Origin of the sequence: Wolbachia endosymbiont of Encarsia formosa (assembly GCF_039540065.1) — a bacterium.
GTDB lineage: Bacteria > Pseudomonadota > Alphaproteobacteria > Rickettsiales > Anaplasmataceae > Wolbachia.
Map to the genome: position 1 here is coordinate 1,035,070 of NZ_CP154278.1, position 57,671 is coordinate 1,092,740.

The following is a 57,671-nucleotide window of genomic DNA, read 5'->3' on the forward strand; positions in this document are numbered from 1 at the left end:
AGTGCTCACCATGATAGGGCAATACTGCAGTTGGCAGGGAAATAGTCTATTGCCAATATTCCGTGAATATAGATTTTCATTTTGTAGTGCTGCAGCTATTTTGCCGTTTATCTTTCACATGGAGCTAATGATTGTGCTATCAATTACCATCTCCATAGCATTATTAATCTTTGTTTTAGAAGCATATAGTAAAAGAATTTGTTTATTTAAGGTAGCGTTTGGTGAATCAATTTTATTAGCAAGAAGAGTTTCTAAGTCCTACTATGCAATGATGCTTGCTCATGCTGGAGTGGCAATTCTAGTGCTTGGTATATCTTATTCAGTTGGTTGGCAGGAGAAAAAAGAAAACTACTTAGGAATAGGAGACAGCATAACAGTCAATAAATTTAAAGTTACTTTGCAAAATATTGAGCTAATAAAAGAAAAAAATTTCCATGCAGTAAGAGGTACAATGGATATCAGGAATTTGCTTAATAGTAAGGTAATAGGTGATGTAACTCCTGAATATAGATTTTACCTTGCAGAAGGTCAAAAAAATGTTGAAAGCAGCATTTATCACAATTTATTTTCTGATATCTATGTTGTTATTGGTGAAATTGACAAAAATAAAAGCAAAATCGCAGCCAAAGTAAACTATAAACCAGGAATGTCTATAATTTGGCTTGGATCTTTTCTCATCTCCTTTGGTTCACTACTTGCTGCTTTTTCTTCTAGCAAAAAAGTAGTTCCTTCAGTATCATAAAGTTTGCATTTTTGGGCAATTTAAACTTAAGCTAAGCAACACAACCTCGCAAGCGAATTTTCTCTTGTTGTACAATAGGAGATAAAGATATATTTTCTAATGAAGAACTTATATGACATATGGAATCTTTTTCTAAAACTTCCTCAGGCCTTTAAAATATCCCTGCTTAATAGCGTCGTAGACAGAAGAACCACCAAGTAAGCAGTCCTCACCTAACTCTTCTTTATAATTTTTAAACTTTTCCAATATTTCCTCCTTGTTACTCACTTCTACTATAATTTTTCCTTCATCTTGGACATCAGGATACAATCTAGCATCTACTTTTCCCAAATCAGTATCAAAAGTCAGTACTATATTACCTATAATGTCAGTATAATTTCTTATCCCACCTTCCGTTAAAATTTCTATCTCGCTTTCACCGATTGCTATCACGTCTCTTCGAAATTCTGTGCTTTCATCACTCTTTGTGATTATTGGAACCACGACTATACTACCACTTGAGTATTTCCAGTAGAAAGTCAAGTTGTCCATTTTTGCCTCTTTTACCTTACCAGTAGTTGCGTTTTTTGCAGCTTACAAAAACCTTAGAGAATAATATATACAGCTTTTATGTGCTTCTTTCAGATTAGCTTTGTGGTATTTAAACTTCTCTAGTTTATCAATTACAATTATACTACTTAGAGTTTCAAGTACTGCACCTCTTTTTACCAAATTACATACTATGCGACTAGCAACTTCTATGTCCCTTTCAACTTGAAAAATCTTTAATTCACTAATTCTTTTTATTACATAATCTGTAAAATTATACTTATTCTCATAAGTATTTTCATATATATTTCCCTCACAAGTAAGATTGAACCTTACCACAGATTCTATAGCTTCATTCACAACCTGTTCTAGCTGATTTATGTCTTGAACTTCATCTAATTCACGAAAATATTTATCTGGATTTTGCCCATCTAGTAGAAAATCCTCCCCCCCATAGATTTGCACTTTTGCACAAATACTTTTTTCCATTATAGTCAGTTTGTGTTTTTTTACGAAAAGTTCCATAAATAACGTCATCAGTTAAAAAGTACTCTTTAATATTAAGGTTGGGATTCTTAACTGCAAATTCTATTGGGGTTTTACCTTTTTGATCCTTTATACCAAGATTAGCTCCTTTCCTTAGAAGCAATGTGATAATTGTATAACAATGACCAAAACGAGTAGCATAATGCAAAGGCGTTCTTCCTATTTCATCCTGTGCATTAGGATCAGCACCTGAATTCAATAGTAAATCCAGGAATTCTTCTGAACTACTACATTCTATACTTGATAGAATATGCAGTATTGTCAGTTTAGATTCTCCTCTTTTAAGGTTGAGGATGGTTTTTAGATCTTGATTACTTTTATGATCTAGTAAAAATTTTTGAATTTTTTTAACATCATTCTTATTATCCTGATAAGTAACATGTGGAAAATCTTTAAAAGTGCTTAAAAATTTTTTATTCAACTCTTTCTGGCTTTCTGTTAAGTTGGACATATCAGCAAGCCAAGTAGATATCACCTTACTAAATGCGCTTCTTTCAACAACATAAGTTAAAGAGCAGTCATTGCGAAGTAGCAATGAGTATTTAATCAATTCATAGTCATCATCCTCTTGTTGCTGTGTTTTTTCTGCTTTCTTAGAGTGCTTAAAATAATTTTTTATTAATTCAACCAAGAGCTTTAATGTGTAAAAATTCTTATGTCCCAATAAAGGATCTGCTCTGTTTTCAAGTAGAATTTTTGCTACTTCTGAATAGCCATTTCTAATATCCCAGCATAACGGAGTACGCCCGTATTCATCCGCTATGTTAACATTAGCTTCCTTCTTTTCTATGAGTTTTTTTACTATTTCCGTTTTGCAGTTTTCAGCAGAAACAGCATGATGTAATACAGTACCCCCAGCGCAACCTACTGAATCAACATTAGCCCCCTTGTTTAACAGGAGTTCTACTATTTCTTCATGTCCATTGAGAGTAGCATAATGCAAAGGAGTCAAAGGAGTATGTCCATCTTGACATGCTGCATCAACATTAGCCCCCTTGTCTAACAGGAGTTCTACTATCTCTTTATGTTCGCTGTGAGTAGCACAATGCAAAGGAGTATGCCCATCTTGATCTTTTGCATCAACATTAATCCCTTTTTTTATTAAAAGCTCTGCTATATTTACAAGATCATTTCTAGCAGCTATATGTAACAATGTACTTTGATCATCGAATGTATAATTTATATTAAATAAACTATCTTCCCTCTCTTCATATGTGCCTAAGTCTTTTTTTTCTAACTTCTCTTTTATTTTTTCAATTATATTGTTTTCATTTAAATCACTATTAGCATTTACTGTCCTTAATATTTTTAACAACTGTTCATTTTCCATAGTTCTACCTCAAACTATTTGTTTTTGTACTATAGCTAAAAAAATTATTGATCCATAATAAAATAACTAATGCCAGAGTAAGTGGTTTACTGCTAACATATTTAAAAATATTATGAACTTAATAAGAGAAAAAAATACCCCTGTAATGGAGCAATATTTAAATTTGAAAGCTCAATACAAGGATCATCTGCTATTTTATAGGCTAGGAGATTTTTATGAGTTGTTTTTCGATGATGCTATTAAAGCTGCGAAATTGCTGAATATAGTGCTAACCAAGAGGGGCAATTCAAATGGGCAAGAAATACCAATGTGTGGAGTACCAGCACACAGTAGCGAATCTTACCTATACAAGCTAATAGATTTAGGATTCAAAGTAGCAATCTGTGACCAATTAGAAACTGCTGATGAAGCAAAAAAGAGGGGCTATAAATCCATAGTAAAACGTGATGTAGTACGAGTTGTAACTCCAGGTACAATTATAGAAGATTCGCTACTGGAGGATAAAAGCAATAATTATCTCGCATCCATAGTTGAACAAAATGGCGAATATGCTATTGCTTGGCTTGAATTATCAACGGGAAAATTTTTTCACACTTTAACGAATTTGAAAGCTCTAGATAGTGATTTATTGCGTATATCACCAAGAGAATTATTAATTTCTGAAAAATTCATTGAGGACGAAAAAATTAGATCGATTTTAAAAAATTATAAAATATCAATTACACAACACGCACAGAGTTTTTTTGAGTATAGTAAATCTCACAGAACGTTATGCGAGTTTTATAAAATCAGGGAACTTGGGAGTATAGGAAATTTCAGCAAAGTAGAAATCATGGCGTGTGGTGCACTGCTTGAATATGTCAGAGTAACACAAAGGGGCTCCATTCCAAGGCTTGAATTCCCAAAAACCTATAAGCAACAAAATTTCATGCTTATTGATGCTTCAGCAAGGAGAAACCTTGAGTTGTTTTCAACTCAATTTGGTGAAAAGAAAGGTTCACTAATTTCAGTTATTGATCACACAGTAACAGCCTCTGGTGGACGCCTGCTCAAACAAATGCTAGCTTCACCCCTTGCTTGCTCTAAGGCAATTAATTTGAGGCTCAGCACCGCTCAATTTTTTGTAAATAATCATGAGCCACGCAGAAAAATACGAGAGATATTATCTAACATTCCAGATATTGAGAGGTCTTTATCGCGCTTAATACTAGGGCGTGGTTCACCAAAGGATATGAACCTATTAAAAATAGGCCTAGGAAAAACTTTAGAGTTATCTGAGTTTCTGTCTACCTTGCATAATTATTGTTTAAGTGAAAAACCAGCAATTAACTCTCAGATATCATTCCAGTGCTTAACCATAGAAAAGGAACCAGTGTTTACTACTCAGGTGATAAGTAGTGAAGAGAGTGAACTAAGCACAATACATAAAAGTCTTGGTAATCATAAAGATCTATTCGAGCTTCTAAACAGCGCTATACTTGATAACAACCTCAGTTCCGTAAAAGAAGGAGGATTTATCAATCCAAAATACAACTCAGAATTATCTGAGTTATCTTATATATTGAACAACAGTAACAAGTTGGTAACTAAGCTCCGTGAGTCTTATCGCAACCTAACTGGCATTGCCGCACTCAAAATATTACACAACAATATACTTGGTTATTACGTTGAAGTGTCAGCAAATCACAAAATAACTTCGGACATATTTATTCATAGGCAAAGCTTAGCAAATAACATGCGCTATACTACTAATGAATTGAAAGAACTAGAAAATAAAATTCTTACGGCACGTGATGCTGCAATCGGCTTAGAAGTGAAAATTTTTAGCGAACTGTGTAGTGAAGTCGCTAAAGAATCTGAGAAAATTGCTCTTGCTGCAAATGCTTTGGCAAAACTTGATATTAGAGCCACGTTTGCGGAGCTTGCAGTGCAAAATAATTACGTAAAACCCATTATCGATGACAGTAAAGAGTTCAATATCTGTAGTGGAAGACATCCAGTGGTTGAAGTTAACGATAAATTCATTTCAAATAGCATCAATTTAGCTGGTATACATCTAATTACTGGTCCTAATATGGCTGGAAAAAGCACTTTCTTGAGGCAAAACGCTCTCATTGCAGTTTTAGCTCACATGGGGTCATTTGTGCCAGCAGAGAGTGTGCATATTGGAGTGATTGACAAGATATTTAGCAGGGTTGGTGCAACAGATAATATAACAGCTGGTTATTCTACCTTCATGGTAGAGATGATCGAAACAGCAACGATAGTAAATCAGGCAACAGATCGTTCCTTGGTGATACTTGATGAAATTGGTAGGGGCACAGGGGTATATGATGGATTATCTATTGCACAGGCGGTGATTGAACACATTCACAACATAAATAAGTGCCGCGCCATTTTTGCAACTCATTATCATGAATTGACTAAAGTAGGTGAATACTTAGAAAATGTGAAATGTTTTTGTATGAAAATAAAAGAATGGAAAGGAGAAGTCATCTTTTTACATGAAGTAATTGAGGGCATTGCAGATGAGTCATATGGAATACATATAGCAAAACTTGCTGGTTTTCCTGATTCTGTTTTAAACAGAGCAAGAGAAGTATTTGAGGAGCTAAAGGCTTGAGGAAAGTAACATTATATTACTCCACAATTATGGAGTTTTAGCAATCTATGGCGCTTTAATTTTAGTCAGCTTTCTGAGTAGCTGAATTAACGTAGCATTGATCTATTGCCACATTGGTCAAGATTCCAATTCCACCACCTACAACTGCACCTACAGCTCCTAATGCTAGTTGAGTACCAATTCCAGCAGAAGACCCAATGATTAATGGAGCAAGAAAATATAATGCTAAAGCGCAAGTTATTGCAGCTACACTTATAACAGCCAGCTTTCTCGGACAAAAATTTTCTGGTGCCTCAGCACTAGATATGAATGATGATTTTACTAGATTTTTTCTACTTTCATGATATAAAAAGCCACTCACTGTTCTCATTATAGGACGGGTAGAGCGGTCACCAGTTAAGTAAATTCTATCTACCACTATATCATGAAGCTCTTTAACTTGAGCTTTATATTCATCCCAATAGTTTGATAACTCTTGTTGGTCATTGAGAAGATCTGGTTTATTTGAAGTTGTTAACCAGTGTGAGTCATGTTCCAAAATATATCGAATTGTAGCTCTCCCTATATCTATATGCCCTTCAGTAATTGCATACTTTAAAACACCTTCTGCTTTTTCCCTTCCAACATTAAGATCAGCACCAGATTTTATCAATAATTCTACTATCTTTGGAGAATTATGAAATATAGCAATATCTAAAGGGACCATCTCATTACAATCTTTGATATTTAAGTTTGCTTTGTGTTCTATTAAATAACTTATAAATTTTAAGGTTTTATCAGATTTTTGATCGTCTATGTCTTTATGTCTGCAATATATTCTAATTGCAAAATTCAACGCAATTTGACCCTTTAACGCACTACCACCCATAATTAAGTTCTGATAGCTTTTTACCTCTTGATTTATTAAGTTAACATCCGCACCGTTTTCTATTAAATCATTAGCTCCTTCGAAATTGCCTTTTGCAGTTTGCAGATGAAGTAAGTAACGACCAAGATGATCAGTTGCATTAGGATTTGCACCTTGTTCAATCAAATACCTTGCAATTTTATCATTAAATTTGTGATCATAAGTTGCAGATTCTAGTGGCTCAGGATTTTGCGATAACTCATCTTTAGCTATTAAGCTGTTAATCTGACAGATTGATTTTACTGACTCTAAATCTCTTCTTTTAACTGCCTTTGTGACTGCAGCGCTAAAGCTTATACCCTTTTCTATTAGATATTAGGCCATTTTGTTATTAGTAGAACACTTTAATAAATTTGTACCGCTTTGGTAATTAACCTCAGTGACAACATCTCGAATAATGGAACTATTTTCCTCAAAAATTGACTTTACTTTTTCTAAATCATTTTTGGTGACAGTATCAACAAGATCTTTTATTACAGCATTCACCCTATATTTTTTAGCTGAAATTTCTTTTAATTCTTCAGGGTTCATAAATACACCTCAACACACATAATAAAAAAGTATATCTAAATTAGAATTGCTTGTAAAGGATCTTTAGATATTATCTTGCCCAAAGGTTAATTTATTTTATAATCTTTTTGTATTCTAGAAATTTCAATTAAATGAACTGTTATAAAACTCACGAGTGTAATGAATTAACGAAGAATGATGTAGAAAAGGAAGTTATTCTCTCTGGTTGGCTGTATCGCAAACGTGACCATGGTAACCTAATCTTTGTTGATTTAAGAGATTTTCATGGGATTACTCAGTTGGTATTCAATAACGATAAAGATTTTTTTGATGAAATTTCGAATTTAAAATCAGAAAGTGTGATTACTGTCACAGGAATAGTCAAAGCTAGAACTGAAGATACGGTAAATAGCTCTATTTCGACAGGAGAAATTGAAGTTATAGTTAGTAATTTACAAGTTGAATCTGAAGTTGAGTTCCACTGTGATGAAGAAATAGAAAAAGAAGAAAGGAGTATATTAGCAAGTATCGCCGGTGAGCAAGAATACCCAGAAAACATGAGATTTAAATATCGTTTTCTTGATTTAAGACGTGAAAAGGTTCGTAATAACATTATTCTACGTTCACAGATCATTTCAGAGCTCAGGAGGCTCATGATAGAGCAAGGATTCTTAGATATTCAAACTCCCATACTTACTTCCTCTTCTCCTGAAGGAGCACGTGATTATTTAGTGCCAAGCAGACTAAATCCTGGTAAATTCTATGCATTACCACAAGCTCCACAGATTTTTAAGCAGTTGCTTATGGTTTCAGGGTTTGATAAATATTTTCAAATTGCTCCATGTTTCCGTGACGAAGATGCAAGGGCTGATCGTTCTCCTGGGGAATTTTATCAGCTAGATCTTGAAATGTCTTTTGTAACTCAAGAAGATATATTTCAGGTTATTGAACCTACCTTATATAAAGTGTTTGCCAAATTTTCTCGCAAATCAGTTGATAAAGATTTTCCACGTATTAAATACAAAGACGCAATGCTCAAATACGGTTCTGATAAACCAGATCTGCGCAATCCACTATTGATCAGCGATGTAACAGAAATTTTCCGTAATTCAGAGTTCAATATTTTCAAAAGCAATATTGAGCGAGGTATGGTAGTCAGAGCCATCCCTGCTCCTAAAACAGCAGAGGAAACTCGTAGCTTTTTTGATAAAAAAATAGAACATGCACAAAAAGAATTCGGTGCTAAAGGTCTTGGATATATAACGTTCGATAAAGATGGAGCTGCAAAAGGACCAATTGCTAAATTCCTCGATGACAATCGGCTAAATTCTATAAAAGAAATAACAAATATAAAACCAGGAGATAGTGTATTTTTTGCTTCTGATAAGGAAAATGAAGCAGCAATAATTGCAGGGAAAGTCCGCTCTCTCTTAGGATCAGAACTAGGTCTTATAGATAACGATATATTTAAGTTCTGTTGGGTTATTGATTTTCCATATTTTGTGTATGACGATAAGAGCAAAAAAATTGATTTCTTTCACAATCCATTCTCTATGCCACATGGCGGTCTGAAGGATTTAGAAGAAAAAAATCCGCTGGACATCCTTGCTTACCAATATGATCTTGTTTGTAATGGAATAGAGCTGTCAAGTGGGGCGATTCGTAATAACAAGTTGGATATCATGTATAAGGCTTTTGCCATTGCAGGTTATAGCAAAAAAGAAGTTGATACAAAATTTGGTGCGCTTGTGCGTGCATTCAGATTTGGGGTGCCACCTCATGGTGGAATAGCACCGGGGGTTGATAGGATGGTTATGCTACTTGCTGATGAGCCAAACATTCGTGAAGTAATCTGTTTTCCTATGAATCAGCAAGGCGAAGATATTTTAATGGGTGCTCCTTCTAAAGTGGATAATAAACATTTACGTGAGTTGTCTCTAAAGGTTGTTGAATAAAAATTTTATAGCGGAGTGTGGTAACCCAGAAGTCATGAACGATATTCAAAAAGCAATATTATCAAGCATAATCTGCAACATGATTATATGGTATGAAGTAACTCTGTTTGGAGTTTTAACGCATATAATAAGCAACGTTTTTTTTCCTTCAGAAAATAATTATTTAAGCACAATCAAATTTCTTGGCAGTTTTGCAATTGGGTTTGGATTTAGACCACTTGGTGCGTTTATTTTTGGTTACATTGGAGATAAGTACGGTAGAAGGAAAATTTTGCTGACTTCCGTAATATTAGCTTCGATATCGTCTACTGCAATTGCGGTTATACCAGGCTTTAAAGAAATAGGAATATTTTCTCCTATATTACTTCTGCTTTGTAGAATAATACAAGGAATGGCAACAGGAGGGGAAACGAGTATCAACTCAGCCTTTTTAATAGAGCATTCAGGCGATAAAAAAAATCTAGGCTTTTTAGGTAGCATGAAAGCTTTCAGTGGTGCTCTTGGTTCTATTACATGCTTTGTAATGATAGCTGTTTGCAAAAAGTTTACTGGTGAAAATTATGAAATTTGGGGTTGGAGATTGCTCTTTTATTTCTGCTCTGTTATGGGCATGATAGGTTTTTTTATAAGATATATAATGGAAGAGAGTCTAGCGTATAAAACTCATGACCAAAATAAAAACTTATCTCATTCTCCATTTTTGGATTTAATTAGAAGCTATAAAAAAGCATTTGTGATAGCAATTGGAATAGGAATTGCCCAAAATGCAATCGTTTATTCAGCAATCATGTTTTACAACATATCTGTAAAAGAGTTCATTCTCTCAGGTGTTGATATTAAAAATTTAGTAAGGATTGCGGTTGAAATTACATTTGGAACATCTGCAGTGCTGTTTGCAATACTATCTGATAAAATTGGAAGAAAAAATGTGATAATTCCTACATTAGTAGCTTTAGCTTGCATCAGTTTACCGGCACTTTCGCTACTATCACATGATAATCACTATATTGTAACACTCACTTTTCTGTTGATAAGTGTGCCGATAGGTGCATCTTTTGGAATATATAATTCTCTTGCCTGCGAATTATTTCCAACAAAAGTGAGATGTACTGGCTTCAGTTTAGCTAATAACATATCTGCAGGTATTTTTGGCGGCCTTTCTCCATCGATATGCATGTGGCTTATAGAAAAAACCGAAACAAAACTTGCTGCAGGGATTTACCTTACTGTTTGTGCATTGATTAGCCTAATATCTGTACTTCAAATTAAAGCCAAAGACAAAAAAATTGATTGGTGAAATCGCTTTAGTCAAAAGATAGCGCTTCAATAGATTTTTCGATATGTTTAGGGACAGGAGCAGTAATAGTGACTTCTTTATTATTTGGCAATTTTAAAGACAAAGAATATGAATGTAGGTGAATCTGATTTGCTACTCCATCAATAAAAGCTTTTTTACCGCCATATTTACCGTCACCAAGAATAGGACAATTTATATGAGCTAAATGTGCACGTAATTGATGAGTTCTGCCAGTAATTGGTTGTAATTTTAAATAAGCAACATTATGTTTTAACCTTGCTATAATTGAAAAATGCGTAGTGGCATTTTGAGGTGAATCTTCATCAACGACTACTTTTTCTTGCCCTGAAATATATTTTTTCACCAACGGATAGTCTATTGTTCCATTATCTTTGCTAGGTATACCAAAAGTTAATGCTAGGTAAGTTTTTTTTATCCTCCGTCCTTTAAATTCTTCCATAAGGTATTTGGCAACGCTGGCATTGCGTGCGAATATTATTACTCCGCTTGTATCCCTATCCAGCCTGTGAACAATTTTAAATATTTCTCTCTCTCTTATTTGGTCAAGTAAATCACTAATGCTAATCTTTACCTTTACACCGCCTTGAACGATTACCCCCGCGGATTTATTTATAGCTAATATGTACTCATCTTCATATAATATGTTCTCTCTCAGCAAATTTACTAGCTTTTCATTATATTTACGTTCAGAGTTAGTATTTTCAATATAATCTAAGTATCTTATTGTTATATTTTGTCCAGAACTCACTTTATCGCTAGATTTTGCCTTGCAATTATCGACTTTGATTAATCCTTTCCTTAAAGACTTTTCGATTGTAGATTGTTTCAAATTGGGAAAAATTCTTCTAATGTACCTATCAAGCCTAACATTATTATCTTCTACTAATATGGTTTTGGTATCGTATGACATCTTACCTACAGAAATCTTATAATGAAAGTAGCGTACACTGAAATCTAATAGCACACAATCAGACCTAATGTACTTTCAGTGTCTGCTACCTCTACATCTATCATTCGAGCGTAATTGGTTAAAATCGATCTAAAGAAAATCCTATAATATCCGAATACTTTGCTATAATCGAGGAAGATTTTAATGATATTTCTTTCATCTTAGAAAGGTGAGTACTAGGGCCTAACTTCATACACTTAATGCCGTTAGCTAAAGATGTTACTCTTCCTACATTAACATTTGTAGTGTTACATTTCCGCCTGTAAGGACTATGTCTTTGTTCTTTTATTCCATTCATTTTAGTACTAGGGCCTGGACACTCTTCAGTGTTAGGCCCTAACTTCATACACTTAATGCCGTTAGCTAAAGATGTTACTCTTCCTACATTAACATTTGTAGTGCGATATGACCACCTGCAAGGAATATGTAATATTTGTTCTTTTACTTCATCTATTTCAGCTGGACACGCTTTAGTATTCGTTCCTAACTGCATACATTTAATTTGGTCAGTTATAAATGCTACTCTTTTTTCATTAAGTTTAGCGTTATACTTTAATTGTTCAATTTGGTTAGCTTGATCTCTTATCATAAATTCAAAGCTGATAGATAGACGTGATTTTATTTCTCTCAACATATATGATGCTATGTGTTGCACCATATGTGAAGCTGTGTGTTCCACTTTCATTAATGCTTTGTTTCTGAGTATACTTGATTCTAAGTTAAGCCGCTTAAGTATATCTAGTGCTCTTTGTTCTGCTTCCACTATAAGATTACTTATGCCTTGACGTTTAGCTAAATCTCTTATAGTTTCACCGCAGTAATCAGGAAATGAAATATTTGCTTTATAACATAGTAAAGTCATTACTACTATCCAGTGTCTATGTTCGAAAGCATAAGATAAAGGAGATTGCCCTGAGATATCCTGTGCATTAATATTTGCTCCATATAAAATTAAGGTCCTTACTACTTCCGCATGTCCACCTTTGGCAGCTTTATGTAAAGCAGTTGATCCTAAATCATCACCTGCATTAGCATTTACTCCAGCTTCTAATAGAAAATGTACCATTAGTGTATCACCATGTCTGGCAGTACAACGTAAAAACTCAGCTCCCATCAATTTCATCACATCATTCCACACTTCAAGTTGTATTAGGGTACCTATTGTCCCTCGAAGATTATGTGAAGAAGTAAAGAGAAGTATTTTATATGAATCATTCGTCTCAATACTTGCTCCATGGGCTATTAGATAATTTATTACTTTTTTATTGCCTCTTGCAGAAGCACAATAAAAAGTAGTCCATCCCAATACATCCTTATGGTTAACATTTGCTCCATAGTTTATTAAGAGCTCTACTGCTTCCACATTATCACTCATAGCAGCAATATGTAAGGGAGATTGCCCAGTTAACTCATCCTCTATATCAACACTTGCTCCACATTGTGATATGGCCTGTAATAGGATTTCTAATATTTCTGTCTTCTCCTTTGCAGCAGCCCAATATAAAGGAGTCCATCCAAATATATCCACCATTTCAATATATCCAGCAATATTGTCATCATTTTCTACTACACACTTCACCAATTCTTCATAACCATTTGCAACAGCGATATGTAAAAAAGTAAGTTTAAGTGCCCCATTCTTCTTAACATCTGCTCCATTCTGTCTTAAAAACTTTACTACTTCTTTATGGCCATTAGCGGCAGCCTTATATAAAGCAGTCAATCTCGCTAGATCCTCTACATTAAGATCTGCATTCTTTGCTGCTAAGATTTTTATTATTTCTATATCACCATTTGCAGCTGACTGATGTAAAGTAGTCTGTTGATATGAATCCACCTGATTAACATCTGCCCCTCTTTTTGTTAGCTCTAATACTACTCTTATATTGGCTGTTTCAGCAGCCCACTGTAAAGCAGTCCATTGAGAAAATCGACCTCTTGCGTTAATATCAACTTCTTCTACTTCAAGCAAAGCATCTATTAAATAGTCCAGCTTAAAATCAATAGCTAAATACAGTAACGTGTATGAAAAGCGTTCATGCAAACAATCTACTTCAAACCAATAATTACATCAAATTTGGTTTTCTTCCACTCTTTATACACATTTTGACTTTCTTCCTTTAGCGCATTTAGTGTCTATGATATCTTTTTTACATCTAGCATCACTGGTACCTTTTCTGAGATCTTTCGTGCATCTAGCACATCCTCTAGCGCCACTGCTTTTTATTCTTCTGATGTTTCTTGTACACCTAACCTTTTTAGTATTCTTTTTACCATCTGTTGCGCATTTGATAACCTTGACTCCTTTAGTATTTTTTTTGCTTCTTCTATTGTATGAGGTACATTTACCACCTTTAGTCTCTTTTTTAATGGCTCTTGTGTCTCTTGTACTCTTGGAGTCTTGCTTGATGTTTCTAGTTCATGCGATCGCTCTTCTGACATCCTTAATATTTCTGCTTGCTCTAGTATATTTACTTTCTTTAATAGCTCTTTTATTCTTTCAATTACATTATCTTTACTTAAATTTACCTCTTGATCAATTACACCTAATATTACGTTCCACTGTTCATATGTCATTACCATAGCTTTACCTCATACTATAAAACATTTTGATACTATATGTTATGGTACAATAGTCAACGCATTTTCCATAGCGTAATACTCTCACTTTTACCCACAATTTTGAGAGGTCATGATGTGAAGCATAACTATGCTCTCCTTAAGATTTTCATAGCCCCGCCATAGAGTCATAGCCCCTGGTAAATTATCACTTTTTCTATTCATAAATCCACCTAATTTTCCTAACCAAATAATAGCTTGTTTTATTTTTGGAGGTTCTTCTGGCAATGTAGCTACTTTATGCTCACGTATGAAAAGGGCCTTCCACTCTTCATTGCTTAAAATTTTAGTACAGGTTTCCATGGGATTTGATAAAGCGACTTTTGTTAAATATAAAATTTTAAATGCAATAATGCTCTTTATAGCAATTAATTTCTGTAGCCTTTCCTTTCTAGTTAAACGAGAGCTTTATATTTTACATCCTGATTTTAAAACCCTGAAATACTCCTCAATTTTCCATCTTAGCTTATACCAATTTATCCTTTCTATAGCATCTAAAGTGCTATTAACTGGTACATTAGTCAGCAAAGTCCAATCAATAGCTTCCAATCCTTCAGGAGGATTTGTTTCTTTTGCACTTACCACATATACAGGGATTTTATCACTTATTTTATGCACTGTGTCTTTTGATCCATAAATTGAAGAAGATCTGATAGGTATATAGCCTTTCATATACTTAACTTCAATATTAGCTTTCCTTGATCTTTGGTTTCTATCTTTATTAACTTATAGAGAAATTTTCTTCTTTACTGGCAGTTGAGTGATGCGTGTTTGCAAATCTGTTTTTCCAATTTCAGTACAGATAAATCTTCTATTAGTTCGATTACGGATTACATAAAAACTACCTAATGTCTCAGTGATCCATAAAAATTTGAAGATATCTGCCTCTCTATCACCAAGGGTAACAAGTTGTACATTTGCAGGAAGGTTGTTTATGCTTTCTTTGAGAGCTGTTATCCACTTATAACTTTCTTTTTCTTCTATGGAGGTACGGTATTTCCTGTTTGCTTTTTCTTGTGCCTTTTCTTTTTCCCTAATAGAACGTGCCCAACATTGTTGAGAAGATAGACCTAAAGGCAATCCTTCCTTTGCTGACTATTAAGGCACTGTGCAACAGTAAACCCATTTTATTCTTCGTATAAGCTTTAGAAATACTACCTAGCCTCTTGGTTTTTATATGAGAGTCAAAATCCAAATAACTTGTATCTTGAACTGAAAAAACAAACTGATTTCCTTTCATTCTCTCCATAGTTTCTTTGTAATGGGAAGAATAAATTTCCTTATCCTTAAGCTTTTCATTGCTAAATAATCTGTATGCACCCTTAGCTTCTTTCCATCCACTACAGCTTTGATTAATTGATCCAGACGCCTTACCCTCTATACAATATCCTGTTTTAATAAGTCTCTTATTAAGTCTTGTATTTCCTAAATTAACGTGTTTTAACTCTCTTTCCAGCCATTTATCCCCTAAGCCATCAGTATATTGCACATTTGTACTTACTTCACTCATTTTAATCCCAAATTTATTTGGTATCCATTTTACTCACTTTTTTATTTGTGGGTAAAAGTGAGCTTCTTAACTTGATGCGTATGGTTTATTTAACACTTCCGATATACAACTAAAAAATAGCAAATTCTCTATAATTTGAATATAATTCTAGCTTTACCTAAACAGAAAGATGAACTACTTAATGGATTGTGTTTTTACATCTCTTTCCTTGCCACTTTTTATTACTGAGAATTATTTGTTAATTACCGCGTTGATCCCACTTTTAAGCGCATTAGCTATTTTTTTTACTAGTAAATGGCCCAAAGTGAATAATAGCGTTACTGTTGCTTCTTCTATGCTTCTATTTGCATATACATCTCTATGCACTTTATATTTGGTATATGGTGATCATCCTCAATTTATTCTCATGGACTTCGGTAATAATTTTCATATTAGTTTAAAGCTAGAGTCTAGTGGAGCAATATTCAGTTTATTAATATCATTTTTGTGGGTGCTGACCAGTATATATGCAATATGTTATATGCAGAATAACTATGCTGATAGCAATCACTCAAGTTTTCTATGCTTTTTTTCAATATCAATTAGCTGTGCAATGTTTATTGCTTTTTCTGGAGATTTGCTTACTACATTTATTTTTTATGAGCTTCTAACTATTAGTACATACCCTTTAGTTACTTATAACTCAACAAATGAATCAGTGGTTGCAGGGCGCTATTACTTTGGTGTGCTGTTTTTCTCTTCTTTAGTGTTATTTTTTCCTGCAATAGGCCTTTTATATAATGAATTTCATACTTTAGATTTTGTAAGTGGTGGAATATTCAAATTTGATACTTCACTCATAACTTTTATTGCAGTGTGTTTTGCTATGCTAATTTATGGGATAGGAAAATCTGCGTTAATGCCGATGCATTTTTGGTTACCAAAAGCAATGGTTGCACCAACTCCTGTAAGCGCACTACTACATGCCGTTGCTGTTGTGAAATCCGGAGTTTTCATCATCATAAAAGTCATATTATACACCTTTGGCGTCGATACCATGCAACGTTTTGTGGAGCAAAATTGGTTTGCTGGAGGATGGCTTCCGTACGCTGCTGGATTTACTATTATTACTGCATCGTTAATTGCATTAAAGCAAAAGGAATTAAAGAAATTGCTTGCTTATTCTACTATCTCTCAGTTGTCATATATTATATTGTTTGCTTCAATTTTTAGTGAACTCAGTATGAGGGTTGCAATTTTTCAATTAGTTTGCCATGCGTTTGCAAAAATTACTTTATTTTTTGTTGCAGGTAGCATAATAACAAAAACGGGTGAAAAATATATAGATAGAATTCACGGTATAGGACGTAGTATGCCAATTAGCATGACAGCATTTACCATAGGTGCATTATCCATGATAGGAGTACCTCCTGCTCCGACCTTTTGGAGCAAATTTCTCATCTTTCAAGCTGTTTTTAACTCTAGTAATGTAACACTTTCTATATTTGTAGCTCTGGTGTTAATTGTCAGTACTATACTCAACGCTCTATACTTCTTACCGATAATTTACAATGCTTTTTTCTTAAAACCTTCTAGAAATTATTTTATTAAAAAGACACCAATCCTTCTAGTTTTACCTCCAGTTCTTACTGCTGCGTGTACTGTAATTATTTTTTTCAGTAATCATCTATACTTATAATTATTAACAATAAATTTAAATGGTACTGTTCCACCTAGAGTTGCTTTTATATTTGACAAAGTGAAGCTAACTTCCACAGCATAATCTTTCGTTTTATTATTTTGCTCAGCTGTAAAAATTACAGTAGCGTTTCCAGCAAATGTAACTAAGTTCTTGGTCAACCGGTCAATAGATAATGTTGTTACATTTATGTTGGTAATTTTTCTTGTGGATGAAACAGCTTCATCGTTTACTTTTTCCTGAAAGTCTTGATAGATTTTATATATAGAATTGTTTTTTATAAAATTTTCTTGATACTTTGATTCAACGATCTGAGAGGACTCGTATGCTTCAACGTATTGACTTACCAAGTACCTTGCTATGGAAGTGTATTCATCTTCTTTTTCACTAAAACTAAGTTTATGTATTGTAGAAAACTCATCTTCTGTTTGGTTCGTGTACTTCACAAAATTTAAATCTTTTTTAACAGGAAGTAATAGGTATATGTTTAGTAATGATAAAAATAAACATACTAAGAGAAGTAACGCTATTAACGCCATCCAAGATCTTTCTACAACGCAGAACAGGTATCTGTGGCAATACCATTCTACTGCTTTCCTGAAATAACTTTTGTTTTTTACTGATTCAACTTCCATAACCTAATTATAATAACTCTAAAAAAACTTTAAAATATGTCTAAATTTTCCAAAATAGGATGAATGATTATATCACCTTGTTCTGCAATAAGGTGAAATTTATCAATTTTCTTCACATCTAAATTTATCATTTTTACACTGAAGCTTTCAGGATCATAAGTATTACTTTCTGCACTTTTGTGATAATTATAGTAGTGTAATTTATTTTGATCATCAAAATAACCAAATTCATCATCAAGGGTTCCCACTTTTCTGCCTTTACCGTCTCTGACTAGCTCAAACAGATCAATTACATGGTTTTCAGATCCAGGCTCAATAAGACCTTCTACAGCAAAAAATTTAGGTGCATGACCAACATACTCCTTAAATTTTAGATTATTAGTCTTTTTTACACTACCAAAATCCACGAATTTATATTCATCTGAAAGATAAGAATATTGTGGATCATACTTTTTATATTCAAAAAACTCATTACCTAAAAAATTACAAAACGTTAGTTTATAGTCATCATGATTGAGTTTAATAACTTTAAGATAATGAAAATCTCTAGGAATCTTTACTTCTTCTTTCGTAATATGATTAAGTATGACTAACTCGCCACTGAGCATGAGATGGCCAATTTTTGGCAAAGTAGCTATATTGATTGCCTTATTGAGCTTAAAATTTGCTTCATAGATACCACTTGACAGCTCCTTCCCTTTTTCTAAAGTGACGTCTTGGTCTAAAGCTGTATTCTTGAGTAAACTCAATTATTTCTGCATGTTCAATATGGTTTTTGTTAAAACTTCTATTGATTGCCATAAAGTTAATTTATTATCAGTCAAACTATATACTTTAAGTATTAAATTATCAGGATTTTATCATGAATTTATGTTAAAAGTATTATATTTTTGTGTCATGATGTTAACTACATTAGCTAAAACATGCTTTTTATCTAAGCGAAATTGCTTTGCAGCAACGAAAAGCTCATCTATTTCTTTCCACTGACTTAGCAGAATTTCAACATTATTTACTTCTTTCTTTATACTTTCTAAAATAAAGGTTTGAATTATATGCGATGCTAGTTCTAACTCAATTTCACTATTAATTATTTTGTGAATTATATCGGAATTATTTAGGTTATAGAAAAGTGTATAAAAATGTTTGTGTGACTCATAAGCACCACTGTTTATTGCATCTATTATTATTCCCGGAGTTCCAGGAAATAAAGTAATGATTTCACTAAATATTTTATCGTCAAATTTACATTGAGATGAAACAATTTGCTTTGTTTCATCGTAAGTTAATGGAAGTAAATTTAGCTGAAAACACCTACATCTAATAGTGACTTGTATATCATATGGCTTATGGCTAATTATAAGTATTTTGGAATTTTTTGGCGGCTCCTCTAATATTTTTAATATTGCATTTTTAGCATTATCAGTCATTGCCTCTAAGCTATCTATTATAGCTATTTTGTGTTCTGATTGAATGGGGCTTAGGTACAGAAAATTTTTCATTTCTCTCACCTTTTCCACTCCTATTGTATCACCTTCAACAATGTGTAAGTCTAATGCTACTTCATCGTAATTTTTGATAAGAAACCAATTAGAAAAGGATTGTGCAAGTGTTGCTTTTCCTATGCCTTTTTTACCACAGATCAGCCAAGATTGAACAGACAAGTTGTTCATTATCTTTTTTTTTGCTTGGTTGTGGCCTATCACCTTTTTCATTCTTTCTCCTATAGATCTTAGTTTGAAAATTCGTTATTTATTGTTTGTAATGAAATTTTACCTTTTCTTAAAACCTTAATCTTGTCTCCAGTTAAGTCAATAATAGTAGATTCTATACCAGAAACTAATTCATCATCTTCAATTACTGCAGATAAGTGTTGCTTAATAGACTGAGGTATATCTCTTGCTTTGCATATACTTTTTTCTCCTGAAATGTTAATACTAGTTGCAACTACTGGAGTTTTCAGTTCATTTAATATTGAAATCGCAATAGGATGATCAGGAATTCTTATGCCTATACTATCTTTAAAGAACTCATTTGGTAATATACTGTTATCTTGAAGTGGTAAAATATAGGTCATTGGTCCAGGAGAAAAATAGTTTATTAAATCGATATACTCTTCCTTTACCTTTGCTATATTTATCAAACTATCAATATTACTAACAAATACAGAGAGCGGCTTGTTTTGAGAACGCTTTTTTATTCGATATATTTTTTCTATAGATTCGTTACCTAGCGCATTACAAGAAAGAGCATATACTGTCTCTGTTGGAAAGCATGCTAACAAATTATTTTTTATTGCATTTATTACTTCAAATACCATATAGCTAAAACTTATGTCTACAATAGCTATGGGTTTACCGTTATCTCGCTATATGGTAGCAATTAAGATACCGAAATGGCTACTGTTGTATACTTACAGTAAATTTTATTAGCAACTGCTCGTTTTTACAACAGATTTACTACAATCCGAACTCCTCATTGATTTTATCGACTATCGTCTGTGGTGGATCATCTCCCCATCCTGAATATAAAATCTCTCCATAATCTGCAACATCTATAGAGCCAGTTCTACTTTTTGCCAGAAACATTTCTCTTTTATCTTTATCAACTAATACATAGTGCCAAGCTGATCTTCCTCGATCTTTACCACGAACTAGATATATTAGATCTGATCTACTTCTTCTTGTTGCATCAGCAAAGGATCTTTCATTGATAGTTCTGCTTTTACTCTTTATGCCGCCACTTTCAGAAAAAGCTTCCTTGGCTTCAGATTTTTTGTTTGCCAATTCAGAAATTTTTCCTTTTGCTCCTAGTGCATGTTCTTTGGTATTTTGAGATGAATACTTACTGGAAAAACCTCCTCTTGTCTCATTAGAAGTCCTATTTGTAAAACGCTTAGTAAACGAGTTATCGTTATCATTTTCTGCCATAAAAGTCTCCAAATTTTAGATTGTAGAATCCAAATTTTTACTACACCCTATCATAGGTTAGTTAAATTAATATAAATGAAAGATAATATAGTAATTATTACAGGAATTACAGCCTCAGGTAAATCAGAATTATGCGATAACTTGATAAAAAAGCATAAAAACATTAGCATAATAAACTGTGACTCAAAGCAGGTATACAAAGAGATTCCCGTAATTACTGCTCAACCACCAAAGCAGAAAGAATTTTATAGGCTATACGGTTATGTTTCAGCAAGAGAAAATTATTCCGTAGGTTTATGGCTAGAGGATTTAAAGAGGGAAGTTAACAACGCGCTGAAAAATTCACGAATACCCATCATCACTGGAGGAAGTGGGCTTTACATTAGCAGCTTAATCAAGGGATTATCATCGATTCCACAAATAAGCCAAGAAGTGAGAGAAAACGTAAATGAACTTAGGAAAAATTTAAGTAAAGAGGAATTCTACAAATTAGTGCTAAGCAAAGATCCAAGGATTCAAGGTAAAATATTTATTAATGACTCACATCGCCTCTCAAGAGCACTTGAAGTTATCACTGAAACTGGCAAGACAATCTTTGTATGGCAAGAAAATAGACAGCTTCCTTTGTTCAATAATTTTAAGGTATATACAATTTTACCTAAACGTGAGGATATATACCGAAAAATAAATTCTCGTTTTATTGAAATTGTTGAAAATGGAGCAATTGATGAAGTAAAAAACCTACTTAGCATGAACCCATCTCCACATTTGCCAGCTATGAAAGCACATGGAGTACCAGAAATTATAAGATACTTAAAAGGGGAGATTACTTTAGACGAAGCAATACAGATTGCTCAAACAAACACAAGGCATTATGCAAAACGCCAGTACACTTGGTTTAAAAATCAATTTCCGAATTCTCAAGTGATTGACTGTGCAAATAAATTGACAGAATTTTAGATATTTTGATTATTATGTATTATATTGCTATGCCTATGCAAACTTTTCTTGATAGTATTAAACTTTTTTCTTAAAGAACTTTCATCATTGCCTAAATTGTGATTATTAAATTCTTTGTAAAAATATTTTTACTTATGAAGCGCTACTATACCTGTAAGAGCCTTTATCACTAAATGAACTATATCACGCAATATTTCATCCTCAATTTTTCTATATTCTCTCACTAATCTTGTAACCACAATCTCCACTTTCATATTCTTGTATAGCTCTTATCATAATAGTAGGAACAAGATAAGATAGTGATTTAGTGTAACAAGAAGGTAAAAATGCCAGCAGCGTACAGTTATGACTTAAGGAAAAAAGCCATTCAGGCGTTGGATGAAGGAGAGAGCAAAACAGCAGTAGCAAATTTTTAGCACTCTCTAATAACTTCAACATCACTAAATTCAAGGGCTTGGCCTTCTATTATTTGGAATCTTTCATGTCCTTTTCCTGCAACTAGCAGAATCATATTTTCATCATGAGCTATGCTTATGCCTCTCTCTATAGCTTCTTTTCTATCTCCTATCTCCAGTGCATCAGGGCAATGTAGCAAAATATCGTGACGAATTTTCCCCGGATCTTCATCACGCGGATTGTCATCTGTGACTATAACTTTACCTGCAAGCATTTGTGCTATTTTACCCATCTCTGCACGTTTTGTTTGATCACGATTTCCGCCACAACCAAAAACTAGAATTATTTTTTTATTGAAGTGCCATTTTAAAGACAACAAAGCTTGTTTGAGTGCACTTGGAGTATGAGCATAATCGACAAATGCAAAAGTGTTTACTTTTTCCATTCTTCCAGGTGGAGAATCGAGTTTATCTATAAACATTCTTTGATAGTCCATACCAGATGAAATAACTATACCGATTGCACACAACAAGTTATATGCTTGAAACTGCCCAAGGATCGGAAAAAATGAGTTATAAATTTCATCACCGATTTTAATTGTCAGGTGTTGACCATTTGCAGTGGGTATCTGCTTTAATAAAGTAATGTCAGAGCTTTTTTTTCCATAGGTTATAACTTTGTTGCCACGCTTTTCAGATATATTGAGCAACTCTCCGTATTCGCCTATATCTGTATTTAAAACCGCTGTTTTTTCTTTTGGCAACACCTCATAAAACAACCTTTTCTTAGCCTCAAAATACTCATCAATACTTTTGTGATAGTCCAAATGATCTTGGGAGAAATTAGTAAAAGCTGCAGCAGTGAACCTGAATCCATGGATTCTGTATTGATCGATTCCATGGCTTGAAGCTTCTAATGCTAAGTGCTCTACGTTTTTATGATTTACATCACGCAATGTGGAATAAAGATCATATACACATGGAGTTGTAAGATTATCTCTATTACCTTTTCTGTCATCATTGATGCACGTTCCAAGTGTTCCTATAGATGCTGCATTATCTTGCCAAATCTGGCGACAAAATTCCACCACTGAAGTTTTACCATTCGTACCAGTTACAGCAGCAACATATTTAGGTTGTTTGAATTGATAAAACCTGCTGACTATTTCACTGTATATTTCTTGAGGGTTTGGGTGAAAAATATGGATTCCAGTGTCACGCACTGGAATGACATCATTTGTTATGCAATCACTTACAATTATCGCTTTAGCTCCACAAGATAATATCTGATCTATGTAAATCCTATCCCTTTCTGACACACAAACAAAAAGGTAACCTTCTTTGACTCTCTTAGGATTACATGTGACGCCTTTGATTTCAATATCAAAGTCAGCATTTACAATGTTATACAGTAGCTCTTTCAGTCTCACAATCATCTTTAACACTTGAACATGGCAGTCTTATTAATGCATTATTCAAGTCAAAAATCAAATCTTCAGGATCTTCTAGTCCGCAAAATATTCGCACAAAACTTCCACCATAATCTGAATTCATTACAGATCTTGACATAGATCTATGGTCTATTGGTAATATCAAACTGTCACATCCTCCCCAAGAAGCACCAATGCCGAAAACTTTCGTGTGATCAACCATGCAGCTTAGTTCCTCACATGAATATTCTCTATCGAGTACTATACTAAATACGCTACTTGCCCCTTTGAAATAACTTTTCCATAATTCATGATGAGGATAGGAAAAAAGTGCCGGGTATAAGACTTTTTTGATTTTTGGATGTTTTTCCAGCCACTTTGCCACTTGCATTGCTGTACTTTGATGTTTCCTCATGCGTGTTTGCAGTGTTCTTAGTCCCCTATGCGCAAGGTAGCAGTCGTGCGATTGAATGGTTACTCCATAATTTTTATAGTTCTCATAAAGCAATTTAAAAATTTTACCTTCAGCAACCATAGCTCCCATCACTAAATCCGAGTGACCGGCTAGATACTTTGTCACAGCGTATAGTGCAACATCAATTCCATAATCAAGAGGCTTAAATAACAAAGGAGTGGCCCATGAATTGTCACAAACGGTTACGATTCCACGTTCTTTAGCAACTTCTACTATATGCTTTATGTTTGAAATCTCAAACGTTATAGAACCAGGAGTCTCAATCATGATGAGTGAAGTATTACTCTGAATTAAACTAGTTATATCCTGTGTTGGATCATAAAAAGTTACTTCTACTCCTCTTTTTGGTAGTTCATTTTCGGCAAATCTCTTTAGCCTATAATAACTATTATCTTGTATCAGGACATGTGAACCTGCTTCAGTAAAAGTCAAAATAGCAAAAGTAAGTGCAAATAATCCAGAAGGATAGATGAGTGCTTGTCCCCTACCCTCAATTTCAGCCAGCGCATTTGAAAGATAATGAACAGTAGGCGTACCAACATTACTGTAACTGTAATCCCTTGCAACACCATCTTTGATCACATCATATATACTCTCACCATTTGCTGCACTTAAGTAGTCCTTGTAAGTAGGAAATAATATGGTAGAAGAATGATAAATTGGTGAATTCATCGATCCTTTATAATCATTAAATTTTCTTCCTGCTTTAACTAATAAAGATTCTACTCTCACGTTTCTACTATTTATTTTTTAAATTATATTCACTTTGCGTATATAAGTTAAGAGAAATCGCATGTACTCGTTCTATTTCACTCTTTAATAATTCATAGATCAATTTATGCCTCTTTAAAGAGCTCATTCCAGAAAAGTCGTTAGATATTAATACTAATTTGATATGTGAAGGTAGTGTCGAAGAAGAAGAAAAATAATGATCTACATGCTTTGCTGATTCATCGATAATATTAATATAAATTACACCTATTGAATCGCGTAATTTTTCTTCTATTGTCTTAATAATATCCACAATAGTTCCTTTAAGCAACAATACGCTCCTCTTGTCATCCCACAGTATCTGGGCACTGGGATGACAATCGAATTACTTATTCTCTTCTTTATTATCCATGTCTTGATAATCAGAATCTACTACTTTTTCTTCCTCATTATTTGTTGTGGATGAGCTTTCTCCACCTTGTTGTTGTTGAGATTCCTTATACATAGCTTCTCCAAGTTTCATAGATAACTGAGAGAGGTTAGTAACTTTCTGTTGTATTGAATCAGCATCATCAATGTTGTCAGATTTACTCACTTCCTTTAACTCATTAACTGCATTTTCAATAGCAGATTTATCTTCTGGAGAAATTTTATCACCATATTCTGTCAGAGATTTTTCTGTAGAATGAACTAAACTATCCGCTTGATTCTTCACTTCAATAAATTTCTTACGCTTTTCATCTTCTTGTGCTTTTTCCTCAGCTTCTCTCACCATCCGATTTATTTCATCCTCCGATAAACCACCTGAAGACTGAATACGTATTTTTTGCTCTTTTCCAGTAGCTTTATCCTTTGCAGAAACATGCGCTATTCCATTTGCATCTATATCAAATGTCACCTCAATTTGAGGAACCCCGCGAGGAGCAGGTGGTATTCCTTCTAAACTAAACTGACCAAGCAGTTTATTATCAATCGCCAATTTTCTTTCACCTTGATGTACCTTAATTGTAACGGCTGTTTGTTTATCTTCTGCAGTTGAAAACACCTGAGATTTTTTTGTGGGAATAGTAGTATTACGTTCAATAAGTGGAGTGAACACTCCCCCTAGAGTTTCAATACCAAGAGAAAGTGGATTTACGTCAAGTAGTAACACATCTCTTACATCACCTTGAATAATTCCTGCTTGTATTGCAGCTCCAATTGCTACAACTTCATCAGGGTTAACTCCTCGATGTGGATCTTTGCCAAAGAATTCTTTAACTTTCTCTATAACTTTTGGCATACGAGTCATGCCTCCAACCAGCACTACCTCTCCTATTTTACCAGCAGATAAACCAGCATCTTCAAGAGCTTTTTTACAAGGAATCATGGTCCTTTCAATCAAATCACTCACTAAGCTTTCAAGCTTTGCCCTTGTTAGCTTCATATTTAAGTGTTTTGGACCACTTGCATCAGCTGTAATAAACGGTAGATTTACTTCTGTTTCCATTGCACTTGACAATTCTACCTTTGCTTTTTCTGCAGCTTCTTTGATTCTTTGCATAGCCATTGGATCATTTTTCAAATCAATGCCATTACTTTTCTTGAATTCACCCAGTAAATAATTTACTACTGCATTATCGAAGTCTTCCCCTCCAAGGTGAGTATCACCATTTGTAGCCTTTACTTCAAAAACTCCGTCACCTATTTCAAGAACTGAAACATCAAATGTACCACCACCAAGATCATACACTACTATTGTGTGTCCGTGCTTTTTATCAAGACCATAAGCAAGTGCTGCAGCAGTTGGTTCGTTAATTATTCTGAGGATATTTAATCCAGCAATTTTTCCTGCATCTTTTGTTGCTTGACGTTGAGAATCATTGAAGTACGCCGGCACTGTTATCACAGCATCCTTTACTTCTTCCCCAAGATAAGCCTCAGCTGCTTCTTTCAGGTTTTGTAGTATAAATGCACCAATTTGACTAGGAGAGTATTCTTTACTATCAGTTGTTTTAACCCATGCATCACCATTTTTTGCTGCAAATACCTTATACGGTACACCTAGATTCTTCATTTCAGGATCGCTATATTGGCGACCTATCAATCTCTTAGTTGCAAAAAAAGTATTATTTGCATTGGTAGTTGCTTGCCTTTTTGCTGGAGCACCAATCAAGCTTTCTCCAGACGAAGTAAATGCAACTATAGACGGAGTAGTTCTTGCTCCTTCTTTATTCTCGATTACTTTTGCATCCTTGCCTTGCATTATTGCAACACAAGAATTTGTTGTTCCAAGATCTATACCTATTGCTCTTCCCATAATGAATACTCCCTTTTAAATATTATCTGATGTAAAATATATAAGTATAAAACTCGTTAATTACAAGTCCCATTTATTTGTTAGAGCCCAAAAGGCGCGAAAGCCATTTAGTTAACCAAAAGTTGCCCGGTAGTTTACCAGCTTCTTTATCCCTGCTATTCACAATTTGACATCCAGAATTCTGCAATGGCTTATAATCATTAAAATTAATACGGTCTCCTTGCTTTAAAATAAATGTATCTGCATCTAAACTATTATCAATACTAACATTTAATGTAATATTGAACTCTTTTTCGATTGTAGAAACCATATCACGCTTATTATTAAAAATGTGCGCTATAACTGCACTGCGTGCTATTAAATCAAAGGACTTATTTTGATTTTTATTAGCAATATGTTGCAAATCCCTTAGTATAGATGCAACAACCACTTCGTTTGATTTCACTCTTCCAATACCTTTACAGCTTAAGCACTCTGTAGTATTAATTTCCTGTATATTTGGTTTAATTCTTTGTCTTGAAAAGACCATTAAACCAAAGTCATTGATAAAGCTAAATTGAACTTTAGCTTTATCATCTTTAAACGCCTGCTTGATAGCAAATTCAACATTTTTGCAATACTCAAGTTTCAACATGTCAATAAAATCAACAACTATTAACCCTGATAAGCCCCTGAGATTCGCTTGCCTTGATATTTCAGATAATGCCTCCATATTAGTTCTATAAGCTGTTTCTTCTATGTTATCTTCTCCTGTCATTTTCCCTGAATTTACGTCTATTGAAACAAATGCCTCAGTTAAGGTTATCACCAAGGACCCACCAGATGGTAATTCTACTCTATTGCTATATAATTCAGAAATTTGATCTTCTACTCGATAGCAAGTAAAGATTGGAACAGAACCTCTATATAATCTAGGACGCAATTTTCCTTGTAACACATTTTTAGTGTATTTTCTTACCGCTTCACAAACTTCTCTATCAGATACTATAATTTCTGTATCATTACTACAAAAGTCACGTACAGATCTCATAACTACATCTGCTTCGTTGTAAATTAATGATGGAACATTTAAAGAAGAGAAGTTTTGCTGGATATTTTGCCATAATAAGGTCAAATTATTGTAATCTTGCTCAATTTCTTTCTTACTTTTTCCTGCACCAACAGTTCTTACTATTAAACCTGAGCCTTTTGGTAAATTTATTGAATTTAATATATCCTTTAACTGTTTTCTAACGTTGGTATCTTCAATTCTGCGAGATACTCCACCCATACTTACGGAATTGGGCATGAAAACACAGTATCTACCGACCAAAGTTACGTATGTTGTAAATGAAGCTCCTTTATTTCCTCGTTCTTCTTTAGTTAATTGAACTAATAACTTTTGATTTACTGAAATCACATCTTGTAACTTATATTTTCTATGTAAAGGTACCCCCCTCACAAAACCACTGCTGGATTCATTACTAGCTGTAGAATCTAGGCCTTCTTCTGTGCAATTATCATTTGAACAGTCCACACCGCTCGAATAGTCTTCATCAGGGAAAATTTCCTTCTCTTTTTCTGGAATATTAAAATAATTTAGAGATATCTCAGAAAAAGACAAAAAACCTTGCTTATTTTTTCCATACTCAATGAACACGGCCTGCAAAGCAGGCTCTATACGCTTTACATAAGCAACGTATATATTACCTCTTAATTGTTTTTTTTCCTTGAATTCTTGTTCAAACTCTACAACCCTACCATTAACTAGTAGGGCAACCCTTACCTCGTTAGAACAGGTAGTACTTTCTATCAACAATAACCTTTTGCCATCACTCACCACTTATTTACCGTCTACTTTCCATTCTGAAATGTTCTTATACTACTTAATATATTATTGATTGTCAAGAATTTTGCGATCTGCATTATTGGGTTGACTTTCAGTGTTTTGCGTAATAAACTTGCATAGAGTTTATTATGTCACTAACAATTATGGCGAAAAAAAATGCTTCTTTGCTTGTCAAGCTAGTTAGCACTGCAACTAAAACAACAAAAACTGGAGAAGAGAAACTAACAGGCTATTTTTGTGTAAAAAAACGTAATCCTAAGAACCTTCCCAAGAAGCTAGAGTTTAGGAAGTATGACCCAGTGGTCAGAAGACACGTATTATTTAAAGAAGAAAAATTAAAGTAAGTATATTATCATGCAAAGCTTACAGCTAAAAGGAGTGTAGCTTATTGCTCACTAGTTATACTGTTTTGCATTAGAGAAAGTCTGTTTGAGGTTTTGAAAGATTACGGGAACTTATATAAGTTACGGGAAATTGAGCCACCTGAATAATGGCTGAAAATGGTAGCGTTTTTGTCCTGATCTGGTCTTTTTATTGCTTAAATGGGACTTGATCTGACACTTTAAATGATCCAGATATTCTATATACCATCACACTCTGGGACCATACACTTAGAGGTTGTTCACAAACTTTTGAATTCTTTTGTTAAACTTTTACAGAAAAAAATTGCTTGCGCATATTTTAAATCTGACTATAATCATAGTAAAAGATATTTTAAGAGCTCAAAATCTATCTTTATCTGCAGACTTTTTTCATTAAACAATCAAACTCATTAAAAAATGTGGCATATCTTCTTCAGCGTACGTGGGTGCACACACATACTTAATCTCTGTCGTATGTGCGCCGCACTTTTTTTTCTAATCTTTTTTACACAGGAGGATTTTATGTCCAGAATGCCAGATACTTGATCTTTACTTTAGCTAAAAACCAATAGGCGCCTATGGTTTTTATAAAGAAAGTTTGGAAAATAACCAAAAACCACTTGCCATAAAAAGTAACTATATTAGTATGATATTCACATTTATATGTTAATATAGATATAATCAGATTAAGGAGTATATTATGGTAAAATTTACACAAGATTCTGCTTCATTGACAGTGCATGGTGTTGATTTACTTAATTTGTGCCACAGACAGTGTGAAAATAAATACGAGGGTAATGATTTATTGACAAAAATTAATAGATCTTAGTGTAAGGCTGACTGTAATAGAAAATTAAAAGCTCCTGAACACCATTCACCAGAAAAAGTAACACTTAGTGAACAGTTAACAGATATTGCAAGTAATCTCCGTTTTGAGAGCATAAAATTATCGCTTATATCAGATTAAATAGACAATTACAATTCAATGTCTTTCTAATTAGAGTAAAAGAAGATATTGGTTATCTTCTTTTTTTTATACGATTATTTATATAATTAACTACTTGAAATTAAGTTCGTTCAGGCAAGATAATTATGATTAAAAATAGCAGATGCAAGTAGCTGGCACACAGCTGTACGAGCGTTCATTTTTGAGGGCATAGCAAATGGTGTCATTCAAGTAGCTGACATTGGCTTGCCCTAATCTCATCAAGAACGTTATGCTTTAACATAATATTTTTATGCTTACCAACTTAACTAAATCCCAGACTGGGATGATATACTTCTGGTAGATAATGTCGGTATAGTTGTGATTGTAATAGAAAGCACTAAGTTTGCAATGCTATCTGAATAGATAAAAGAACTCATTACTCAGCGAAACAAGACTTGAAATTTTGTGCAATGCTGCTGATTATATCTAGATATGCATCCTTTCCAGGCTCTACATCTGATCCAATAGGATCAAGAATCACCATTTTTACGTCACTAGAAAAGACATTAGGCTTTATGCTATCCTCTCGTGAATGCGAAACAATACATTTAACGTTTTCCTCTTTCATTACCTTTTTTAATTTCATTAAACTCTTCATACCTATGTAAGAATCTTCTTCTATAGAAAGAATGGCGCTTGGGTAACTTAAATCAAAATATTTTTCGAAATATTGATAAGCATCGTGAGTAACTATGTATTTTTGATTTTTTAACTCATCCAATTCTTTCGTAATTTTTTCTACTTCTTGGTCTATCTCTCTTATAGCACCCTCTGCGTTAGTATTGTATCGATAGGCATTTTCTTTATCTATATTAGATAATGTTGCACTGATAGAAAGTATCATACTTTTTGCATTTTCAGGACTCAGCCAAATATGCAAATCTTTTTCATCTTGAATGTGACTAGAAAATGAATGTGTTCGAGCAGGAAGTAGATCGATTGCACTTGATAGCGGTATTAACTTCTTATTTTCTTTAGTGAAAGTTTTAATGAATGTTTCCAAAGAATCATCGATATAAAATATAATATTGCTAGATTCTAATTTACTTGCGTCTGAAGGCCTGAGCATGTAGTTATGTTCAGACACTACTTCGTACATTAGTAGTTCTGGCTTTGAAATTCCATCTGTAACAGAAGCTACAAGTGAGTGTATAGGTTTGATTGTAGCTACAATTTTTAAATTGGATGAAAAGGCACTATTGTAGTATAATGTAAATGAAAGTAATAGAAAAAAAAACAGTAAATGTCTCATATAAATGTTGAGAAAAAGTCAATTTTTGCCAAAAAATTAAGTAGTGTCAATAACTGCATTCTAAAAATAGAAAACCTTACTCTTTCATACGGTAATAAAAAAGTTCTTGATAATATCAACATATCAGTACAAAGAGGAGATATAGTTACAATACTTGGTCCAAATGGCGGAGGTAAAACCTCTTTAGTGAAAGAAGTTGCTGGTATAAATAAAGGTTTTATTGGCAGTATTGTATTCGCTGACAATATAAAAATTAGCTATATGCCACAAAATTTTAGTATTGGTAATTTGATGCCAATAACAGTTGAGTCTTTCCTTTTCAATAGCTCCTCGAAGAAATTGAAGAAAAATCAACCCATTGTTACAGAAGCAATAGAATTGGTTGGTATCGGTAACATTCTAAAAAATCAAGTATTAGAAATCTCTGCAGGACAAACACAATTACTGCTGCTTGCACGCTGTTTAATTTCAGAATCTGATTTGATCATTTTAGATGAGCCAGTCAGTGCAATGGATATTAACGCACGAGCTAAATTTTATGATATTATAAATAAAATCGCAAAAGAACGATCAGTGTCGATTCTCATGACTTCTCATGACCTTAACTCTGCTCTACCATCCTCAGATTACATAATTTGCATAAATAATACTATCTATTATCAAGGTAAACCTGATGAAATTATGGAGATAAATGAAATATTTGGCAGTTACGCAGCGAAATGATTCAAAATATTCTACGCCTTCTGCAAATAACTACAGTGCTAACACGCTACAATGTGTTACCTTATTTACTTCCACCATCAAAAAAATCAATAAATAAAATACAAGGTCATAAACTAAAGCGTGCTCTTGAAAGATTAGGTCCGGTGTTCATTAAATTTGGGCAATCCATTTCATCACGCACTGATATTTTAAATGAGGACATAACAAATAACTTGCTATTGATATGTGATAGATTGCCATCATTTTCGTATAAAATAGCAGTTAAAACTATAGAAAGTGAGTTTAATTGTAAATTAAGCGACATTTTTTCAAGCTTTTCTGAAAAGCCAATTGCAGCAGCATCAATTTCTCAAGTGCATAGAGCAGTTACAACTGCGGGTAAGGAAGTTGCTGTAAAGGTTTTAAGGCCAAATATTGAGAAAACCTTCTCAAGGGATATAAAAATGCTTTCTTGGCTTGCAGGAATTGCAGAAAAATTTAGTGAACAATCAAAAAGGCTGAAGCCAGTTGAATTAGTCAAAACTTTTGCTGAAATTTGCCGATTAGAGTTAGATCTACGTTTTGAGGCTGCCCACTCTTCGGAACTGAAGGAAAATACTAAACATGACAGAGGTTTCTACGTACCTGAAATAGATTGGAGTAGAACTTCAAAAAAGGTTTTAACATTAGAATGGATGGAAGCTATACCAATATACGAAGTTGAAAAGCTGAATAACCGAAAGCAAATAGCTATCAATCTTATAGAATCTTTTTGTAATCAGGTATATAGGGATTGTTTTTTTCATGCTGATATGCATCCTGGAAATTTAATGATCGATAGTAATAACAATATTATTGCCCTGGATTGTGGAATCATGGGTAGAATAGATCGTGAGACATGCTATTACGTTATAGAGATACTCAAAGGCTTTTTAAATAGGGATTATGATCACGTTGCAAAAATGCACTTTAGAGCCGGTTATGTTCCATCACAGCATAGAAATTTTGTTACAGCTTGCAGAGCAATAGGTGAACCCATTGTTGGACAGCCTATACAGAAGATTTCATTTTCTCGATTACTTAATCAGCTATTAAAAATAACTGGTGATTTTGATATGAAAGTTCAAACACAATTGTTATTGCTGCAGAAAACTATGATTTTATTAGAAGGAACATGTAGGAAAGTCTATCCAGAAATCAATATGTGGAAAGTAGTTGAAACATGGATAAACAGTCAACATGAAAGTAAAATAGGGTATAGGGAAAAAATTAAAAGCTCTTATCCCATCAAAACAATCCAAGGAATATTTAGCCTTATAGAAAAATTAAACCTAATAGCTGACAAAAAATTACAGGTGAAAAATAAATCAAATGGAAAAGCCTACTTTTTACTTTGGTCTGTAATTATAATTCTCATCGTTAAACTTTTAATTTCTTGAACTAAAAGATAATAGAAGCAAGTTTACAACAACTATTTCAGTCTTGAAACCACTCAGGTTTACATTCACTCGAATTATCAAGGTATTTTCAGTATGTACAAAAATTTTCAGAAGAGTTTAGACAAGAAGTAAAAACCTTAACTTCATCCTAAACGGATAACATTACCAAGCTCAGTGCTTATCACATCACTCAGTACTGTACTTGCTTTATATGAACAGTAGCATCCAATTGTAAGGAAGACAAATGCAGCTACAGCAAGTGAAATACATATTTCTAAATTCGATATTGTTAAACATGCACCAACAGCAAACGCTCCAAATAACACAAAAGAAGCATAGGCATAGTTACTTTGCCTTCTATTATAAATGTTTGCTTATGAAAGTTTTCTGTTTTTGTTCTTTAAGTCTTGATTTTGATCTTGAAGTTCTGATCTCTCTTGCCTAAAATCCCTTTCTAACTGTGAAATTTTGTTAGTGTCTCTTTCACTTACAGCCTTATTCAGCTCTTGCTCTTTTTTTCTAAGTTGAGTTTTTGTTTTTTTAAGCTCATCTCTAAGGTTTTCAAGTTGACTTTTTTCTCTAGTAAGTCGAACTCCTTGATCAGTGAGAGTGTGAATTCTTTCCTGATTACCCTGCCTTACTTGTCTCAACTCCCTTTCTAACTGTGAAATTTTGTCAGTGTCTCTTGTTCTTTCATCTACGGTCCTATTCAACTCTTTCTCTTTTTCTGCAAGTTGAGCCTTTGTTCTTTCAAGTTCACCTTCAAGGTTTTCAAGTCGCTGCAATTCTTGAGCAATAAACTCATCGTTTATTTCCGGAGCAACATTATGTGCATTTGCTGAAAGCTGTTCCACAGTTGCAGGAAATTTCTCATTTAGATAATTTTTAATAGACTCAATTGGATTATTAACATTCCTCAACGCAGCAGTGACAATTGCACGATTTATAAAGCAGTTATCTTCTACTAATTCTTTTACATCATCCAAATCTTTTCTATTAATAACATCAGTTAATCGCTCTTTCATAGCTCGTTCAATTATTTGCTTCAATCTTGAATTTTGCTCTATAGCTGGTATTGGTTTTGTTTGACTAAAATCTAGCTCCTTATGTTTTAAAATCTTAGTCAATACTTCCTCGTTATCTTGTGTTATTCCTTGTAAACATGATTTGATAATCAGGCTAAGTGGTGTTTCTATTTATCCATTTGAATTTCTTTTCCAACAATTAGGGTTGAGTTCTTGATTTAATAGTCTTTTTACTTCGTTAATGCTTTTACCAGAAAGAACATTTAATAATTGTCTTCCTGTTCGTGCTTTTTGCATTTCTATGATCAAATGCTCAGCACGATTTTGTCTAGCACATTGCTCAGGATTTTGATATGCTTTATTGGTTAGACAAGTACTTATGTTTGGATGACTTAGTAAGAGTTGTAACACTTTCTTTTGTTGAAAGCACATTGCTAGGTGCAAAGCTGTATTGCTATTACTTTGTTCACAAATATTAACATCTATGCTCTGTTGCAGTAGAAGTAACCTAATCATATTCTGATATTCTTTTCTTGTTTCAGAGCCTGCGGATAAATTATTAATTATAGATATCAAAGGTGTCACGCCTTCTTCATTAAACGCATTAACATTCGCACCTTCTGCCAGAGCTAGCTCAAAATCTCCTGGATTTTCACCATCAATAGCTTCAAATAATTTTGTTGTTGATTGTCCTGAAGTTGTTTGATTTTGAGCTCGTAATCCTGTATCATTAACAACACTTCTTCTAAAACCTACATTACTTCTCGAAAGCATACTAAATTCTCCCTAACCTATAATTTATTGACATAATTATAAAAAAAAACAAAGAAAATTGCAAATAATTTAGTTAAAAATTTTAGAACTAATTATGATTCCAAAAATTTTTCTGCATCAAGTGCAGCCATGCACCCTGTACCTGCTGCAACTACTGCCTGGCGATATACCTTATCTTGAACATCACCAGCAGCAAACACCCCTGCCCTACTTGTTAGCGTTGTTCCAGGTTTCGTAATTATATAACCTTGCTGATCCATTTCAACAAAGCCCTTAAAAATACCTGTATTTGGTGCATGCCCAATTGCAATGAACACTCCATCTACTTTCAATTCCTGGGTTTTATTGATGTCTGTCGATTTTATTGTAATGCCAGTAACTTTTTTAGGATTTTCTTCTCCAAGAATCTGCTCTAAGGTATGATTCCATATTACCTTTATCTTATCATCTTTAAAGAGCCTGTCTTGCATTACTTTCTCTGCTCTTAACTTATCACGCCTGTGTATCAGTATAACTTCCTTAGCAAATCGAGTTAAAAATATTGCTTCTTCAACAGCAGTATTTCCACCACCAACCACAGCTACAACTTTATTTCTAAAAAATGCACCATCACAAGTTGCGCATGCCGAAACTCCGTAACCTTGAAATTTCTTTTCACTCTCCAGGCCAAGCCACTTCGCTTGCGCACCAGCTGCGATTATAATTGCACTCGAATAGTAGTCACTAGCATTACCACAAGATCTAAATCTATACTCATTAGAATCCTCAAGTTGTTCAACGCTTTTTATTTCGTCATCTATTATCCTTGCCCCCACCTTCTCTGCATGCAACCTCTTTTGTTCCATGAGTTCTGGACCTTGTATAGAAATAAAACCTGGATAGTTTTCAACATCCGTAGTAATTGTAAGCTGACCACCAGGTTGCATTCCTGTTACTACAATTGGCTCTAAATTTGCACGTGCTGCATATATAGCAGCAGCATAACCCGCTACTCCAGATCCAATAATAAGAACTTTTGTACTCAATTTATAATTCTGCACTGTGTGAGTTTAGATAATCAGCCACTCCTTCATCGCTTGCCTGCATTGCTGGCTTACCTTTTTTCCACCCTGCTGGACATACTTCACCATGCTCTTCATTATGTTTTATTGCATCAATAATTCTAATAAACTCATCGATATTACGCCCTAAAGGAAAATCATTTATCGATTGATGACGTACAACAAATTTATCATCAATAACAAAAGTTGCTCTTAGTGCAATTGAGTCATCATATAAGACCCCATAGTCTCTTGATATAGACTTTTTGATATCAGACACTAAATTGTAGCTAACCTCTCCAATACCACCATCATTAACTGGAGTGTTTCGCCATTTATAGTGTGAAAATTTTGAATCTATACTTATTCCTATCACTTCAACATCACGTTTTGAAAAATCTTCTATTTTGTTGCTAAATGATATCAACTCAGTTGGACAGACAAAAGTAAAATCAAGTGGATAGAAAAAAAGGACAGCATACTTATCCTTTATATGTTTACTTAAACAGAAATCATCAACTATTTTTCCACTAGCAAGAACAGCAGAAGCAGTAAAATCGATAGCGGATTTTGTTACAAGATTCATAACTAACCTATTCATTCTTAATATTTATAATTTTATACCTTGATACATTTACATGCAAGTTTTCTTTAGCCCCAATCTTATAAAAACTTCCTCTTATGGCTGTGAAAATGTTATGATAAGAGCTAATTTTCATGAGTAGGGAAATACCCAAATATTACTATCTTTCACCTTTTCTCCCTTCAAATTTTTTAACCATTTCTTTTACACTTACATTCGTGGAAGGTAAATTTTTGCTGGCAAGATGGTTGATCGAAGATTTTTTATTCCCTACTGGAAATGAACGAGATTGTTTTCTCTTCACACTGATATCCGTTTGTGTTACTGAAGCAGTTTTGTTTTCAGCAGGCAACACGTTATTTACTTGATTTTGCTCAAATCTTTCTTTTAATGCCTTTACTTTACTACTCTCGCGAGTCACTTCTTTTTTCATAGCAACCACTAGTACTTTTGGTCCATCAGCTTTTTTTGCTGATTCTTTACCATCTTGATTTTCAGATTTTAGTGGTAGTGTAGGGTTACTCTCAGCTGATTTTTCCACTACTATTTTTTGCTCTGTGCTTACTTTTTCGCCTAAATCTTTAGGCTTTGGTGGTACTGCAGGTTTATCTTTTTTCGGTTCTTGTCTAATTTTTTGATTGATAGTAAACATTTTCTCTGGTACTGGTGGTACTTTTGGTGGTTTTGGTGGTGCAAGAGATTGAAGTTGTTGTTTCTTCCTATTTTCTCTTTTTGCTTCTATATGTTCTTTAGGAATTGTTGCATAAATCGGCTCCTCTTTAATTGATTGTAGATTACGCAAATCTTTTGTTAAAGATTTGCTCTTTTCCTCTTGATAATTTGATATTTCTTCATACTCATGATCTTCGTTTAATGAACCTCCATAACCTGAATCTTCTCGCTCATATAAGAGATTTTTCTTTTGCTGTCTATTTTCTAAATTTACTCCATATGACCTATATTTATCTTGACTTCTTTCTATTCGCTCTAAATATGAAATTTTTTGAATAACATCTGTATATTCGATTACTGTTCTAGCAGTTGAAGGAGGCAATTTATCTTTTATAAAATTACTTATATTCCTAATCGAAACATCTCTTCCTAATATTCTATTGAATATCCTAAGAATTAATGGCTTTTTATTTGCCTTCTTTACACAATTATTCAAGTCATCACGTATAACAAGTTTAGCTACATCTTCTGCCTTATCTGTAAAACCCTCTAAAGCATGAGATAAATCTGTTACTGTTTTACCATATTGTTTCTCTGAATTTCCTAGCTTTATAGCTTTGATCAGAGAATCGAGATTTTTTTTATAATCCTCACTTTTAAATGGATCATTCATACTAATTGTAATATTTTATTGAAATATAGATCTAAAATATTAAGATCTAGTGAATATTACTTTTTTAGTTCATATATAGCTATAGTTATACAGCGATAATGCGTAGCAGAATAACGATTTCGTCATTCTAGTATCTGCTGTTACCCCTTATCTAGGTGTGTAAAAGTGAAATCTAGTTTCGCTATATTAAAGTGTAATGAAACTGTGTGATTCATAGAGGTTATTACAATTGACTTGTCAGATTGAGTCTGAACTAGTTGGCTTGTTAAGAGATTTGCATTTTTGAAGTGATTGTAGTTTCTGATTGTGTTTACAATTTTGCATGACAAACGACTCTTTTGATAAGATATAGTTTTTCACTTAAGCAAGGAATCGTATTTTCCAGTTCCTTATATTTTTCCCAAGGAGTTTTTCCTTGAAGAGCGCTATGAGGGCGGTGTTTATTATAATACTCTTCCCAATCCCTAAGTTTAATTTGCAATTCAGAGCTCTTGATGGTAACGATACTGTAAAACTCATCTAAGTCTGTACGCTGTGCTCTTTCCACTTTACCATTTAAGTGTGGAGAAAACGGCTTAATAGGACGAAATTTAATTTTCCATTCCTTCAAACATTCTTGCACCTCATAAGCAAAAAATTCTTGCCCTCTATCAGTTTGAATCCTTTGGCAATGGAAAGGTATTCTTTCTCTTAGTTGTTTTAGGAAATCTAAAGTGTTTTTTGAAGTACTTCTTGAATATAATGCAACAATTTTATAACGTATCTATAGCAGTATATTGATAAAGCCCTGACGATATTTTGCACACATCCATCTGCACACGCTCTCCAGGTACTTTACAGTTATAACGCTTGACATGTTTGCGATAATGACGTTTAACATGCAGAAGACTTACACTATGTTTTTTGAAAATTTTGTGTATAGTAGCCAATGACAAGGATAAATCATATAGACGTCTTAACTCGGTTTCTTGCCCCTAGCTTTCTAGTTTGTCTTAGATGAAGAATAAGCTGCTCATCTGATTCATTGATCTTTTGCAAAGGTGAAGTTTTAGGCTTACTACTGAGATCTACTAATCCTTTTTCACCTAACTCTTCATAACGTTTGTACCATTTACGTAAGGTAAAACGTGAAATACCATAATGCTCTTTCCTGCATGACCAAACTTTTTGTATAGTTTTATCCAACTCAGACGTAGTTTAACCCTAGATTAACTAATTTATCCTTTGCAATTGTAATAAGGTCTATAAACTACTGCAAATCCAAATTTCTATTTGACCTTATATTCTTATTGTAATAACATCTATGAATCACAAAATTAAATCTTCGCACATTAACCATAGAGTTATTATTTTACAATTATTTGTTGTTGCTGATCTTCTATTTTTACTTCCTCCATACTACATCTTGGGTTAAGAGATTGTGCGAGATGTTGCTCTTGAAGTTGTCTTGCAAACTTTTCCTCCTGCCCTTGAAGCCACTTTGCGTAGATAAGATCTTCTTGCTCTTGAAGTTGCTTTGCAAACAGTTGTTCTTGCGTTTGTTTTGCTAATCTATTAAGCAGTGGTTCAAAATGGGCATGTCCACTATTTACTATATGTAAGACACTATTGTCATTATAATCTACCCTGTTATACTCACCTGCATTTTTTGATCCTAAACTATCTATTAATTGATGCAAGAACGGATCTTGTTGATTATCAGTAATAATCAATGGATTACTCTCTACAACATTCAACTTTACATAATACTTCCCACAAAGTATTCTACCTTCAATATCAGTACGCCCCAAAAATTCATTCTTTTCAATTCGATTGATATATTGGTCACACGTAATTCCACGATTTATGAACTCACCTTCAACCTCATCAAAATCATTGCCAATTTTACTTATAAACCACTCTGAAGGATTGTCTTGTGCAAATCTCTTACAGTCATTCCTTAACTGCTCTACAGTAACCTGTATTCCTGCTTGCTGTTCTAGACTCTGCCTGAAAGAATCGAAAAAAACATCTTCCATTACTGATTGCCTGTCCTACATAAAAGTTGTCAAATTTGTTTAATTTTTGTTCTTTATCACTTTGTTTTTCTGCTTTTTCAGCAACTTCTTTCTCTAAATCAAAAATTTCATTCCAGTCATATCTACCTTCTAATCCTATTCTTTTACTTTCCCTTTCTGCTGCGTTAGCTAAGTCTATTTTAGAAGTGCTTTGCTTTTTCCCTAATAATTCATATAAAGACTTGAAGAGTTGTATTAAAGCAGTTCTAAAATCAAAGTTTTTTTCCTTTTTAATTGTATTGACTTCGATGTCATGTAAATCTATTAGTAATTGTTAATTTAAGTTCATAATTTTACCCCTCTAGATATTAAATTATTGTACCAATAAAAGTATCAATAAATCATTAATTAAGCATAACCACACTCTTGTAATTTGTTCAGTATAAATTGAAAAATTTTTATAGAACGCCCCATGTAGAAATATATGAGGCCATGAAAATTTAATGTGCAAGTATTTGATGTTGTTGATGAAATGCTTTCTCTACATGTGCTTCTTCCACACTGCACCTTCTTGATAAGACTGGCTCCTCAAGGCATTTTATACGTTGCTGTACATCATTAATGCACTGCCCTACAACATCACCAATTTTTCCATCAGCATTTCCTGCCAATAACTCATCAAACCTCTTCTCAACCTCTGCTCTCTCAGAGATATCCTTTGAAAGGTTACAATACTCCAAAATTTCATCTATCTGAAGTTCTCTTGCGAATAGAAAGTCTTCGTGCTCCTGCTGCTGTTTTATTAACTCTTGAGTTACAATTTTAGCTCTAGAGTAATGGTTTCCTTCAAGATATATTGTTTCTCGCTCTTTACTACCCCATAACTCGTCATTTATTTTATAACCATCACGACCCAAGAACTTATTCATTTCATCATCATTTATCATTTCAGGATTTGGTTCAAACTTTTGTTGCTTCTCTCTACCGCTAACTTCACAATGGACATTAATTTCAATGTTAGCTAAAGAAGCTAATATACTAGCTTCTTCAATGAAAATAAAATAACTTTGACCTTTTATTGCTTCTAGATAGGCTTGGTAGAGTTCAGAGTTATTAAGGAATGAATGTGTAATAAATTCACTGTTATATTGGTCACCGTACTCATCTTTACCATGGCCATTAAGAGCCTCAGCATATTCTTTTAAATTAAGCATAGCTTGATTATGCGACACATTAAGTTTGCTAATAGCTTTACTTACTAACCTCTTCACATTATCTTCAGCATTTTCAATTTTCCTGTTTGTTTGCTCAACCAACTTCTCTATTTTATCAGACTTACCAGTTAGATCCCCTGGATTGTTTAGAAACATATTAAAAACCTTTTCTAGCTGAGCTCTTAAAGGAGCTGGCATACTTACATCATCTAAAGATGTAAATTGACTTAAAAATTTGTGCCATTCCATTCTCATATCTTGTGCTCTTTCAGCTTTATATATACCAGAGCTGTTGTCACCAAACACTGCATGGAAAAAGCAATTGCCATCACCTGCAGTATTATACTTAACTACTTCTGAAGTCTTGAACTTTCTTGCACTAGCCTCAAAATAAGTTGTTAATTTCTTTTCCTCAGGTATAGTCATATCTTTACCTTAATTTAAGCTATTAAGTAACTAATTAAGTATAGCAGAAATTCTTGAACTATGCAATAATTATAATTTTGTATAGTGAATATGAGCTTTAATTGTGGCATAGTTGGACTGCCAAACATAGGAAAATCAACTTTATTTAATGCACTTACAGAGTCAAGTGCAGCCGAAGCTGAAAACTATCCTTTCTGTACAATAGAGCCAAATGTTGGCAAAGTACCAATTAGAGATCAGCGTTTGAAACAAATTGCCGCAATTGCCGGTTCAGAGAAGGTAATCTACAACCAATTAGAAGTTGTAGATATTGCAGGTCTGGTAAAGGGTGCAAGCAAAGGTGAAGGGCTCGGAAATAAATTTCTGAGTCACATCAGAGAAGTTGACGCTATTGTTCATCTGCTCAGGTGTTTTACGGATAACGATATCAGTCACGTACACAGCGCTATAGATCCAATATTAGACGCTGAAGTAGTAGAAATGGAATTAATTCTAGCTGATATTGATAGCATAGAAAAAAGGCTTCCACAACTTGAAAAAAAAGCAAAGCAAGGTGGTAAAGAGCTAAATGAACAACTTGAGTTGATGCAAGAAGTTTTAGCTACTTTAAAACTTGGCAAGCCTGCAAGAAGTTTAGAGCATATTGATAAAGATGAAATGAAGTTGCTTCAATTGCTAACAACAAAGCCTGTTATGTACGTCTGTAATGTTGAAGATACAAATGTTATAACTGGTAATGAACTATCTAAAAGGGTGGAAAAAATGGCGGAAGAAAATAAAAGCAAATTTTATTGCATTTCAGCAAAACTTGAAGCAGACATTGCAAATCTTGATATTGAAGAGGAAAAACAGAGTTTTTTATCAGAATTTGGCTTACAAGAATCAGGACTTGATGTAGTAGCGCGTATTATGTATGAAGTGCTAAGTATGATAACTTTTTTTACTGTGGGCCCAAAAGAAGCACGGGCATGGCCAATAAAGACAGGATCAACAGCTGATAAAGCTGCAGGTGTAATTCACACTGATTTTGAAAAAGGCTTCATAAAAGCAGAAACGATAAGCTTTGCAGATTATGTGAAATATGGAAGCGAATCAGCCTGCAAAGATGCAGGCAAAACTCGCTTTGAAGGCAGAGACTATATAGTGCAAGATGGTGATATAATGCACTTTAGGTTTAATCTGTAATTAATGATCATATTCCTTATACTTTGGGTGTAATTTTTCTACTTCAGATGGCCCTTCAAACCTAGTCTTAGGATGAGCAAGATACTTAAGATCATATCCTCCTCCTATACATCCTGCTTCTAATTCACCTGGTTTTAGTGAATCAAACGAAAAACTAACCTATGGTACAGGTACAGCAGCCTCAAGTGTTACAATCTCCTCCTTTTGCGATTGTACATCTTGCTCCAGATATTCTTCTAAAAATTCGTACAAAGCTTCACCTTCTATAAGCATATCCTTATTTTGCTTAGCTAATTTCAAAATTTCGTCTAGCTCAACATCTTCATCATTAATAGTTGCCTTCTCAATCTCAAATTCACCAGAATTTACATTTCAACTAATAAAGCAGTTAACAGAATTACCTTTCTCATCTTCTGCACTCCACCTAACTTTGATGTTGCATATTGCATTTTCTTCAAAACAGTAATTTCTTTGTTTCTTATCATTCTTCTCAACCGTTGCTATTCTTTTATCGTTACTGTATATTTCTAATATCTTTACCTCATTTTTATTTCTTTCCATCCCTTCAATTTTGTCAGTGAAAAGACGGCTGATTTCTAAGCTACACCCAGGCTTAGAAATATTAATACCAAGATGATCATAATGATTAAGAGAACGTTTTGCATATGCGCATGGCACATAACATCCATCAAAAAAGGCAACTGCACTATCAGTTTTGAGAAATTCTTGTCCGTTACTCATCCCTTCTTCGACTAGAAGAAGATATCTACCCAACCTCTTTTTAAAATTCTTTCTCTTGTCTTCAGGAATAGACTTTTCATTCAATATACTTATTATTTCTTTTTGCTTACTTAATACTAAATAATTAAAAAGGAAAATGTTCTTATTCCATCGATAATAATTCGCTATTTTGTCAAATGGATCTGCAGGCCAGCCTTTATTATAATTTACGTTATCCTTATCATCTTTACACAAATTATCCTTAAGGCCAAAATTCAATTTTCTAAAATCTGATAATACTTCTTCTACCCTATCTTCAAAAAATTGAAGTTTATTTTGAAATTCTTTCCCATAATTCATTTTCTCATTTATTTTAAGAAGATATTCACTAAATTTCTTCCTAAAATTTTCTTGATCTTTGTGGGCAAGTCTCTGATCTAATATATCTGTTATGTATTTTCGCTTATTCAATATTACGTAGTTAAAAAGGTCACTTTTTTTCCTCCTTTCATAATCTTCTGCTATTTCGTTAAAACACTCATTACTGTTCTTAAAATCCAATTTTTCGAAGTCTTGGAGCACGTTTTTTACATCATCCTCACTAAATTGAAGATTTGTTTGAGGAGACACGTCAGTTCTACTTTGATCATCAAGTTGAGGATTTTTTTAGTAGATTGGACTAATAAACTTTCTGTGCTGTTAGAGAAAGAATGATTATTTTCTTCAGATTGAGAACTTTTCTTTTTAGACGTATTAGTAAAAAAATTAGTTAGTGAACTAAACATTAAGCACTTCTTAGTATTACTATTTAACTATAACTTAATGCCAAATGTTGTAGAGCTAAAATTAATATGTAAATTCATTTTTTTAAGACAATTATAAGTATCTTCCTTCTATAAAAATTTTATAATCAGCATATGACAAATGTTTAAGATATTGATTTTATTTGTATTTTTATTACTTTACCAGGCAATATTATTAATGAATTAGTCAGACAAATATCTTGGCCAAACTTTACTCCATCCACAAACTCTCCATTTGTTACTCCAGTTGCAATAAACACTGATTCACTTTTTGCCATGTCTTTCACGGTGTAGATTTTTTCTGGGTCAGTGATATTCAAATTTTTTGCTCTTTCTTTTAATTGATCCGTGTCAAATATTAATCTTCCTTCTATCTGCCCACCGATTGAGCTTAGCGCTGCTGCTGCAAGCACTCCTTCTGGAGCTCCACCTGTTCCAATATACATATCGTGATTGCCATTTATTAGCGAAACTATGGCTGCAACATCACCATCATCTATTAATTTCACTTTTGCTCCTAGCTTCCTAATTTTTGCTATTAATTCATCATGTCTTTCACGTTTAAGTACAGTTACTATAAGATCACTTGCTTTACATCCTTTTGCCTTGGATAAATTGTCCAGATTCTTCTCAATCCTATTTTTTAGTGAGACTACACCCTCTGGGAGATTTTTTCCCACTGCTATCTTTTCCATATAAACATCAGGTGCATGTAAAAAATTACCTTTTTTTGTTGCAGCAAGAACAGACATTGCCCCTTGTTTATAATGAGCGCAAATCGTAGTGCCCTCAAGTGGATCAACAGCGATGTCAATGTCAGGGCCACTTCCTGTGCCAACTTTTTCTCCGATATATAGCATCGGTGCTTCGTCCCTCTCCCCTTCACCAATCACAATTGTACCATTTATTTCCATTGAGTTTAGCACCGTACGCATTGCATCAACTGCAACCTGATCGGCCTTTTTTTCATCACCAAGGCCTGCCAATTTATATGCAGCAAGTGCTGCAGCTTCGGTTACTTTCACTAACTTATAAGCTAAATCTTCCATCATTTACTCAAGAATCATAAATCAATATATATCATGCCATTTGAGACTGCAAGATTACTTGACTGATCATGAAAAAGTTGATATAATAAGCATATAGCAATAATGATAGGTTTTGAATATGGTCAGTAACTTAGCTTATGACAATGTAAAGGAATTTGTAACTAATAATCCTGATATAACTGCTCATGAATTTTGTGAGAAGCTAAAACAAAGTGGAGCAACAGATGCAAATGTTTGTGATTTATTTATGGATATTCTCCGCTCAGGGAAAAGCAGTATTTTAAATGATTATGATACATTTCTAAAAATTTTTGAATTGCTCGCAAAGTCAAATATTAAAATTGATATTGGAGATACTACTTCTAAAACTGTATTAGATTACGCTGTGTCAGGTAAAAAACCTAACGTTATAAAGATATTTTTGGATAGCGATAAATTTGATCAAGAAAGAAAATCGAATGCTTTGTTGACCGCCGTTAATGAAGGTAAAGTTCAAGAGTTTGAGATATTTTTAGATTACATAGATCATACGAAAATACTAGAGGTTCTTAACACAGCTCCTCACAATGAGAGCACTGAAGTTATGAAGATACTCTTGAATAACAAAAGATTTACTGGAGAAGAGAAAGTTCAGGCTTTGAGTGATGCCTCTATAGATGGTGATCCACCAAAAGTTAGGTTACTTTTAAAGTATATGACGGATATACCAGAAGCTGATGTTAGGAATCTTTTGGTAGTAATTAAAGAAAGTCAGTCATCACTTGAAAAAGAACTTAAAATAGATTCTAAGTTTAAAGGAGATCCCAACAATTCTGATCATTGTAAATACTACTCAAATGTTGCAATAATTAAATTGCTTGAATCATCAATAGATAAGAAACAAGAAAAGCAAAAAACGTCTAATGTAAAGGAATTTAGAATAAAACCTTGCAGCAGTAATGGAAACGTTGGTAATAGATCTGTATCAACAGCGCCTCCAGTTAGTACTAATGGTAATAATAACAAAAATGAAGCACCTGTATCAACAAGGACTGGCCCAACTGTCACACCAAATAATGATAAGAAAGCTAACGGCTTTGTAGAGGCTCAATTTTCTCCACCACATGAAAAAGAAACTAAATACAAAAAAAGTAAGGAGAGTTTTTACGCCTCATTAAGGAGTGATGTTGTTGGAGTTGTTATTGCAGGATTGTTTGTTGCTACTGCTGTTATGGTTCCATCTTTAGCTGGCGCATTAGTTTGCAGTGTTCTAGCTATTTTAGTTGTAATGGTAACTGGATTACATGTAAAAAATTTTACACTTCCAAGTTACAGCGAAATGAGAGAAAATAAGGTTGAACCTGTAAATTCAAGTTTGAGAAACCATGCAATCTAGCTCCTAGAATCACTTTTCAAACCAATTATAATTTCTTGATTGTTAAACTACTTTATCAAAATTAAGTGGGACTAGTGCGATTCGAACGCACGGCCTTCGGATTAGGAATCCAACGCTCTATCCTACTGAGCTATAGTCCCATGTCTTCTGCTATTTATGCAAAATTATAGCAAAAAGTCTCGCATTTTTCTAGGCACCCTGTACAATTAATTCACAATAATAAAAAATATTTCTGTATTTCTTGAATGTAATACTGTTATATTTAATAATACGATTCCAATTGAAAGATTAATGCTAGTTAACAATATTAGTTACTTTTATAGTAATCAAGATGGCTTTGCTTTAAGCAACATCAACATTCAAGTGAAGAAAGGAGGTGTTGCCTGTTTACTAGGTCATTCTGGCTGTGGCAAGTCAACAATTATAAAATTAATCGCAGGAATAGAAAATCCAAAATCTGGAACCATTGTTATAAATGATAAATTAGTTGCAAGTAACAAAGTGTCAATTGCTATAGAGCGTAGAAATATCGGATTGATTTTTCAGCATTCTGCATTATTTCCTCATAAAACAGTAATAGAAAATATAACTTTTGCTATTTGCAGTACTTCTAAGAAAGAAAAATACCTTACTGCATTGGAAATCTTAAAGCTATTTAATATAGAAAAATATGAAAACATGTACCCTCATGCTTTATCAGGAGGACAGCAACAATTAGTTGCAATAGCAAGAGTAATGGCGCAAAATCCTGATGTTGTTTTGCTCGATGAACCATTTTCTAATTTAGATATACTGCTCAAATATCGAATAAGGCACCATATATTGTCACTTTTTAGAAGCAAAAATATTCCTGTACTCATGGTAACTCATGATCCGCAAGAAGCGTTGAAAGTTGCAGATTTTATTTACGTGATGAAAAATGGTAAAATTATTCAATCAGGAGTTCCTAGCTACATATACCACAGACCTAAAGATGATACGTTAGCAAAATTTTTTAGTGAGCTTCCTTTTACTCCACAGATAAACTTAATGTTAGGATAAAACTATTATAAGATAATTAAAAACTCTTGATTTATAATTCAATAAAAGTGATATAATTTATGTATCACTTGGCTTCAGTCAAGTTTTAATACCTAAAAGTTAATATTTTCAACGGAGGTACAAATGAGTTTAGGTCCATGGCAGCTGTTTCTAGTCTTAATAATAATCTTAGTTCTGTTTGGTGCAGGTAGGTTACCACAAGTTATGGGTGATTTAGGCAAAGGCATTAAAAACCTTAAACAAGAACTTAAGGATTCAGAGAAACTATCATCTAATGAACCAGATCGTTAGCTTCCTTATGTTTCGTGACACGCACTTTAGTGAGTGTCATTTGTTTAAACAAGGCTAAAGAATTGAAGAGGTATAAATGAAATATATTAATAATTACGTTAGTTAGAATGTTATTAAAGGGAAATTATGCAAAAAAGTGCGAAACTGAGCAAAGATAAAAAATTGGCCTCTGATATTCTAAAAGAGGTTTCAGATACTAATAATAACGATAATGATAAAGTAACATTATTTGATATTAAAACAGCTTTACATGAGCGTGGTTTTGGTATTTTAATAATCATCTTCTCTTTACCGCTATCAGTACCTATACCTGTTCCACCTGGATATACAACCATTCTTTCTATACCTTTAATCTTATTTTCACTGCAGCTTCTATTTGGGTTTGATTCTCCTTGGATGCCTAATTGGCTAGAAAGGAAATCTTTTCAACGTTCAACACTAGCTCTCGTGGTAGAGAAAACTTCACCTACATTAAAAAAAATAGAAAAGTTCATGAAACCAAGAATGTCTTTCATTTTTCGTGGTCCTGGTGAAAATATTTTAGCATTTATAATGCTGCTTTGTGCATTATCGATAGCAATCCCACTTCCTTTAACTAACTTCATTCCTGCAATTGGTACAACTCTCATTTCACTGGGTATCATGAGCAAAGATGGATTTCTCTCTATAATGGGAGTATTAGTATCATTGTGTGGGTTATTACTTACTCTTGTCGTAATAGTTAAAGGACCACAGCTTATATTTGGAGCATTTTCTTTTCTAAAAAGCTTTGTATATGGTTAAGCTTTACAACACTTTAACAAAAAAAAAAGAGCCCTTTACACCGATCGATAAAGATCATATAAAAATGTACGTTTGTGGGCCAACAGTATATGATACAGCACATATAGGTAATGCACGTTCTATTGTTGTTTACGATGTATTATTTCGACTGCTTAAATTTTGTTATGGCAAAGTTACTTATGTGCGTAATATAACCGACATCGATGACAAGATAATCAATGCAGCAAATAAGAAAAGTAGTAATATAGAAAGTATCAGCGCATATTATACCAAAGCTTTTCATGAAGATATGAGAAGCATAAATTGCGTAGAACCAACACATGAACCAAAAGCAACAGAAAATATAGACCAAATTATTGAGTTAATTGAATCTTTGCTGCATTCTGGTCATGCTTATGAATCAAATAAACATGTATATTTTAGTGTAGAATCTTACCCTGAGTACGGTGTTTTATCAGGGAAAAAAATTGATGAGTTGTATCATGGTAATAGAGTTGAAGTGGGTGAAAATAAAAAACACCCAGGAGACTTCGTACTTTGGAAACCTGCAAACGAAACTGACTATAAACTTTCAAGTCACTGGAATAGTCCATGGGGAGAGGGAAGACCAGGGTGGCATATAGAATGTTCAGCAATGTCATATGCTTACCTTGGCAAAGATTTTGATATTCACGGTGGCGGTATAGACTTGCAATTTCCTCATCATGAGAATGAAATTGCACAGAGTAAATCTGCATTTGCTGGGTCAAAGTTTGCAAAATATTGGGTACACAACGGTTTTCTTACGGTAAATGAAGAGAAAATGAGCAAATCCTTATTTAATATGGTCAAAGTAAGGGATTTGTTAGATAGTGGAATAAAGGGTGAAGTAATACGTTATGCGCTGCTTAAAACTCACTACAGAAAACCACTTGATTGGACAGAAAATGTTATCTCTGAGTCGCAAGAAACTTTAAACAAGTTTTATCGGTTATTACGTAGTACATGTATTGAGGAAAGTGATGCAGAAGTCTCTAAAGATTTTATAGAGGCTTTGAAAAACGATTTAAACATTCCTGAAGCTGTAGCCATATTGCATGAAATGGCTACAGAAATCAATAAGACAATTAATGAATATGAGAAGCTCAAATTAACTAAGAACTTTGTTAAAAGCGCAAGGTTCATTGGTCTTCTTGAGTCAAGTTATCAAGAGTGGTTTGCAAGTGATGTAAGTCATCAAGAAATAGAAAGGTTGATAGACTTAAGAAAAGTAGCAAAACAAAATAAAGATTATGATACTGCGGACAAAATAAGAGAGCAATTGAAACAAATGGGGGTTACAATTTCTGACAACGAAGATGGTACAACAACTTGGTATGGAAAATTATCTCCTATTGTTTATAGATAGCCTAGTATCATCACTTATCTTACCCATACATCAAGGTTTTGTACTTTACACTATGTTATGCTTTAGGTCACATTACAATCAACTACTTATATTACTTTTTGGAGTATCGGGATCCAGTCTTGGTGGAATAGCTAACTGGTATTTAGGTAGAATAACAATTTTTATCAGAAGATCACATCACAAATTAGAGAATGAAGACAAAACACCAAAAATTGTAAGGCACCTACTGATTTGTGCAGTTGCATTGCTTTCGTGGGTACCAGCACTTGGAAGTGTGACTCAGATTTTATCCGGTTACTTCAAGTTAAACCTTTATATTCTTGTTCCCTTAATTATTTTATCTAACTTCCTCTGTTTGTTGTATCTAACTTTTACCATCTAACTAAACATCAATAAATAACTTTTCTTCTGGTCATATTGAGCTAAATTTCTTCTTCAAACTACCTTTTAAAACGTTTTTATTAGTTTTTGTCATAATACGATCAAATACTCCTAATAACCTCTTAAATAAGCTTGGAGTGAGAGAAGAAATAGGATTAACAGATACGTTATTGTTTTTATCATCACCATTTGCTTTGTAGTCTATTGAAATAATCCCCCTACTCTTCCCACCAGTCAGAAGTTTTCCGATTATAGGGATTTTCAACAAAGATTTGTTAATTGAGTATGCCGGTATTACTTGTCCTTCAACCTGGAACTTATAATCCTTAGTATTGAGCGTACCACTAGTACTAATTCCCAGTTCCGCTCCTTCAAGCCAAGATTCTTCAATTTCAACAGTGCCATCTTTATATGAAAAAGGTACATTAAACTTATAAAAATGCACACCTTCGTTCTTTATAGCATTTACAATGCCAGGAAGTGAGGACATTGATAATAAAGTAGTAAGTAATGGAGCATCTTTGATATAGAAATTGCTGATAGATAACATACCATAATGTCCTCCATTTTCTCTCTTAGAAGATAGATAAAGAGAGAATTTGCCGTTTTTAACTGATTTACTAATCCCTAAAGAACGCAAAAACATACCTGAATTATCCGCGTATATTTCAAGCCCTATTTCACTGTATTCTGCTAATATACTACTATTATCCTCTGAAAACTTTCCTGTAAATTGACTTCCACTGCAATCACCTTTAGCGCAAGTTACGTTCAGCTTGGCATCTTCTATGGTAATGCCTTCTTTCATAATTATATTGTCAACATTCATAGTAACTTCTATTTTGTTACTTAATCGATTACTATCTTTGCCAAGTAAACCTAACACATCACTTAAGTTGATTTTCTCACCGTGAATAGTTATGGCATCTTTCTCCTTACCTGATTCAATTTCTATACTAAAATTATTATCAGGTAATTTAAAATTGCTAGAATTTAAATATAGATTTCCATTTTCTACTCTTCCGCTAAATTTTATGTCTAGATCACTTCCTACAACGTCTAGTTTATCTATTAGTAACTTACCTGATCCTTTTAGCCTTGTAGAAAATAAAACTTCATTGTGATCTTCAAAATGATTTTTCCATCCTAAGTAGATTGAACGCAACTCGAGCTCTGATAAATCTATATTACCATTAACGTACCCTGTTTTGTCTTGATACATTACGGACTCTATATTTGCATTGATATAACCATCACCGAAATTAAGTATTTGAGCAGGTAAATCTCCAGTCAAACTCCAGGCAAAATTTTCATTTTTATTGCTACTTTTGAGGTCAAATAGAAGATGTGTATTATTCACCATACCACTACCATTTAAATCTATAAAGTCACTCCCAAAATCGAGCTTAATATCATACTTACCAAAACTTCCATTATACACCACCAAACTATCAATTTCAGAATGAAATTTGGCCGAAAAATCTACTTTTTTATCACTAGAATTTAGATTAAAAATGCGAAAATTGAATACAGACTTTGCTATTCCATCTACTTTATCTCTTTCAAGTTTTACCACATCATCCAGCTTAAATCTTATAGGCTCATATAACCCATAAGCATCACTTACAGCCTGACCGTTAATGGTAAGAACTGAATCTTCCTTATTTAGAGAGTTCATTTCAATATCACTACTATCGATAGTGAAATTCTGGAACTTGGCACTATTTACAATAATTTTGAGATTGTTATCCTTGAGAGTTAACTCACCGTTCAACTTCTCCACTCGTTCAAAATCCTCATCAAATTGAACGCTGCCATTTTCTATATCAGCAACAATTACAATACCTGACAGATCATCATTTATTAAACTATCGATTTTACCGTTAAAACTTATAATTGTATTTATAATATTCCCATCAATATTATTACAATACCACTTTCTAAATTCATTGTTCACTAGACCATCTGGTACATAAGTACATAAATCTTTTGCAACAAGTTTACTAATATTAACTCTAAGCAAAGCATGATTTGTGCCAAAGTTCATTTTGCCAATCAAAGAAAGGTAAGTATCATTTAACTTGAAATGAAAGTTTTTTACGCTAATGATTTCATCACTATATGTCAAATTTACATTTACATTAGTCAAGGCTAAGTTTTTACCTGAGTGACTCTCTGTATTTAACACGTATATGTTTCCATCCATAACTTCATCCTTTCTATTAATTCTCATTGAGAAGTTCCCTTTGAACCCTATTTCTTTGTCCAAATTGTAACTTTTAACTAGTGTGGAAAACTCGTTAAATAGCCCCAACTTTAGGTTATAAAATGTTCCATACAAATTTAACAAATTATTGCGATTTTTTATCATAATAGATAAATCATCTAGAATCCCCTTTTTATCTTTTGTATGAACACGAATATCCAAAACATTAAAATTTTCCTCCTTTCCTACATATACTTTATCAATGAAGAATTCACCTTCCGTGCTTTTATTGACAGCAATGTTAGTAATTTCAATCCTTGAGTCTGCATTTAAGTAGAAAAAAATTTTTCTTATTGTCTTCAGCAGATTTTTTGTACTACTCATCTTATCTGTCATTACAGATGTTGTTATTCCTCTGGTCTCTTCCTTCTTGATATATATGTGTACATTACCAGCTAAAACCTGAGAGAACTTTTTGGAACTTAACTTAAAGTGTACGAAAAGCTCAGGAACTTCTATGGTAAAGTCAGGATTTATTATTTTTAAATCTGTAATGACTAGCTTGCCATCTTTCTGCCAAATAACCGAGGTACTCTCCATGCTGATATCCGAATTGGTAAATATCTTTAATATTTTTTTCTTTATATAAAAATTAATATAACTAATATTGATTTCTAAAGGACCTTCCCCTTTAAAAGGGATAAAGAAGCAGAATATAAATAATAAAATTATAGAAAATGATAGAGCTATTTTTTTAAGCATCGATTATTGCTTTTCTTGCTAAGCTGTCAGCTTCCTCATTGTATTTATCACCATTATGCGCTTTTACCCACTTCCAATTAATTTCGTGTTGCAAAGCAACATTATCCAATTCCTTCCATAATTCTATATTTTTTACTGACTTCTTATTACTTGTCTTCCAACTATTCATTTTCCACTTATTTATCCATTCTGTTATACTATGCTTAACATAAAGACTATCCGTATATAAATTGACATTACAAGGAAATTTTAGTGCTTTCAGCCCATTGATCACTGCTGTTAATTCCATTTTATTATTTGTAGTATTTTCTTCTCTACCACATATGTTCTTTCTATGATTTTGAAATAATATGATTGCTGCCCACCCTCCTGTCCCTGGGTTACCAGAGCATGCTCCATCTGTGTATATTGTCACTTCCTTTTTCTTCATCTTTAACTGTAGTGAATTAATAAAGTATATCGTTGCTTCTATAAAATCACAATTTTTATAGATATAGAGGCAATTTAAGCCGCACCTTTAAATTTTATTATGGAAATAAAAAAAAGTGCTACAACGAGCATTATTAGAAGAGAAAGTAAAAGATAGTTTTTATGTTCTTTCATGGTTAAAACAAATCAATAGAGCAGTAAATAACGCTGGCAAACAGAGAAAATAGATAAGAAATCGAATAAGAAAACATTTTTTTCTGCGAGCTATGACTCTTAAGCCTTATAACGGATGCAGCAAACCAAATAAAAACACACCCTTCAATAATTGCCATACTGAGGTAAAATAGAGCCTTTTTCAAAAATAGTGCTGGAAGTAAGCTAGTTAATACGAGTAACACGCTATAGATTAATATATATTTCCTCGTTTTTTCTGGACCATAAACGATATTGAACATTGGAATCGATGCTTTTGTATAATCTTCAGATCTATTTAAGGATAGAGCCCAAAAATGTGGTGGAGTCCACATAAAAATTATTAAAAATAGAATACAACTTTCCCAGCTTACAGAGTCAGTTACAACCGCCCAGCCAATCATTGGAGGAAAAGCACCTGCTGCACCACCAATAACAATATTCTGCGGAGTACGCCTTTTGAGCCAAATTGTATACACAAAAACATAAAATAATATGCTAATTGCAAGCAAAGCAGCAGAAACATAGTTCACTGCTATTGCCATGATAAATACTGACAATATTCCAAGAGTTATGCCAAATTCAAGCGCGCTTTCTGCAGAAACTATACCTGAAGGTATAGGGCGGTTTTTTGTTCTCTCCATAAGCAAGTCTATATCTCTGTCATACCACATATTTATTGCACCTGCAGATCCTGAACCAATAGCAATGCACATAAGAGATATTAGTGCAAGGAAAGGATGAATGCTACCTGGTGCAGCAACCATTCCAGCAATTGCAGTAAACACTACAAGGTACATTATCCTTGGCTTCATCAAATGCCAAAAATCCAGTATTGTTGATTCAACATTTAGCAAAACACTTGTGTACATTCTATTTTATCACTGGTGGTTTTTCAAAAGTATGAAAAGGCGGTGGTGAAGATACCGTCCATTCTAAAGTGTCACCTTCCCAAGGATTATCTCCAGTTTTTTTGCCTAACTTAAAGAGATGTATAACTATAAATACAAAAAACATAACTGAAAGAAAGGACATGTATGAACCAATTGAGGATATATAATTCCAAGGGATAAACGCGTCAGGATAATCAGGTATACGCCTTGGCATACCTGCTAATCCCAGGAAATGCTGGGGTAAGAAAGTGACATTGGTGCTAATAAAAGTGAGCCAAAAGTGTATCTTTCCTAAACACTCGTTATATTGCTTACCTGACATTTTGCCTATCCAATAATAAAAACCGGCGAAAGCTCCAAATAATGCAGCAAGCGACATGACATAGTGAAAGTGAGCAACGACATAATAGGTATCGTGCAAAATCTTATCTATTCCACCGTGAGAAAGAATTATTCCGGTTATACCACCTCCAACAAACATGAAAATAAAACCTAATGCAAACAGCATTGGTGTCTTCAATTCAATCGCTCCACCCCACATAGTTGCAATCCAACTAAAGACTTTTACACCAGTTATAACACCAATGAAAATTGTGCTAGTGCTAAAAAATATAGCAGCATCTTCGCTAAGCCCAACAGTAAACATATGGTGAGCCCAAACCATGAAGCCAAACGTTGCTATTCCTATCATGGCATAAACCATTCCCATATAACCAAATACTGGCCTATGAGAAAAAGTTGACACAATCTGACTGATGATACCAAATGCAGGAAAAATAATTATGTAAACTTCTGGATGACCAAAAAACCAAAACAGATGTTGAAATAACACAGGATCACCACCACCAGCAGGATCAAAAAAAGAGGTACCTATATTACGATCAGTGAGCAGCATAGTTATAGCACCAGCAAGTACCGGTAAGGCAACAATTAACATAAATGACGTGAGTAAAATAGACCAAACAAATAGTGGTATCTTAGTTAGTGACATACCTTTTGCACGCATATTGAATATGGTAACTATAAAGTTGATCGCCCCAACAATTGATGACATACCAGCAATATGAAGTGCAAGTATAGCAAGATCAACTCCTGCACTTGGGTGGGACATAATTTGCGACAAAGGTGGGTATAAAGTCCATCCTGTTCCAGGACCTTCGCCAGCAAATACCGAGAGGATAAGCAAAATAAAAGATGAAACTAACAACCAAAAACTTAAATTATTCATACGAGGAAATGCCATATCTGGTGCACCAATCATGAGAGGTACGAACCAATTACCAAATCCTCCCATTAAGGCTGGCATTATCATAAAAAACACCATTATTACCGCATGCCCTGTAATCATTACGTTATATAGCTGGTAATTATTGTTAAGTATATTAATGTGCATTAGCTGAGTACGAATAATTACCGATAATAATCCACCAATAATTCCAGCTAATATGGAAAAAATAATGTATAGTGTCCCTATATCTTTGTGATTAGTAGAAAACAGCCAACGTCTTATACCTTTTGGTACATCACTCATATCTATACTCCAAACTTAACTTACTAATTTTTTATCTTCAATCCACTTATTAAAATCTTCTTTACTCACTGCTTCAACAACAATTGGCATAAATCCATGACCTTGACCACATAGTTCATAACATTGCCCATAATAAATACCTGGCTTTGTAACGTTAAACCATGCTTCATTCAGCCTACCTGGTATTGCATCAATTTTTATACCAAAAGCCGGTATTCCCCAGCTATGTATTACATCTCCTGCTGTCACTTGTAAACGAATATTAGTATTGATAGGTAAAATAACGTTATTCTCAACAGAGAATAGTTTTAAATCTCTTTCGGTAAAGTCTTCTTTTCCTTTTATATAGCTGTCAAATGAAATACCTTGATATTCTGGGTACTGGTAACTCCAATACCATTGATGACCAATAACTTTTAGTGTTATGTCAGCTTTTGGCACTTTCTCCTGTAGTTTAATTAATTCAGCATTTTTAAAAGCCAATACCCCAACAATAATCGTTGGTATAACAAACCAGATAATTTCTACAAAGATATTATGAGTTATTTTACTGACATTTTTCACTTTGCCCTTACGAAAGCGAAATACTACATAAGCAAGAAGGGCCCATACAAAAAGCAT

At 33.5% G+C, this 57,671-nt stretch carries 55 protein-coding genes, 1 tRNA gene and 1 pseudogene (2 of these 57 only partly in view); 17 read left to right on the forward strand and 40 right to left on the reverse strand.

The window, feature by feature from the left end:
• Window positions 1–742, forward strand: partial view of a cytochrome c-type biogenesis CcmF C-terminal domain-containing protein gene (locus tag AAE962_RS05625; RefSeq protein ID WP_343288913.1) — the final stretch only. 1,670 nt of this gene lie to the left of the window's left edge; 742 of the gene's 2,412 nt are visible here — the last part of the coding sequence; its start codon lies off the left edge, out of view; it ends in the stop codon at window positions 740–742.
• Window positions 743–874: 132 nt separating this feature from the next.
• Here AAE962_RS05625 and AAE962_RS05630 read toward each other — a convergent pair whose 3' ends face one another.
• The 3 genes from AAE962_RS05630 to AAE962_RS05640 are packed head-to-tail and all read right to left on the reverse strand — an operon-like array spanning window position 875 to window position 3,146.
• Window positions 875–1,273 (reverse strand): hypothetical protein, encoded by a 399-nt coding sequence (locus tag AAE962_RS05630; RefSeq protein WP_343288914.1) that lies wholly within the window; start codon window positions 1,271–1,273, stop codon window positions 875–877.
• A 42-nt stretch (window positions 1,274–1,315) separates the two neighbouring features.
• Entirely contained in the window at window positions 1,316–1,735 is a 420-nt protein-coding gene (locus AAE962_RS05635) for a hypothetical protein (protein ID WP_343288915.1), read from the reverse strand.
• A complete protein-coding gene (locus AAE962_RS05640; RefSeq protein WP_343288916.1) occupies window positions 1,683–3,146 on the reverse strand; it encodes an ankyrin repeat domain-containing protein in 1,464 nt (487 codons plus the stop codon). Before AAE962_RS05640 ends, AAE962_RS05635 begins: the two co-directional genes overlap by 53 nt.
• A gap of 112 nt (window positions 3,147–3,258) precedes the next feature.
• On the opposite strand from AAE962_RS05640, the gene mutS reads away from it, so the two are divergent.
• Window positions 3,259–5,769 (forward strand): DNA mismatch repair protein MutS, encoded by a 2,511-nt coding sequence (mutS, locus tag AAE962_RS05645; protein WP_343288917.1) that lies wholly within the window; start codon window positions 3,259–3,261, stop codon window positions 5,767–5,769.
• A gap of 61 nt (window positions 5,770–5,830) precedes the next feature.
• Here the strand turns inward: mutS and AAE962_RS05650 are convergent, their stop codons facing one another.
• Both AAE962_RS05650 and AAE962_RS05655 read right to left on the reverse strand, forming a co-directional pair.
• Window positions 5,831–6,802, reverse strand: coding sequence for an ankyrin repeat domain-containing protein (locus AAE962_RS05650; RefSeq protein WP_343288918.1), 972 nt, complete (start codon window positions 6,800–6,802; stop codon window positions 5,831–5,833).
• A 189-nt stretch (window positions 6,803–6,991) separates the two neighbouring features.
• On the reverse strand, window positions 6,992–7,207 hold the full coding sequence (locus AAE962_RS05655) for a hypothetical protein (protein WP_343288919.1): 216 nt from the start codon (window positions 7,205–7,207) through the stop codon (window positions 6,992–6,994).
• A 131-nt stretch (window positions 7,208–7,338) separates the two neighbouring features.
• Here AAE962_RS05655 and aspS point away from each other — a divergent pair, with 131 nt between their 5' ends.
• Window positions 7,339–9,141, forward strand: coding sequence for an aspartate--tRNA ligase (gene aspS, locus AAE962_RS05660; protein ID WP_343288920.1), 1,803 nt, complete (start codon window positions 7,339–7,341; stop codon window positions 9,139–9,141).
• Between the two features lie 34 nt (window positions 9,142–9,175).
• Window positions 9,176–10,438, forward strand: a complete 1,263-nt coding sequence (locus AAE962_RS05665; RefSeq protein WP_343288921.1) for an MFS transporter — start codon at window positions 9,176–9,178, stop codon at window positions 10,436–10,438.
• 7 nt (window positions 10,439–10,445) lie between these two features.
• Here AAE962_RS05665 and AAE962_RS05670 read toward each other — a convergent pair whose 3' ends face one another.
• The 7 genes from AAE962_RS05670 to AAE962_RS05700 all read right to left on the reverse strand — a co-directional run bounded on the left by AAE962_RS05670 (window position 10,446) and on the right by AAE962_RS05700 (window position 15,537).
• A complete protein-coding gene (locus tag AAE962_RS05670; RefSeq protein ID WP_343288922.1) occupies window positions 10,446–11,369 on the reverse strand; it encodes an RluA family pseudouridine synthase in 924 nt (307 codons plus the stop codon).
• Between the two features lie 118 nt (window positions 11,370–11,487).
• The gene (locus tag AAE962_RS05675; RefSeq protein WP_343288923.1) at window positions 11,488–13,452 is read right to left on the reverse strand and encodes an ankyrin repeat domain-containing protein; all 1,965 of its coding nucleotides are present in this window, start codon (window positions 13,450–13,452) and stop codon (window positions 11,488–11,490) included.
• Between the two features lie 179 nt (window positions 13,453–13,631).
• Window positions 13,632–13,991 (reverse strand): hypothetical protein, encoded by a 360-nt coding sequence (locus tag AAE962_RS05680; RefSeq protein WP_343288924.1) that lies wholly within the window; start codon window positions 13,989–13,991, stop codon window positions 13,632–13,634.
• 87 nt (window positions 13,992–14,078) lie between these two features.
• The gene (locus tag AAE962_RS05685; RefSeq protein WP_343288679.1) at window positions 14,079–14,330 is read right to left on the reverse strand and encodes an IS4 family transposase; all 252 of its coding nucleotides are present in this window, start codon (window positions 14,328–14,330) and stop codon (window positions 14,079–14,081) included.
• A gap of 105 nt (window positions 14,331–14,435) precedes the next feature.
• On the reverse strand, window positions 14,436–14,699 hold the full coding sequence (locus AAE962_RS05690; protein WP_343288678.1) for a hypothetical protein: 264 nt from the start codon (window positions 14,697–14,699) through the stop codon (window positions 14,436–14,438).
• Window positions 14,700–14,753: 54 nt separating this feature from the next.
• Entirely contained in the window at window positions 14,754–15,107 is a 354-nt protein-coding gene (locus tag AAE962_RS05695; protein WP_343288677.1) for a hypothetical protein, read from the reverse strand.
• Window positions 15,061–15,537, reverse strand: a complete 477-nt coding sequence (locus tag AAE962_RS05700) for a transposase DNA-binding-containing protein (RefSeq protein ID WP_343288676.1) — start codon at window positions 15,535–15,537, stop codon at window positions 15,061–15,063. The genes AAE962_RS05695 and AAE962_RS05700 overlap by 47 nt, the downstream gene beginning before the upstream one ends.
• Before the next feature lie 181 nt (window positions 15,538–15,718).
• Here AAE962_RS05700 and AAE962_RS05705 point away from each other — a divergent pair, with 181 nt between their 5' ends.
• Window positions 15,719–17,215, forward strand: coding sequence for a proton-conducting transporter membrane subunit (locus tag AAE962_RS05705; RefSeq protein ID WP_343288925.1), 1,497 nt, complete (start codon window positions 15,719–15,721; stop codon window positions 17,213–17,215).
• On the opposite strand, the gene AAE962_RS05710 is transcribed toward AAE962_RS05705, so the two are convergent.
• The 5 genes from AAE962_RS05710 to AAE962_RS05730 form a co-directional block, all read right to left on the reverse strand.
• Window positions 17,200–17,850, reverse strand: a complete 651-nt coding sequence (locus AAE962_RS05710; protein WP_343288926.1) for a VirB8/TrbF family protein — start codon at window positions 17,848–17,850, stop codon at window positions 17,200–17,202. The genes AAE962_RS05705 and AAE962_RS05710 overlap by 16 nt on opposite strands.
• 29 nt (window positions 17,851–17,879) lie before the next feature.
• The gene (locus AAE962_RS05715; protein ID WP_343288927.1) at window positions 17,880–18,599 is read right to left on the reverse strand and encodes a hypothetical protein; all 720 of its coding nucleotides are present in this window, start codon (window positions 18,597–18,599) and stop codon (window positions 17,880–17,882) included.
• Window positions 18,600–18,710: 111 nt separating this feature from the next.
• A complete protein-coding gene (locus tag AAE962_RS05720; RefSeq protein ID WP_343288928.1) occupies window positions 18,711–19,562 on the reverse strand; it encodes a DNA polymerase III subunit delta' in 852 nt (283 codons plus the stop codon).
• Window positions 19,563–19,579: 17 nt separating this feature from the next.
• Entirely contained in the window at window positions 19,580–20,167 is a 588-nt protein-coding gene (locus tag AAE962_RS05725; RefSeq protein WP_006013379.1) for an L-threonylcarbamoyladenylate synthase, read from the reverse strand.
• Window positions 20,168–20,306: 139 nt separating this feature from the next.
• Window positions 20,307–20,777, reverse strand: a complete 471-nt coding sequence (locus AAE962_RS05730; protein WP_343288929.1) for a hypothetical protein — start codon at window positions 20,775–20,777, stop codon at window positions 20,307–20,309.
• Between the two features lie 75 nt (window positions 20,778–20,852).
• On the opposite strand from AAE962_RS05730, the gene miaA reads away from it, so the two are divergent.
• Window positions 20,853–21,737 (forward strand): tRNA (adenosine(37)-N6)-dimethylallyltransferase MiaA, encoded by an 885-nt coding sequence (gene miaA, locus AAE962_RS05735; protein WP_343288930.1) that lies wholly within the window; start codon window positions 20,853–20,855, stop codon window positions 21,735–21,737.
• Window positions 21,738–22,149: 412 nt separating this feature from the next.
• Here the strand turns inward: miaA and AAE962_RS05740 are convergent, their stop codons facing one another.
• From AAE962_RS05740 to AAE962_RS05760, 5 genes are all read right to left on the reverse strand, one after another.
• A complete protein-coding gene (locus AAE962_RS05740) occupies window positions 22,150–23,568 on the reverse strand; it encodes a UDP-N-acetylmuramoyl-L-alanyl-D-glutamate--2,6-diaminopimelate ligase (RefSeq protein WP_343288931.1) in 1,419 nt (472 codons plus the stop codon).
• On the reverse strand, window positions 23,537–24,769 hold the full coding sequence (metC, locus tag AAE962_RS05745; RefSeq protein WP_343288932.1) for a cystathionine beta-lyase: 1,233 nt from the start codon (window positions 24,767–24,769) through the stop codon (window positions 23,537–23,539). The genes AAE962_RS05740 and metC overlap by 32 nt, the downstream gene beginning before the upstream one ends.
• A 7-nt stretch (window positions 24,770–24,776) precedes the next feature.
• On the reverse strand, window positions 24,777–25,061 hold the full coding sequence (locus AAE962_RS05750) for a BolA family protein (protein WP_343288933.1): 285 nt from the start codon (window positions 25,059–25,061) through the stop codon (window positions 24,777–24,779).
• 72 nt (window positions 25,062–25,133) lie between these two features.
• Window positions 25,134–27,047 (reverse strand): molecular chaperone DnaK, encoded by a 1,914-nt coding sequence (gene dnaK / locus AAE962_RS05755; protein ID WP_343288934.1) that lies wholly within the window; start codon window positions 27,045–27,047, stop codon window positions 25,134–25,136.
• A gap of 73 nt (window positions 27,048–27,120) precedes the next feature.
• Complete coding sequence (locus AAE962_RS05760; protein WP_343288935.1) at window positions 27,121–28,869, reverse strand: Rne/Rng family ribonuclease; 1,749 nt, start codon at window positions 28,867–28,869, stop codon at window positions 27,121–27,123.
• 149 nt (window positions 28,870–29,018) lie between these two features.
• On the opposite strand from AAE962_RS05760, the gene rpmG reads away from it, so the two are divergent.
• Both rpmG and AAE962_RS05770 read left to right on the forward strand, forming a co-directional pair.
• Window positions 29,019–29,219, forward strand: a complete 201-nt coding sequence (rpmG, locus tag AAE962_RS05765) for a 50S ribosomal protein L33 (protein ID WP_012481745.1) — start codon at window positions 29,019–29,021, stop codon at window positions 29,217–29,219.
• A gap of 718 nt (window positions 29,220–29,937) precedes the next feature.
• Window positions 29,938–30,066, forward strand: coding sequence for a hypothetical protein (locus tag AAE962_RS05770; protein WP_264374830.1), 129 nt, complete (start codon window positions 29,938–29,940; stop codon window positions 30,064–30,066).
• Window positions 30,067–30,601: 535 nt separating this feature from the next.
• Here the strand turns inward: AAE962_RS05770 and AAE962_RS05775 are convergent.
• Window positions 30,602–31,477, reverse strand: a complete 876-nt coding sequence (locus tag AAE962_RS05775; protein ID WP_343288936.1) for a zinc ABC transporter substrate-binding protein — start codon at window positions 31,475–31,477, stop codon at window positions 30,602–30,604.
• On the opposite strand from AAE962_RS05775, the gene AAE962_RS05780 reads away from it, so the two are divergent.
• The gene (locus tag AAE962_RS05780; RefSeq protein WP_343288937.1) at window positions 31,469–32,200 is read left to right on the forward strand and encodes a metal ABC transporter ATP-binding protein; all 732 of its coding nucleotides are present in this window, start codon (window positions 31,469–31,471) and stop codon (window positions 32,198–32,200) included. The genes AAE962_RS05775 and AAE962_RS05780 overlap by 9 nt on opposite strands.
• Complete coding sequence (gene ubiB / locus AAE962_RS05785; protein ID WP_343288938.1) at window positions 32,197–33,618, forward strand: 2-polyprenylphenol 6-hydroxylase; 1,422 nt, start codon at window positions 32,197–32,199, stop codon at window positions 33,616–33,618. The genes AAE962_RS05780 and ubiB overlap by 4 nt, the downstream gene beginning before the upstream one ends.
• Before the next feature lie 143 nt (window positions 33,619–33,761).
• On the opposite strand, the pseudogene AAE962_RS06785 reads toward ubiB, so the two are convergent.
• The 8 genes and pseudogenes from AAE962_RS06785 to AAE962_RS05840 form a co-directional block, all read right to left on the reverse strand.
• A pseudogene (locus AAE962_RS06785) lies at window positions 33,762–35,417 on the reverse strand (ankyrin repeat domain-containing protein).
• A 92-nt stretch (window positions 35,418–35,509) separates the two neighbouring features.
• Window positions 35,510–36,457 (reverse strand): thioredoxin-disulfide reductase, encoded by a 948-nt coding sequence (trxB, locus tag AAE962_RS05810; RefSeq protein ID WP_343288942.1) that lies wholly within the window; start codon window positions 36,455–36,457, stop codon window positions 35,510–35,512.
• On the reverse strand, window positions 36,444–37,043 hold the full coding sequence (locus AAE962_RS05815) for a peroxiredoxin (RefSeq protein ID WP_007302702.1): 600 nt from the start codon (window positions 37,041–37,043) through the stop codon (window positions 36,444–36,446). Before AAE962_RS05815 ends, trxB begins: the two co-directional genes overlap by 14 nt.
• A 157-nt stretch (window positions 37,044–37,200) precedes the next feature.
• Window positions 37,201–38,385, reverse strand: coding sequence for a hypothetical protein (locus AAE962_RS05820; protein WP_343288943.1), 1,185 nt, complete (start codon window positions 38,383–38,385; stop codon window positions 37,201–37,203).
• 310 nt (window positions 38,386–38,695) lie between these two features.
• Window positions 38,696–39,007, reverse strand: coding sequence for an integrase core domain-containing protein (locus tag AAE962_RS05825; RefSeq protein ID WP_343288788.1), 312 nt, complete (start codon window positions 39,005–39,007; stop codon window positions 38,696–38,698).
• Between the two features lie 320 nt (window positions 39,008–39,327).
• Window positions 39,328–39,570 (reverse strand): helix-turn-helix domain-containing protein, encoded by a 243-nt coding sequence (locus AAE962_RS05830; RefSeq protein WP_343288912.1) that lies wholly within the window; start codon window positions 39,568–39,570, stop codon window positions 39,328–39,330.
• Between the two features lie 161 nt (window positions 39,571–39,731).
• On the reverse strand, window positions 39,732–40,403 hold the full coding sequence (locus AAE962_RS05835) for a hypothetical protein (RefSeq protein WP_343288944.1): 672 nt from the start codon (window positions 40,401–40,403) through the stop codon (window positions 39,732–39,734).
• A 479-nt stretch (window positions 40,404–40,882) separates the two neighbouring features.
• On the reverse strand, window positions 40,883–42,022 hold the full coding sequence (locus tag AAE962_RS05840) for a hypothetical protein (protein ID WP_343288945.1): 1,140 nt from the start codon (window positions 42,020–42,022) through the stop codon (window positions 40,883–40,885).
• Between the two features lie 90 nt (window positions 42,023–42,112).
• On the opposite strand from AAE962_RS05840, the gene ychF reads away from it, so the two are divergent.
• The gene (gene ychF / locus AAE962_RS05845) at window positions 42,113–43,207 is read left to right on the forward strand and encodes a redox-regulated ATPase YchF (protein ID WP_343288946.1); all 1,095 of its coding nucleotides are present in this window, start codon (window positions 42,113–42,115) and stop codon (window positions 43,205–43,207) included.
• Window positions 43,208–43,366: 159 nt separating this feature from the next.
• Here ychF and AAE962_RS05850 read toward each other — a convergent pair whose 3' ends face one another.
• The 3 genes from AAE962_RS05850 to glpX form a co-directional block, all read right to left on the reverse strand.
• The gene (locus AAE962_RS05850) at window positions 43,367–43,507 is read right to left on the reverse strand and encodes a hypothetical protein (RefSeq protein ID WP_343288947.1); all 141 of its coding nucleotides are present in this window, start codon (window positions 43,505–43,507) and stop codon (window positions 43,367–43,369) included.
• Window positions 43,508–43,579: 72 nt separating this feature from the next.
• The gene (locus tag AAE962_RS05855) at window positions 43,580–44,557 is read right to left on the reverse strand and encodes a hypothetical protein (RefSeq protein ID WP_343288948.1); all 978 of its coding nucleotides are present in this window, start codon (window positions 44,555–44,557) and stop codon (window positions 43,580–43,582) included.
• 298 nt (window positions 44,558–44,855) lie between these two features.
• Complete coding sequence (gene glpX, locus AAE962_RS05860) at window positions 44,856–45,779, reverse strand: class II fructose-bisphosphatase (protein WP_343288949.1); 924 nt, start codon at window positions 45,777–45,779, stop codon at window positions 44,856–44,858.
• 118 nt (window positions 45,780–45,897) lie between these two features.
• Here glpX and AAE962_RS05865 point away from each other — a divergent pair, with 118 nt between their 5' ends.
• The gene (locus AAE962_RS05865) at window positions 45,898–47,154 is read left to right on the forward strand and encodes an ankyrin repeat domain-containing protein (RefSeq protein WP_343288950.1); all 1,257 of its coding nucleotides are present in this window, start codon (window positions 45,898–45,900) and stop codon (window positions 47,152–47,154) included.
• A 66-nt stretch (window positions 47,155–47,220) separates the two neighbouring features.
• On the opposite strand, the gene AAE962_RS05870 is transcribed toward AAE962_RS05865, so the two are convergent.
• Window positions 47,221–47,294 (reverse strand) — tRNA-Arg (locus AAE962_RS05870).
• 151 nt (window positions 47,295–47,445) lie between these two features.
• On the opposite strand from AAE962_RS05870, the gene AAE962_RS05875 reads away from it, so the two are divergent.
• The 5 genes from AAE962_RS05875 to AAE962_RS05895 all read left to right on the forward strand — a co-directional run bounded on the left by AAE962_RS05875 (window position 47,446) and on the right by AAE962_RS05895 (window position 51,038).
• Entirely contained in the window at window positions 47,446–48,195 is a 750-nt protein-coding gene (locus AAE962_RS05875; RefSeq protein ID WP_343288951.1) for an ABC transporter ATP-binding protein, read from the forward strand.
• A 123-nt stretch (window positions 48,196–48,318) separates the two neighbouring features.
• Window positions 48,319–48,486: a twin-arginine translocase TatA/TatE family subunit gene (locus AAE962_RS05880; protein ID WP_006013840.1), complete on the forward strand. Its 168-nt coding sequence runs from the start codon at window positions 48,319–48,321 to the stop codon at window positions 48,484–48,486.
• A gap of 126 nt (window positions 48,487–48,612) precedes the next feature.
• Complete coding sequence (locus tag AAE962_RS05885) at window positions 48,613–49,269, forward strand: exopolysaccharide biosynthesis protein (protein WP_343288952.1); 657 nt, start codon at window positions 48,613–48,615, stop codon at window positions 49,267–49,269.
• Window positions 49,262–50,656 (forward strand): cysteine--tRNA ligase, encoded by a 1,395-nt coding sequence (gene cysS / locus AAE962_RS05890; protein WP_343288953.1) that lies wholly within the window; start codon window positions 49,262–49,264, stop codon window positions 50,654–50,656. Before AAE962_RS05885 ends, cysS begins: the two co-directional genes overlap by 8 nt.
• Window positions 50,625–51,038: a DedA family protein gene (locus AAE962_RS05895; protein ID WP_343288954.1), complete on the forward strand. Its 414-nt coding sequence runs from the start codon at window positions 50,625–50,627 to the stop codon at window positions 51,036–51,038. The genes cysS and AAE962_RS05895 overlap by 32 nt, the downstream gene beginning before the upstream one ends.
• 30 nt (window positions 51,039–51,068) lie before the next feature.
• On the opposite strand, the gene AAE962_RS05900 is transcribed toward AAE962_RS05895, so the two are convergent.
• The 5 genes from AAE962_RS05900 to coxB form a co-directional block, all read right to left on the reverse strand.
• Entirely contained in the window at window positions 51,069–54,005 is a 2,937-nt protein-coding gene (locus AAE962_RS05900; RefSeq protein WP_343288955.1) for an AsmA-like C-terminal domain-containing protein, read from the reverse strand.
• Window positions 53,998–54,435, reverse strand: a complete 438-nt coding sequence (gene rnhA / locus AAE962_RS05905) for a ribonuclease HI (RefSeq protein WP_343288956.1) — start codon at window positions 54,433–54,435, stop codon at window positions 53,998–54,000. Before rnhA ends, AAE962_RS05900 begins: the two co-directional genes overlap by 8 nt.
• 175 nt (window positions 54,436–54,610) lie before the next feature.
• The gene (locus AAE962_RS05910) at window positions 54,611–55,498 is read right to left on the reverse strand and encodes a heme o synthase (RefSeq protein ID WP_343288957.1); all 888 of its coding nucleotides are present in this window, start codon (window positions 55,496–55,498) and stop codon (window positions 54,611–54,613) included.
• A gap of 1 nt (window position 55,499) precedes the next feature.
• Window positions 55,500–57,050, reverse strand: coding sequence for a cytochrome c oxidase subunit I (gene ctaD, locus AAE962_RS05915; RefSeq protein WP_343288958.1), 1,551 nt, complete (start codon window positions 57,048–57,050; stop codon window positions 55,500–55,502).
• 15 nt (window positions 57,051–57,065) lie between these two features.
• On the reverse strand, window positions 57,066–57,671 hold the 3' portion of the coding sequence (gene coxB / locus AAE962_RS05920) for a cytochrome c oxidase subunit II (protein ID WP_343288959.1). 159 nt of this gene lie beyond the right edge of the window; the window shows 606 of its 765 coding nt (coding positions 160–765); its start codon lies beyond the right edge, outside the window — the gene reads right to left on this strand; it ends in the stop codon at window positions 57,066–57,068.

Excerpts from the sequence above, each read along its gene's own strand:
- AAE962_RS05630 (WP_343288914.1), bottom strand. The coding sequence starts at position 1,273 with ATGGACAACTTGACTTTCTACTGGAAATACTCAAGTGGTAGTATAGTC.
- AAE962_RS05740 (WP_343288931.1), bottom strand. The coding sequence starts at position 23,568 with ATGATTGTGAGACTGAAAGAGCTACTGTATAACATTGTAAATGCTGAC.
- AAE962_RS05655 (WP_343288919.1), bottom strand. The coding sequence starts at position 7,207 with ATGAACCCTGAAGAATTAAAAGAAATTTCAGCTAAAAAATATAGGGTG.
- AAE962_RS05730 (WP_343288929.1), bottom strand. The coding sequence starts at position 20,777 with ATGGCAGAAAATGATAACGATAACTCGTTTACTAAGCGTTTTACAAAT.
- AAE962_RS05880 (WP_006013840.1), top strand. The coding sequence starts at position 48,319 with ATGAGTTTAGGTCCATGGCAGCTGTTTCTAGTCTTAATAATAATCTTA.
- cysS (WP_343288953.1), top strand. The coding sequence starts at position 49,262 with ATGGTTAAGCTTTACAACACTTTAACAAAAAAAAAAGAGCCCTTTACA.
- glpX (WP_343288949.1), bottom strand. The coding sequence starts at position 45,779 with ATGGAAGATTTAGCTTATAAGTTAGTGAAAGTAACCGAAGCTGCAGCA.
- AAE962_RS05685 (WP_343288679.1), bottom strand. The coding sequence starts at position 14,330 with ATGGAAACCTGTACTAAAATTTTAAGCAATGAAGAGTGGAAGGCCCTT.
- AAE962_RS05835 (WP_343288944.1), bottom strand. The coding sequence starts at position 40,403 with ATGGAAGATGTTTTTTTCGATTCTTTCAGGCAGAGTCTAGAACAGCAA.
- ubiB (WP_343288938.1), top strand. The coding sequence starts at position 32,197 with ATGATTCAAAATATTCTACGCCTTCTGCAAATAACTACAGTGCTAACA.
- AAE962_RS05725 (WP_006013379.1), bottom strand. The coding sequence starts at position 20,167 with ATGGTATTTGAAGTAATAAATGCAATAAAAAATAATTTGTTAGCATGC.
- ychF (WP_343288946.1), top strand. The coding sequence starts at position 42,113 with ATGAGCTTTAATTGTGGCATAGTTGGACTGCCAAACATAGGAAAATCA.
- AAE962_RS05680 (WP_343288924.1), bottom strand. The coding sequence starts at position 13,991 with ATGGTAATGACATATGAACAGTGGAACGTAATATTAGGTGTAATTGAT.
- AAE962_RS05865 (WP_343288950.1), top strand. The coding sequence starts at position 45,898 with ATGGTCAGTAACTTAGCTTATGACAATGTAAAGGAATTTGTAACTAAT.
- rnhA (WP_343288956.1), bottom strand. The coding sequence starts at position 54,435 with ATGAAGAAAAAGGAAGTGACAATATACACAGATGGAGCATGCTCTGGT.
- miaA (WP_343288930.1), top strand. The coding sequence starts at position 20,853 with ATGAAAGATAATATAGTAATTATTACAGGAATTACAGCCTCAGGTAAA.
- AAE962_RS05840 (WP_343288945.1), bottom strand. The coding sequence starts at position 42,022 with ATGACTATACCTGAGGAAAAGAAATTAACAACTTATTTTGAGGCTAGT.
- AAE962_RS05900 (WP_343288955.1), bottom strand. The coding sequence starts at position 54,005 with ATGCTTAAAAAAATAGCTCTATCATTTTCTATAATTTTATTATTTATA.
- AAE962_RS05640 (WP_343288916.1), bottom strand. The coding sequence starts at position 3,146 with ATGGAAAATGAACAGTTGTTAAAAATATTAAGGACAGTAAATGCTAAT.
- AAE962_RS05885 (WP_343288952.1), top strand. The coding sequence starts at position 48,613 with ATGCAAAAAAGTGCGAAACTGAGCAAAGATAAAAAATTGGCCTCTGAT.
- AAE962_RS05670 (WP_343288922.1), bottom strand. The coding sequence starts at position 11,369 with ATGTCATACGATACCAAAACCATATTAGTAGAAGATAATAATGTTAGG.
- AAE962_RS05820 (WP_343288943.1), bottom strand. The coding sequence starts at position 38,385 with ATGAATGATCCATTTAAAAGTGAGGATTATAAAAAAAATCTCGATTCT.
- AAE962_RS05665 (WP_343288921.1), top strand. The coding sequence starts at position 9,176 with ATGAACGATATTCAAAAAGCAATATTATCAAGCATAATCTGCAACATG.
- AAE962_RS05700 (WP_343288676.1), bottom strand. The coding sequence starts at position 15,537 with ATGAGTGAAGTAAGTACAAATGTGCAATATACTGATGGCTTAGGGGAT.
- AAE962_RS05770 (WP_264374830.1), top strand. The coding sequence starts at position 29,938 with ATGGTAAAATTTACACAAGATTCTGCTTCATTGACAGTGCATGGTGTT.
- AAE962_RS05780 (WP_343288937.1), top strand. The coding sequence starts at position 31,469 with ATGTCTCATATAAATGTTGAGAAAAAGTCAATTTTTGCCAAAAAATTA.
- mutS (WP_343288917.1), top strand. The coding sequence starts at position 3,259 with ATGAACTTAATAAGAGAAAAAAATACCCCTGTAATGGAGCAATATTTA.
- ctaD (WP_343288958.1), bottom strand. The coding sequence starts at position 57,050 with ATGAGTGATGTACCAAAAGGTATAAGACGTTGGCTGTTTTCTACTAAT.
- rpmG (WP_012481745.1), top strand. The coding sequence starts at position 29,019 with ATGGCGAAAAAAAATGCTTCTTTGCTTGTCAAGCTAGTTAGCACTGCA.
- AAE962_RS05815 (WP_007302702.1), bottom strand. The coding sequence starts at position 37,043 with ATGAATCTTGTAACAAAATCCGCTATCGATTTTACTGCTTCTGCTGTT.
- aspS (WP_343288920.1), top strand. The coding sequence starts at position 7,339 with ATGAACTGTTATAAAACTCACGAGTGTAATGAATTAACGAAGAATGAT.
- AAE962_RS05910 (WP_343288957.1), bottom strand. The coding sequence starts at position 55,498 with ATGTACACAAGTGTTTTGCTAAATGTTGAATCAACAATACTGGATTTT.
- AAE962_RS05710 (WP_343288926.1), bottom strand. The coding sequence starts at position 17,850 with ATGGAAGTTGAATCAGTAAAAAACAAAAGTTATTTCAGGAAAGCAGTA.
- AAE962_RS05690 (WP_343288678.1), bottom strand. The coding sequence starts at position 14,699 with ATGAAAGGCTATATACCTATCAGATCTTCTTCAATTTATGGATCAAAA.
- AAE962_RS05895 (WP_343288954.1), top strand. The coding sequence starts at position 50,625 with ATGGAAAATTATCTCCTATTGTTTATAGATAGCCTAGTATCATCACTT.
- AAE962_RS05720 (WP_343288928.1), bottom strand. The coding sequence starts at position 19,562 with ATGAAAAAGGTGATAGGCCACAACCAAGCAAAAAAAAAGATAATGAAC.
- AAE962_RS05875 (WP_343288951.1), top strand. The coding sequence starts at position 47,446 with ATGCTAGTTAACAATATTAGTTACTTTTATAGTAATCAAGATGGCTTT.
- AAE962_RS05775 (WP_343288936.1), bottom strand. The coding sequence starts at position 31,477 with ATGAGACATTTACTGTTTTTTTTTCTATTACTTTCATTTACATTATAC.
- AAE962_RS05705 (WP_343288925.1), top strand. The coding sequence starts at position 15,719 with ATGGATTGTGTTTTTACATCTCTTTCCTTGCCACTTTTTATTACTGAG.
- dnaK (WP_343288934.1), bottom strand. The coding sequence starts at position 27,047 with ATGGGAAGAGCAATAGGTATAGATCTTGGAACAACAAATTCTTGTGTT.